The 55,658-nt window shown below is 60.2% G+C and carries 54 protein-coding genes, 1 tRNA gene, 2 rRNA genes and 3 pseudogenes (1 of these 60 cut by a window edge); 34 read left to right on the forward strand and 26 right to left on the reverse strand.

The features are described from left to right. The first annotated feature begins 491 nt into the window (after positions 1-491). From ACZ9BX_RS00020 to ACZ9BX_RS00030, 3 genes are all read left to right on the forward strand, one after another. Positions 492-3,461 (forward strand): 23S ribosomal RNA (locus ACZ9BX_RS00020). Positions 3,462-3,582: 121 nt separating this feature from the next. Then, positions 3,583-3,697, forward strand: a 5S ribosomal RNA gene (gene rrf / locus ACZ9BX_RS00025). A gap of 113 nt (positions 3,698-3,810) precedes the next feature. After that, positions 3,811-3,887 (forward strand) — tRNA-Met (locus ACZ9BX_RS00030). A 132-nt stretch (positions 3,888-4,019) separates the two neighbouring features. Here the strand turns inward: ACZ9BX_RS00030 and ACZ9BX_RS00035 are convergent. The 5 genes and pseudogenes from ACZ9BX_RS00035 to ACZ9BX_RS00055 all read right to left on the reverse strand — a co-directional run. Next, entirely contained in the window at positions 4,020-4,427 is a 408-nt protein-coding gene (locus ACZ9BX_RS00035; protein WP_476214803.1) for a hypothetical protein, read from the reverse strand. An 83-nt stretch (positions 4,428-4,510) separates the two neighbouring features. Continuing rightward, entirely contained in the window at positions 4,511-6,109 is a 1,599-nt protein-coding gene (tnpC, locus tag ACZ9BX_RS00040; RefSeq protein ID WP_476214805.1) for an IS66 family transposase, read from the reverse strand. Between the two features lie 74 nt (positions 6,110-6,183). Next, positions 6,184-6,528, reverse strand: a complete 345-nt coding sequence (tnpB, locus tag ACZ9BX_RS00045) for an IS66 family insertion sequence element accessory protein TnpB (protein WP_132568967.1) — start codon at positions 6,526-6,528, stop codon at positions 6,184-6,186. After that, positions 6,525-6,791 (reverse strand): transposase, encoded by a 267-nt coding sequence (locus ACZ9BX_RS00050; RefSeq protein WP_476214808.1) that lies wholly within the window; start codon positions 6,789-6,791, stop codon positions 6,525-6,527. Before ACZ9BX_RS00050 ends, tnpB begins: the two co-directional genes overlap by 4 nt. Positions 6,792-7,002: 211 nt before the next feature. Next, positions 7,003-7,765: pseudogene (locus ACZ9BX_RS00055) on the reverse strand (recombinase family protein); the annotation flags it as partial. A 524-nt stretch (positions 7,766-8,289) separates the two neighbouring features. Between ACZ9BX_RS00055 and ACZ9BX_RS00060 the strand changes: the two are divergent. The 3 genes from ACZ9BX_RS00060 to ACZ9BX_RS00070 are packed head-to-tail and all read left to right on the forward strand — an operon-like array spanning position 8,290 to position 9,980. Then, positions 8,290-8,589 (forward strand): type II toxin-antitoxin system TacA family antitoxin, encoded by a 300-nt coding sequence (locus tag ACZ9BX_RS00060; RefSeq protein ID WP_156634911.1) that lies wholly within the window; start codon positions 8,290-8,292, stop codon positions 8,587-8,589. A gap of 3 nt (positions 8,590-8,592) precedes the next feature. Beyond that, complete coding sequence (locus ACZ9BX_RS00065) at positions 8,593-9,117, forward strand: GNAT family N-acetyltransferase (protein WP_476214811.1); 525 nt, start codon at positions 8,593-8,595, stop codon at positions 9,115-9,117. A 56-nt stretch (positions 9,118-9,173) separates the two neighbouring features. Next, on the forward strand, positions 9,174-9,980 hold the full coding sequence (locus tag ACZ9BX_RS00070) for a hypothetical protein (protein WP_476214813.1): 807 nt from the start codon (positions 9,174-9,176) through the stop codon (positions 9,978-9,980). A 246-nt stretch (positions 9,981-10,226) separates the two neighbouring features. On the opposite strand, the gene ACZ9BX_RS00075 is transcribed toward ACZ9BX_RS00070, so the two are convergent. Then, a protein-coding gene (locus ACZ9BX_RS00075) for an IS3 family transposase (protein ID WP_476214815.1) occupies positions 10,227-11,416 on the reverse strand; the annotation gives its coding sequence in 2 pieces (ribosomal slippage) (positions 10,227-11,164 and positions 11,164-11,416; 1,191 coding nt in all). A gap of 305 nt (positions 11,417-11,721) precedes the next feature. Further along, entirely contained in the window at positions 11,722-12,747 is a 1,026-nt protein-coding gene (locus ACZ9BX_RS00080; protein ID WP_476214817.1) for an IS110 family RNA-guided transposase, read from the reverse strand. A gap of 17 nt (positions 12,748-12,764) precedes the next feature. Between ACZ9BX_RS00080 and ACZ9BX_RS00085 the strand changes: the two genes are divergently transcribed. Then, complete coding sequence (locus ACZ9BX_RS00085; protein ID WP_476214819.1) at positions 12,765-13,361, forward strand: LysE family translocator; 597 nt, start codon at positions 12,765-12,767, stop codon at positions 13,359-13,361. 37 nt (positions 13,362-13,398) lie between these two features. Continuing rightward, a pseudogene (locus tag ACZ9BX_RS00090) lies at positions 13,399-13,527 on the forward strand (helix-turn-helix transcriptional regulator); the annotation flags it as partial. A gap of 442 nt (positions 13,528-13,969) precedes the next feature. Here the strand turns inward: ACZ9BX_RS00090 and ACZ9BX_RS00095 are convergent. Both ACZ9BX_RS00095 and ACZ9BX_RS00100 read right to left on the reverse strand, forming a co-directional pair. Next, positions 13,970-14,449 (reverse strand): SRPBCC family protein, encoded by a 480-nt coding sequence (locus ACZ9BX_RS00095; protein WP_476214820.1) that lies wholly within the window; start codon positions 14,447-14,449, stop codon positions 13,970-13,972. Further along, positions 14,433-14,789 (reverse strand): ArsR/SmtB family transcription factor, encoded by a 357-nt coding sequence (locus tag ACZ9BX_RS00100; RefSeq protein WP_476214822.1) that lies wholly within the window; start codon positions 14,787-14,789, stop codon positions 14,433-14,435. Before ACZ9BX_RS00100 ends, ACZ9BX_RS00095 begins: the two co-directional genes overlap by 17 nt. A gap of 146 nt (positions 14,790-14,935) precedes the next feature. Here ACZ9BX_RS00100 and ACZ9BX_RS00105 point away from each other — a divergent pair, with 146 nt between their 5' ends. Further along, the gene (locus ACZ9BX_RS00105) at positions 14,936-15,577 is read left to right on the forward strand and encodes a dihydrofolate reductase family protein (RefSeq protein ID WP_476214824.1); all 642 of its coding nucleotides are present in this window, start codon (positions 14,936-14,938) and stop codon (positions 15,575-15,577) included. A 129-nt stretch (positions 15,578-15,706) separates the two neighbouring features. On the opposite strand, the gene ACZ9BX_RS00110 is transcribed toward ACZ9BX_RS00105, so the two are convergent. Continuing rightward, on the reverse strand, positions 15,707-15,925 hold the full coding sequence (locus ACZ9BX_RS00110) for a hypothetical protein (RefSeq protein ID WP_476214825.1): 219 nt from the start codon (positions 15,923-15,925) through the stop codon (positions 15,707-15,709). A gap of 14 nt (positions 15,926-15,939) precedes the next feature. Between ACZ9BX_RS00110 and ACZ9BX_RS00115 the strand changes: the two genes are divergently transcribed. Continuing rightward, the gene (locus ACZ9BX_RS00115) at positions 15,940-16,200 is read left to right on the forward strand and encodes a GNAT family N-acetyltransferase (protein WP_476214827.1); all 261 of its coding nucleotides are present in this window, start codon (positions 15,940-15,942) and stop codon (positions 16,198-16,200) included. 138 nt (positions 16,201-16,338) lie between these two features. Here the strand turns inward: ACZ9BX_RS00115 and ACZ9BX_RS00120 are convergent, their stop codons facing one another. Continuing rightward, positions 16,339-17,025, reverse strand: a complete 687-nt coding sequence (locus ACZ9BX_RS00120; RefSeq protein WP_476214829.1) for a DUF2268 domain-containing putative Zn-dependent protease — start codon at positions 17,023-17,025, stop codon at positions 16,339-16,341. Between the two features lie 459 nt (positions 17,026-17,484). Between ACZ9BX_RS00120 and ACZ9BX_RS00125 the strand changes: the two are divergent. Beyond that, positions 17,485-17,646: pseudogene (locus tag ACZ9BX_RS00125) on the forward strand (cupin domain-containing protein); the annotation flags it as partial. Positions 17,647-17,731: 85 nt separating this feature from the next. On the opposite strand, the gene ACZ9BX_RS00130 reads toward ACZ9BX_RS00125, so the two are convergent. Then, positions 17,732-18,583 (reverse strand): sugar phosphate isomerase/epimerase family protein, encoded by an 852-nt coding sequence (locus ACZ9BX_RS00130; RefSeq protein WP_476214831.1) that lies wholly within the window; start codon positions 18,581-18,583, stop codon positions 17,732-17,734. Here ACZ9BX_RS00130 and ACZ9BX_RS00135 point away from each other — a divergent pair. From ACZ9BX_RS00135 to ACZ9BX_RS00155, 5 genes are all read left to right on the forward strand, one after another. Beyond that, the gene (locus ACZ9BX_RS00135; RefSeq protein ID WP_476214833.1) at positions 18,570-18,818 is read left to right on the forward strand and encodes a hypothetical protein; all 249 of its coding nucleotides are present in this window, start codon (positions 18,570-18,572) and stop codon (positions 18,816-18,818) included. The genes ACZ9BX_RS00130 and ACZ9BX_RS00135 overlap by 14 nt on opposite strands. Before the next feature lie 109 nt (positions 18,819-18,927). Next, positions 18,928-19,833 carry a sugar phosphate isomerase/epimerase family protein gene (locus tag ACZ9BX_RS00140; RefSeq protein ID WP_476214835.1) on the forward strand — a complete coding sequence of 302 codons (906 nt, stop codon included), beginning with the start codon at positions 18,928-18,930 and terminating at the stop codon, positions 19,831-19,833. 41 nt (positions 19,834-19,874) lie between these two features. Next, a complete protein-coding gene (locus tag ACZ9BX_RS00145; RefSeq protein WP_476214837.1) occupies positions 19,875-21,044 on the forward strand; it encodes a mandelate racemase/muconate lactonizing enzyme family protein in 1,170 nt (389 codons plus the stop codon). 2 nt (positions 21,045-21,046) lie between these two features. Next, complete coding sequence (locus tag ACZ9BX_RS00150; RefSeq protein WP_087004595.1) at positions 21,047-21,739, forward strand: FadR/GntR family transcriptional regulator; 693 nt, start codon at positions 21,047-21,049, stop codon at positions 21,737-21,739. Positions 21,740-21,761: 22 nt separating this feature from the next. Further along, entirely contained in the window at positions 21,762-22,736 is a 975-nt protein-coding gene (locus tag ACZ9BX_RS00155) for an NAD(P)-dependent oxidoreductase (RefSeq protein WP_476214840.1), read from the forward strand. 82 nt (positions 22,737-22,818) lie between these two features. Here the strand turns inward: ACZ9BX_RS00155 and ACZ9BX_RS00160 are convergent, their stop codons facing one another. The 7 genes from ACZ9BX_RS00160 to ACZ9BX_RS00190 all read right to left on the reverse strand — a co-directional run bounded on the left by ACZ9BX_RS00160 (position 22,819) and on the right by ACZ9BX_RS00190 (position 29,538). Then, positions 22,819-23,895 (reverse strand): ABC transporter ATP-binding protein, encoded by a 1,077-nt coding sequence (locus ACZ9BX_RS00160; RefSeq protein ID WP_476214842.1) that lies wholly within the window; start codon positions 23,893-23,895, stop codon positions 22,819-22,821. After that, the gene (locus tag ACZ9BX_RS00165; RefSeq protein ID WP_476214844.1) at positions 23,895-25,004 is read right to left on the reverse strand and encodes an ABC transporter ATP-binding protein; all 1,110 of its coding nucleotides are present in this window, start codon (positions 25,002-25,004) and stop codon (positions 23,895-23,897) included. Before ACZ9BX_RS00165 ends, ACZ9BX_RS00160 begins: the two co-directional genes overlap by 1 nt. Next, positions 25,001-25,204 (reverse strand): hypothetical protein, encoded by a 204-nt coding sequence (locus tag ACZ9BX_RS00170; RefSeq protein WP_132564351.1) that lies wholly within the window; start codon positions 25,202-25,204, stop codon positions 25,001-25,003. The genes ACZ9BX_RS00165 and ACZ9BX_RS00170 overlap by 4 nt, the downstream gene beginning before the upstream one ends. Continuing rightward, positions 25,201-26,160, reverse strand: coding sequence for a carbohydrate ABC transporter permease (locus ACZ9BX_RS00175; protein ID WP_476214847.1), 960 nt, complete (start codon positions 26,158-26,160; stop codon positions 25,201-25,203). Before ACZ9BX_RS00175 ends, ACZ9BX_RS00170 begins: the two co-directional genes overlap by 4 nt. Before the next feature lies 1 nt (position 26,161). After that, the gene (locus ACZ9BX_RS00180) at positions 26,162-27,067 is read right to left on the reverse strand and encodes a carbohydrate ABC transporter permease (protein WP_476214848.1); all 906 of its coding nucleotides are present in this window, start codon (positions 27,065-27,067) and stop codon (positions 26,162-26,164) included. 152 nt (positions 27,068-27,219) lie between these two features. Further along, on the reverse strand, positions 27,220-28,527 hold the full coding sequence (locus tag ACZ9BX_RS00185) for an ABC transporter substrate-binding protein (RefSeq protein ID WP_132564343.1): 1,308 nt from the start codon (positions 28,525-28,527) through the stop codon (positions 27,220-27,222). A 369-nt stretch (positions 28,528-28,896) separates the two neighbouring features. Continuing rightward, positions 28,897-29,538, reverse strand: a complete 642-nt coding sequence (locus tag ACZ9BX_RS00190; RefSeq protein WP_476214850.1) for a TetR/AcrR family transcriptional regulator — start codon at positions 29,536-29,538, stop codon at positions 28,897-28,899. Between the two features lie 100 nt (positions 29,539-29,638). On the opposite strand from ACZ9BX_RS00190, the gene ACZ9BX_RS00195 reads away from it, so the two are divergent. Genes ACZ9BX_RS00195 through ACZ9BX_RS00210 form a run of 4 tightly spaced genes read left to right on the forward strand, consistent with a single transcriptional unit; the run spans position 29,639 to position 33,350 of the window. After that, positions 29,639-30,835, forward strand: coding sequence for a Tm-1-like ATP-binding domain-containing protein (locus ACZ9BX_RS00195; RefSeq protein WP_476214852.1), 1,197 nt, complete (start codon positions 29,639-29,641; stop codon positions 30,833-30,835). A gap of 12 nt (positions 30,836-30,847) precedes the next feature. After that, positions 30,848-31,690, forward strand: a complete 843-nt coding sequence (locus ACZ9BX_RS00200) for a phosphoenolpyruvate hydrolase family protein (RefSeq protein WP_132564334.1) — start codon at positions 30,848-30,850, stop codon at positions 31,688-31,690. Positions 31,691-31,716: 26 nt separating this feature from the next. Further along, positions 31,717-32,130: a cupin domain-containing protein gene (locus ACZ9BX_RS00205; protein WP_476214854.1), complete on the forward strand. Its 414-nt coding sequence runs from the start codon at positions 31,717-31,719 to the stop codon at positions 32,128-32,130. 32 nt (positions 32,131-32,162) lie between these two features. Next, entirely contained in the window at positions 32,163-33,350 is a 1,188-nt protein-coding gene (locus ACZ9BX_RS00210; RefSeq protein ID WP_476214856.1) for a M24 family metallopeptidase, read from the forward strand. A 73-nt stretch (positions 33,351-33,423) separates the two neighbouring features. Here ACZ9BX_RS00210 and ACZ9BX_RS00215 read toward each other — a convergent pair whose 3' ends face one another. Both ACZ9BX_RS00215 and ACZ9BX_RS00220 read right to left on the reverse strand, forming a co-directional pair. After that, positions 33,424-34,017 (reverse strand): DJ-1/PfpI family protein, encoded by a 594-nt coding sequence (locus tag ACZ9BX_RS00215; RefSeq protein ID WP_476214857.1) that lies wholly within the window; start codon positions 34,015-34,017, stop codon positions 33,424-33,426. Between the two features lie 62 nt (positions 34,018-34,079). Continuing rightward, a complete protein-coding gene (locus ACZ9BX_RS00220; RefSeq protein ID WP_476214859.1) occupies positions 34,080-34,778 on the reverse strand; it encodes a GntR family transcriptional regulator in 699 nt (232 codons plus the stop codon). 97 nt (positions 34,779-34,875) lie between these two features. Between ACZ9BX_RS00220 and ACZ9BX_RS00225 the strand changes: the two genes are divergently transcribed. From ACZ9BX_RS00225 to ACZ9BX_RS00240, 4 genes are read left to right on the forward strand one after another with little or no spacing between them, the layout of a single operon-like run. After that, positions 34,876-35,910 (forward strand): Ldh family oxidoreductase, encoded by a 1,035-nt coding sequence (locus tag ACZ9BX_RS00225; RefSeq protein ID WP_476214861.1) that lies wholly within the window; start codon positions 34,876-34,878, stop codon positions 35,908-35,910. Next, entirely contained in the window at positions 35,907-37,136 is a 1,230-nt protein-coding gene (locus ACZ9BX_RS00230; RefSeq protein ID WP_476214863.1) for an iron-containing alcohol dehydrogenase, read from the forward strand. Before ACZ9BX_RS00225 ends, ACZ9BX_RS00230 begins: the two co-directional genes overlap by 4 nt. Positions 37,137-37,150: 14 nt before the next feature. Then, a complete protein-coding gene (locus ACZ9BX_RS00235; protein WP_476214865.1) occupies positions 37,151-38,638 on the forward strand; it encodes an NAD-dependent succinate-semialdehyde dehydrogenase in 1,488 nt (495 codons plus the stop codon). Positions 38,639-38,649: 11 nt separating this feature from the next. Further along, positions 38,650-39,474: an alpha/beta hydrolase gene (locus ACZ9BX_RS00240; RefSeq protein ID WP_476214867.1), complete on the forward strand. Its 825-nt coding sequence runs from the start codon at positions 38,650-38,652 to the stop codon at positions 39,472-39,474. Positions 39,475-40,142: 668 nt separating this feature from the next. Here ACZ9BX_RS00240 and ACZ9BX_RS00245 read toward each other — a convergent pair. The 3 genes from ACZ9BX_RS00245 to ACZ9BX_RS00255 form a co-directional block, all read right to left on the reverse strand. Beyond that, positions 40,143-42,032 carry a diguanylate cyclase gene (locus tag ACZ9BX_RS00245; RefSeq protein ID WP_476214869.1) on the reverse strand — a complete coding sequence of 630 codons (1,890 nt, stop codon included), beginning with the start codon at positions 42,030-42,032 and terminating at the stop codon, positions 40,143-40,145. Between the two features lie 720 nt (positions 42,033-42,752). Then, positions 42,753-44,216 (reverse strand): sulfatase family protein, encoded by a 1,464-nt coding sequence (locus ACZ9BX_RS00250; RefSeq protein ID WP_476214871.1) that lies wholly within the window; start codon positions 44,214-44,216, stop codon positions 42,753-42,755. Between the two features lie 17 nt (positions 44,217-44,233). Then, a complete protein-coding gene (locus ACZ9BX_RS00255; RefSeq protein WP_476214873.1) occupies positions 44,234-45,187 on the reverse strand; it encodes a dihydrodipicolinate synthase family protein in 954 nt (317 codons plus the stop codon). 158 nt (positions 45,188-45,345) lie between these two features. On the opposite strand from ACZ9BX_RS00255, the gene ACZ9BX_RS00260 reads away from it, so the two are divergent. The 8 genes from ACZ9BX_RS00260 to ACZ9BX_RS00295 all read left to right on the forward strand — a co-directional run bounded on the left by ACZ9BX_RS00260 (position 45,346) and on the right by ACZ9BX_RS00295 (position 52,854). Beyond that, positions 45,346-46,071: a FadR/GntR family transcriptional regulator gene (locus ACZ9BX_RS00260; protein ID WP_476214875.1), complete on the forward strand. Its 726-nt coding sequence runs from the start codon at positions 45,346-45,348 to the stop codon at positions 46,069-46,071. A 29-nt stretch (positions 46,072-46,100) separates the two neighbouring features. Beyond that, positions 46,101-47,687 carry an ABC transporter substrate-binding protein gene (locus tag ACZ9BX_RS00265; RefSeq protein ID WP_476214877.1) on the forward strand — a complete coding sequence of 529 codons (1,587 nt, stop codon included), beginning with the start codon at positions 46,101-46,103 and terminating at the stop codon, positions 47,685-47,687. A 70-nt stretch (positions 47,688-47,757) separates the two neighbouring features. Then, a complete protein-coding gene (locus tag ACZ9BX_RS00270) occupies positions 47,758-48,717 on the forward strand; it encodes an ABC transporter permease (protein ID WP_027510054.1) in 960 nt (319 codons plus the stop codon). Position 48,718: 1 nt separating this feature from the next. Continuing rightward, positions 48,719-49,594, forward strand: a complete 876-nt coding sequence (locus ACZ9BX_RS00275; RefSeq protein ID WP_476214880.1) for an ABC transporter permease — start codon at positions 48,719-48,721, stop codon at positions 49,592-49,594. Positions 49,595-49,604: 10 nt separating this feature from the next. After that, complete coding sequence (locus tag ACZ9BX_RS00280) at positions 49,605-50,522, forward strand: dihydrodipicolinate synthase family protein (RefSeq protein WP_476214882.1); 918 nt, start codon at positions 49,605-49,607, stop codon at positions 50,520-50,522. Between the two features lie 2 nt (positions 50,523-50,524). Beyond that, the gene (locus ACZ9BX_RS00285) at positions 50,525-51,535 is read left to right on the forward strand and encodes an ABC transporter ATP-binding protein (protein WP_476214884.1); all 1,011 of its coding nucleotides are present in this window, start codon (positions 50,525-50,527) and stop codon (positions 51,533-51,535) included. Between the two features lie 3 nt (positions 51,536-51,538). Next, the gene (locus ACZ9BX_RS00290) at positions 51,539-52,507 is read left to right on the forward strand and encodes an ABC transporter ATP-binding protein (RefSeq protein WP_476219849.1); all 969 of its coding nucleotides are present in this window, start codon (positions 51,539-51,541) and stop codon (positions 52,505-52,507) included. Positions 52,508-52,530: 23 nt separating this feature from the next. Continuing rightward, the gene (locus ACZ9BX_RS00295; protein WP_476214886.1) at positions 52,531-52,854 is read left to right on the forward strand and encodes a sulfatase-like hydrolase/transferase; all 324 of its coding nucleotides are present in this window, start codon (positions 52,531-52,533) and stop codon (positions 52,852-52,854) included. A 126-nt stretch (positions 52,855-52,980) separates the two neighbouring features. On the opposite strand, the gene ACZ9BX_RS00300 is transcribed toward ACZ9BX_RS00295, so the two are convergent. Together ACZ9BX_RS00300 and ACZ9BX_RS00305 are read right to left on the reverse strand one after the other, a co-directional pair. Next, entirely contained in the window at positions 52,981-53,244 is a 264-nt protein-coding gene (locus tag ACZ9BX_RS00300; RefSeq protein WP_027510059.1) for a hypothetical protein, read from the reverse strand. A 222-nt stretch (positions 53,245-53,466) separates the two neighbouring features. After that, positions 53,467-53,706 carry a hypothetical protein gene (locus ACZ9BX_RS00305; RefSeq protein ID WP_476214888.1) on the reverse strand — a complete coding sequence of 80 codons (240 nt, stop codon included), beginning with the start codon at positions 53,704-53,706 and terminating at the stop codon, positions 53,467-53,469. Positions 53,707-53,829: 123 nt separating this feature from the next. Between ACZ9BX_RS00305 and ACZ9BX_RS00310 the strand changes: the two genes are divergently transcribed. After that, positions 53,830-54,552, forward strand: coding sequence for a response regulator (locus ACZ9BX_RS00310; RefSeq protein WP_027510061.1), 723 nt, complete (start codon positions 53,830-53,832; stop codon positions 54,550-54,552). After that, positions 54,549-55,658 carry the 5' portion of a sensor histidine kinase gene (locus ACZ9BX_RS00315; protein ID WP_476214891.1) on the forward strand. 456 nt of this gene lie beyond the right edge of the window, so 1,110 of the gene's 1,566 nt are visible here — the first part of the coding sequence; its start codon is at positions 54,549-54,551; the stop codon falls past the right edge of the window. Before ACZ9BX_RS00310 ends, ACZ9BX_RS00315 begins: the two co-directional genes overlap by 4 nt.

The raw sequence follows: 55,658 nt of genomic DNA on the forward strand, positions 1-55,658 counted from the left end.
ATCGTGAAGAGAAGATTGATCTGGAGGCTTCCAGGTGTCGGGTTTTGCCCTTTTGGGTTTAACTTGGCGTCCGAAGCCGGTTCCAATGATGTCGTGGAAGGTCTAGCCGACCGGAAACGAAAGAGGAGCCGGACGTAGGAAGGAAGCTTGTCCCGAGGCATTGTTGTTGTTTGAAGGCTTTGGCGTTCATCTGACAGACGGTGCTGGATTGGCGTTGCCTGACCGCGCGCCACCGGATTTGATCTCGAGAAGCTGGTCTTAAGATGAGATCGCCAGCGAGCTGCTCGGCGTAGCTCCAATAAAGCGATCTTATCGAACACGTCGATGGCATCTGAAATGATCCGGTTGTAAAAGGTAACCGGATTGTTGGGTACTGACGGCTGCGGCAACTGAGAAGTTGTCCGGATTGTCAGATTTGGACCCCCTTTGAGCGCAAGCGAGAAGGACAGGAATTCCAAATCCAACTATGGATGAGCATTGGCAATGAGAACGATTAAGTGTCGTAAGGGCATTTGGTGGATGCCTTGGCATGCACAGGCGATGAAGGACGTGATACGCTGCGATAAGCCGTGGGGAGCTGCGAATGAGCTTTGATCCATGGATCTCCGAATGGGGAAACCCACCTTAAGATACTTGGGAAATCATTTTGGTTGTCGGATCTTCGATCCGACGTTTACGGCGAACGATCGCCGACGGCCTATCGGCCTGTATGGGTGCCTTGCTCGATGTTCGGGTTTGGCAGCAATACAGCGCGGTAGCGCGTCGCCGGTCGTCCGGCGCGCCCACGCAGTGCTGCACGGAACGTGCGGGACAAGCGTGAGTGAGAACCGAAATGGTTTCCAAGTATCGATAATAAGGTATCTTCACCTGAATAAAATAGGGTGTAAGAAGCGAACGCAGGGAACTGAAACATCTAAGTACCTGCAGGAAAGGACATCAACCGAGACTCCGCAAGTAGTGGCGAGCGAACGCGGACCAGGCCAGTGGCAATTGAAGTTAAAGCGGAACATTCTGGAAAGTTTGGCCGTAGCGGGTGACAGCCCCGTACGCGTAGATACTTTGATTGTCCTAGAGTAGGGCGGGACACGAGAAATCCTGTCTGAACATGGGGAGACCACTCTCCAAGCCTAAGTACTCGTGCATGACCGATAGCGAACAAGTACCGTGAGGGAAAGGTGAAAAGCACCCCGACAAGGGGAGTGAAATAGAACCTGAAACCGGATGCCTACAAACAGTCGGAGCCTGAAAGGGTGACGGCGTACCTTTTGTATAATGGGTCAACGACTTAGTGTAACAAGCAAGCTTAAGCCGGTAGGTGTAGGCGCAGCGAAAGCGAGTCTGAATAGGGCGATTTAGTTTGTTGCATTAGACCCGAAACCGAGTGATCTAGCCATGAGCAGGTTGAAGGTTGGGTAACACCAACTGGAGGACCGAACCCGCATCTGTTGCAATAGATTGGGATGACTTGTGGCTAGGGGTGAAAGGCCAATCAAACTCGGAAATAGCTGGTTCTCCGCGAAATCTATTTAGGTAGAGCGTCGATCGAATACCCCCGGGGGTAGAGCACTGGATGGGCTATGGGGACTCACCGTCTTACTGATCCTAACCAAACTCCGAATACCGGGGAGTACTAATCGGCAGACACACGGCGGGTGCTAACGTCCGTCGTGAAAAGGGCAACAACCCTGACCTCCAGCTAAGGTCCCCAAGTCATGGCTAAGTGGGAAAGGATGTGAGGATCCCAAAACAACCAGGATGTTGGCTTAGAAGCAGCCATCATTTAAAGAAAGCGTAACAGCTCACTGGTCTAAATAAGGGTCTTTGCGCCGAAAATGTAACGGGGCTGAAGCCATGCACCGAAGCTGAGGATGTGTAGCAATACACGTGGTAGCGGAGCGTTCCGTAAGCCTGTGAAGGGACAGTCGTGAGACATCCTGGAGGTATCGGAAGTGCGAATGTTGACATGAGTAACGATAAAGAGGGTGAGAGACCCTCTCGCCGAAAGACCAAGGGTTCCTGCTTAAAGTTAATCTGAGCAGGGTTAGCCGGCCCCTAAGACGAGGCGGACACGCGTAGTCGATGGGAACCACGTTAATATTCGTGGGCCTGGTGGTAGTGACGGATTGCTCAACTTGTAAGGTCTTATTGGATTGATCTTGCAGGGACGCGGTTCCAGGAAACAGCTCCACCGTATAGACCGTACCCGAAACCGACACAGGTGGTCAGGTAGAGTATACCAAGGCGCTTGAGAGAACTATGTTGAAGGAACTCGGCAAATTGCACGCGTAACTTCGGAAGAAGCGTGACCCCATTTTACGCAAGTATGATGGGGTGGCACAGACCAGGGGGTAGCGACTGTTTATCAAAAACACAGGGCTCTGCGAAGTCGCAAGACGACGTATAGGGTCTGACGCCTGCCCGGTGCTGGAAGGTTAAAGGGAGAGGTGCAAGCTTTGAACTGAAGCCCCAGTAAACGGCGGCCGTAACTATAACGGTCCTAAGGTAGCGAAATTCCTTGTCGGGTAAGTTCCGACCTGCACGAATGGCGTAACGACTTCCCCGCTGTCTCCAACATAGACTCAGTGAAATTGAATTCCCCGTGAAGATGCGGGGTTCCTGCGGTCAGACGGAAAGACCCCGTGCACCTTTACTATAGCTTTACACTGGCATTCGTGTCGGCATGTGTAGGATAGGTGGTAGGCTTTGAAGCGGGGACGCCAGTTTCCGTGGAGCCATCCTTGAAATACCACCCTTATCGTCATGGATGTCTAACCGCGGTCCGTTATCCGGATCCGGGACAGTGTATGGTGGGTAGTTTGACTGGGGCGGTCGCCTCCGAAAGAGTAACGGAGGCGCGCGATGGTGGGCTCAGACCGGTCGGAAATCGGTCGTCGAGTGCAATGGCATAAGCCCGCCTGACTGCGAGACTGACAAGTCGAGCAGAGACGAAAGTCGGTCATAGTGATCCGGTGGTCCCGCGTGGAAGGGCCATCGCTCAACGGATAAAAGGTACGCCGGGGATAACAGGCTGATGACCCCCAAGAGTCCATATCGACGGGGTTGTTTGGCACCTCGATGTCGGCTCATCGCATCCTGGGGCTGGAGCAGGTCCCAAGGGTTTGGCTGTTCGCCAATTAAAGCGGTACGTGAGCTGGGTTCAGAACGTCGTGAGACAGTTCGGTCCCTATCTGCCGTGGGTGTAGGAATATTGACAGGATCTGTCCCTAGTACGAGAGGACCGGGATGGACATATCTCTGGTGGACCTGTTGTCCTGCCAAGGGCATAGCAGGGTAGCTACATATGGAAGGGATAACCGCTGAAGGCATCTAAGCGGGAAACCCACCTGAAAACGAGTGTTCCCTATCAGAGCCGTGGAAGACGACCACGTTGATAGGCCGGGTGTGGAAGTGCAGCAATGCATGAAGCTTACCGGTACTAATAGCTCGATCGGCTTGATCGTTCTCATTGACCATGCTCATCAAGGCGCCAAAGGCGCTGATGACCATCGATACGTGTTCAAAACAAAACACGAGTGACAAATCACTCCTGTACCAGCTTCTCAAATAGTTGCGCTTCGCTGACCTGGTGGTTATGGCGGGGTGGCTGCACCCGTTCCCATTCCGAACACGGCCGTGAAACGCCCCAGCGCCCATGGTACTTCGTCTCAAGACGCGGGAGAGTCGGTCGCTGCCAGGTCTGCGAAACGCAACTAACAATCTTCTCAACACGAAACAAACGGCCCTCAGCCAATCAAAACGGGCCGCCCTCAAAGCGGTCCGTTGCGCTTTAAACACAGAACAGAAATATAACGCGGGGTGGAGCAGCCCGGTAGCTCGTCAGGCTCATAACCTGAAGGCCGCAGGTTCAAATCCTGCCCCCGCAACCAATGAAACTTGCGACCCCGCTGCGCCAGCCGCGGGGTTTTTGCGTTCTGACGCAATTGTCAGGATTCCGGCGAGATCGCCCCGGACGTCGATCTCCACCTTGCCACCCATCGGCGTCAGGATGATGTCCTCCACTAGCGAGCGGATGATGTTTTGATGTTTGCCGCCTCGACGCGCTTCTCCTCGGAATCGTCCTGAAGCGTCTCGTAAAGCTTCTGGATGCGAAGGCGGTATTGCTGCGCCATCGCAGGATTGAGGAGGGGAGGTGGCTCGTCCGCCGTTGCCAGAAAGGCGTTCAGTTCGGCCTTGCGCGTCCGGAGCTTGTCACCGCGTTCCTTGACATCATCAACTGACAGCGCATCCTTGAGATACAGATCCATCAGCTTTTGCACTTCCCGATCGATCCTGTCGATTTCGGCCTGGGCCGCCTTGATGTTCGCGCGGCTCCCCATGCGCAGCCGGTTCGTCTCCTGGGTATAGGTGTCACAGAACTCAGCGAAGATTTTCGGATCGAGCATGCCACCCCTGAGCGCGTTGAGCACGCGTGATTCCAGATCGTCGCGTCGGATGTTGACGCGGTTCTCGCAGGTGCCCTTGTTGCGTGGTAAGCGGTGAACTGAGACCGTTACTTTTGAAAGTTCCAGGGCATGAGAGCGTCGATATCGCTGGCCGGCCATCCGGCCGCAATGCGTTGGAGTGTTTGCGTTAGCCAAGCGAGCGGATCAACATCGTTCATTTTGGCGGACTGAATAAGGGTTGAGATGGTCGCCCACGTTCGGCCGCCGCCGGCGTTACCCGCGAATAGACTATTTTTCCGAACGATTGCTTGGGGTCTGATAGCCCGTTCAACGATGTTGGAGTCCATCTCGATCCGTCCATCGTGAAGGAACTGTTCGAAGGCTTCACGCCGGTTGATGGCGTAGCGGATGGCCTCGGCGAGCTTGGATTTCCCAGAGATGCGAGGCAGCGTGTCTTGCCACAGCTTGTAGAGATCGGCAACGACGACCATGGACGCCTCCTGGCGGGCGGCAACACGCCGATCAGGGCTTTGTCCACGCACCTTTTCCTCGATCGCCCACAGCGCGCCCATCTTTTCGATCGTCGCCGTTGCCACTTTGGAACTGTCGCTCGCATGGAGTTCGTAAAACCGGCGGCGACTGTGCGCCCAACACCCAGCCAATAGCGCGCCGTCGTTTCCCCGGTCAGGTCGGGCGACGCGGTTGTAAGCAGTGTAGCCATCTATCTGCAGGATGCCGCGATAGCCGTCGAGATGCCGAGCGACACAATCGCCGGATCGACTGTCTTCAAAACGATAGGCCACCATCGGCGGACCACTTCCGCCGAATGGCCGATCGTCCCTGGCATACGCCCATAGATACGCGGTTTTGGCCGATCCCGATCCTGGCACCAGCGTCGGCAATGTCGTTTCGTCGGCGAATATTCGCTCGCCTTGTTTGATCTGGTTGAAGGTGTAGTCCGCAAGGATCTCGAGCTCGAACCCGAGCTTGCCCATCCACCGTGCCATGATGCCGCGATCGACTTCGACATGGTCGCGCAGGAAGATTGCCTCCTGCCGATAAAGCGGCAAGCCATCGCCGTATTTCGAGACCGCGATATAGGCGAGCAGCGCTTCCGTTGGGATGCCGCTCTCGACGATGTGCGCCGGTGCCAAGGCCTGGATGACCCCGTCCTCGTCTTTGAAGGCATACTTCGGACGGTGGGTGACGATCACCCGGAACTTCGGTGGGATGACATCCAGCCGCTCGGAGGTATCTTCACCGATCAGGATCTTCTGTGTGCCGGCATGCTCAGGAAGCTCGTCCGGCTCGATCACCACATGGATACGTTCCAGATGCGGCGGGAAGCCCTTGCGTGGACGCGGCGCACGTTTCGCAGCGCCTGCACCTCTTCCTTTTTCGACCAATGCCTGGATGGCGGCAATGCCGGTCTCGATCTCCTCGAAGACAAACGCACCCTGCTCGTCGAGATCCGCGTCGATGTTCTTGCTCTGCTTCTCCGAGCGTCTTCCATAGCGGTAACGGTCGAAGGCTTTGAGGACCTGCTTCAGCTTGGCGATCTGCTCGTCGGCGTCCGCATTGCGAGCCTTGAGATCAGCGACTTCACTCTCCAGAGCGTCCGCGCGCGCAGCCTTCTCAGCCATCGCCAGGATCATGGCTTTCAGCGCATCAACGTCATCGGGAAGCTGCAGATCGGCTGGTGTCATGCCTGCAAATAGAGCACATTTTGCCGACGATTTCCCGCAGTTTCGACGGCCTGATTCACTCTGCCGCAGGGCTTTTACCCAACAAGTTCCGGCCGTTTCACAGCAATCGAGCGGACGCGTTTCCAGTCCATGCCGTCGATCAACGCCATCAATTGTGCGTGGTTGAGCTGCACCCTGGCATGGCCGATCTTCGGCCAAACGAACTGATTTTTTTCCAGCCGCTTCGAATACAGGCAAACACCGGAACCATCCCACCAAGCGATCTTAATTCTGTCTGCTCTTTTTGCACGGAAGACATAAAGCGAGCCGTTGAACGGATCATTACCGGCATCGCGCACCAGCGACAGAAGGCTATCTGGACCTTTGCGGAAGTCCACGGGGTGGCTTGCCAGAAACACCTTCGCACCGGCGGGGATCATGCGGAGCGCACCGCACGGATCACCCGAGCAAGATGAGCCTCATCGATCTCGGCACCCGTGCGGATTACCGCATCACCGATGATGATGTCGACTGTGGAAGATGGGAATGCTTGGGCAGCTTGCTGCCCCTTTTCGGCTTTCGACGGCAAAGACATGGCTTTCTGCCGGGCAATGCGACGCCACGTGAACAACTGTGACGGATCAACACCAAGTCGGCGTGCTACTGCCGAGACGCTCGCTCCAGGCTGCACCGTCTCGGCCACAGCCTGTGCCTTGAAGTTTCGACCAATGTCGCCGCACTTGTCGCGGAGCGCCTTCCAATGGGCCGGCGACGGCCTCAATCATATGGAAGGTTCTATGATCAGACACAGTAGCAGACATAGAAGTTCACACCCTGAGCTAATTCCTGGATCGCTCTGTCACGGATAAACCCGCTGACCTGCCATCACCAGATGGGGTGTATGCATCGCTTACGTTGCGTGCCGTCGAGCAGCCGATCAACATGGCTGAGATCGCCGAGTATCCGCCTCCGCAGCAGGCGCATTTGGTGAGGCCCGAGAAGAGGTACTTCGGGCGCCGACGATAGTTGATGGCGCTCACATGGGCGTCGCCGTTATCGTCGCGCTCGATCTTATTTTCCGTCTGACGCGTTTTCACCGTATGCCAGAGCTCGTCATCGATAGTCACGGAAGATGCGCTCGACCACCTTGGCCTGGGCTTCGTTGATGGTGCGGTCGCCTCGCACCGGCTCACCATTGCCGTTGAACTTCTTCACGACATCGTAGCCGTAGGAGTTGCCGCCCCCGGATTTGCCTGCTTCGACCCGGCCGCGTTGACCGCGGCGGGTCTTGTCTGCGAGATCCTTGAGGAACAGCGCGTTCATCGTGCCTTTTAGCCCGACATGCAGATGCGTAACCTCGCCCTCCGACAGGGTGACGATCTTCACGTCCGAATAGGCCATGCGCTTGTAGAGGCCAGCGATATCCTCCTGGTCACGCGACAGGCGATCCATCGCCTCGGCCAGCACGAACTGGAAGCGTCCACGCGCCGCATCGCTAATCAGGGCCTGCATGCCGGGACGCAGAAGCGATGCGCCGGAAATGGCGTGGTCGGTATATTCCTCGACCACCTGCCAGCCCTGCTTCTCAGCATGAAGGCGACAGATGCGGAGTTGGTCGGCGATGGAAGCGTCGCGCTGATTGTCGGAGGAATAGCGGGCGTAGATGGTGACTTTCAAGTCACGTCTCCCAGCGTCTTCGGGAGGCGCTTCACCCCCGCTTTTCATCTGAGCCTCGAAGTTCTGACGCGCCATTTGCCTGCCGAGCAGGCGGGCAAGTTGAACGAGGCGGGGGTCCGGGTCGCCGCGCGGCGTAAACGTCAGTTCCGACGCGTCGAGAAGCATTTCGAGCAACTCTTCGCGCTCGTTTTGCGTAACCGCTGTCTTGGATTTGCGTGCTTCCGGGGTCATGTCCGGCAGGATTTATGCAGAGACCAAGTTAAACAAGTGAATTCAAAGTAGAATAGTCGGCGTTGATCGGAGCGGTTGGGCGCATCATGGAGCTTACCGGCGCAGAACCGAGTTCGCTGGCGTAGTAAAATGACCTACGAAATCTCCGCGAAATCGGCTCTTGGCGCATGTGAACTCCTCGGTGGCTATCCCTTTGCCTTTGCCATCAAGGCAGGGCGAGCCTCGAACTAGGCCGATAATATCGTATTGCATTTGGCGCTACAAGTCACTATGTTACGCTCAAGGAGATAGTCATGGCCACCACCGTCGAACGCAAGGAATATCCGATCTCGATGCGTCTACCCGAGGCGGACGTCGCGATGATCGATCGAGCCGCTACCTTGCGCGGCCGCTCGCGCACGGACTTCGTGCGTGACGCAGCCGTGCGCGCTGCCGAAGAGATCGTCATGGAACAGCGGCTGATCCGCATGAGTCCCGAAGGCTTCGCCGATTTCATGGACGTCCTGTCCCGTCCGGCCGCTCCGGTTCCCGAGATGGTGGAACTGGCCAAGCGGCCCGCGCCGTGGGAGCCAGGCTACGTCGCGAAGCGGTGAGCCGTGGCTTTATCGGCTCCCGAACCTCTTAATGCTGCACATGATGTTTCCGAGTTCTCCTGCGGCAAGCCTACGCTCGATCACTGGCTGAAGACGCGCGCGCTTTCCAATCAGGAAAAGGGTTTCACGGCGGTCCTCGTTGTTCACGAGGCCGGGCGCGTCGTCGGGTATTATGGCGTGGCGCCGACGGCCGTCATTCCTTCGATCCTGCCGCGCTCGATACGCACCGGGCAACCGCCCGATCCGGTTCCTTGTCTTCTCCTCGGCCAGCTTGCCACGGACACGGAATGGGTCGGGCGCGGCATCGGCACAGGTCTGGTGAAACATGCCCTTGAGCGCTGCGTCGAGGCAGCTGCTCTGATCGGCGGGCGGGCGTTGATGGTCAATGCCGTCGATCACGAAGCAGCCCAGTTCTGGCAGCGCCGAGGTTTTACGCCCTCGAAGGACGACCCGCTCGTCCTGTTTCGCTCGATCGCTGCAATCGCCGCATCGCTGGCGGAGGCGCGGCAGCAAGAGCGAGGTACATAACCTGAAGCCTTCGCAATTCAGGCAACTCGGCAAAAAGCCCGAAAAGAACGCATTTGATGATGGACCACGAAGACGACTTTCTCGTTTCAAAATATTCTGAATACCGGAAAACATTTCGAGACGTCGAACCATGCACGCCATTTATGCCATATGGGTGGTTCGATCCGCCGAAAACCATCAGGCTCGATACGGAGTTTGGCCGTCAACAGATGGTCTATCGCGATCTGGCGGATGATGCCGCACGAGATCTTGCCAACGGGATCAATCACCTGACCGGTCTCACGATGCGTCTAGAGGCTTGGAGCAAGGTTATCCAAGGGCTTGATGTCTGCGACAAAAACCAACTGCTGCACGAGTTCGTTCAAGACCTGGCTTCCACGGCGCTTCTCAGTCCATACAATCTTAAAGCCAGATTTTATTTTGCGGTCGCGCATCTGTCCCACCAGGCCAACTGTACGCGCAAGGGTGAGGAATGGTCGGATGATTTCGTGACCCTTCCCGAAGACTGGCGGATAAATGAAGCGTCCGCTGTCAGATTGGCGAAGCCCTGGCGATCCTGGAAGAGGCTGATCAAGGCACTCAATACAGTCGACATGGGCGATTATAAAACGGCAACAGACGACTTTCGCAGCAAGCACACGCATCGGTTCACCCCACGGGTCGAACTCGGGATAACGCAGATGGTGAAGCGGCTGCCGTCGAAAGATAGCGGAAAGCTCTGCTATGGAGTGGGTGGCAGCGAACCTGTTAAGCTGGAAACGGTGGTATGCGAATTGAAGGCGCAGTGCGTTCGGTTGTCTGAATGTTACGGCGAGTTCCAAAAGCTCGTGACTGAGCAAAGCGACGCACTATTCGCCGCGTAGGTTGATCGGTTCCTATGATCGATAGCCAAGGGCCTTTCGAAACGAATCGCCCTACGGTCAGATCGAATTCATAAGAATTTCTGGGAACGGGTGATTGACGCTTGTTATTGACGAGCAAAACGGGACGGCGTGCCCGACCTCTTACGCCGTTAACCCATTATCGCAATTTACCGCGACAGCTTTCCAAAGCGCATGGTCTCCAGCGCCCACGAACCGCCACCCGCTTTGTGACCTGCCACTAATCTTTCATCCAGCGGCGGTTAGAGCCCCGGCGGTTTTGAATACGCCAAGTGGCGGGGTGGTAGCAACCGGCGGAAACGCGAAGCTTTCATCTTGCGCAGCGTTGGAGCCGGTTGCGGCGATGGACCCGGCATAGTCTGCCGGGGTTTGATATCCGAGCGATGAGTGTGGCCGGAAATTGTTATAATCTTCGGCCCATTCAGCGATGGCGCTGCGAGCATGATCGAGGCCGAAGAACAGGCTCTCGTTGAGCAACTCGTCGCGCATGCGGCCGTTGAAACTCTCGACATAGCCGTTCTGCATCGGTTTGCCCGGCGCGATGTAATGCCACTCGACCTTGTGATCTTTCGACCAGGCAAGGATGGCATTCGACGTGAATTCCGTGCCGTTGTCGGAGACGATCATGCCCGGTTTGCCACGCCGTTCGATCAGCGCTGTCAGTTCTCGCGCCACACGACGACCGGAGATAGATGTGTCCGGGATCGCCGCCAGGCATTCGCGCGTCACATCATCGACGACGTTGAGAACGCGGAAGCGTCTGCCGCAGGCAAGCTGATCGTGGACGAAATCCAATGACCAGCGGGCATTGGCCTTCGCTTCGACCAGGATCGGCGCACGGGTGCCAACAGCACGCCGCCGGGCTTTCCGCTTGCGGACCGAAAGACCTTCCTCGCGATACAGCCGGTAGATGCGGTTGACGCCGGATGGCTCTCCGTCCCGCCGAAGCACGACGAATAGCCGCCGGTAGCCGAAGCGTCTTCGCTCACTGGCCAACTCGCGTAGTTTCGCTCGCAATTCAACCTCCAGCGGTCGGCAGGACCGATAGCGGATCGTCTTGCGGTCGGCGGATATAATCTGGCAGGCCCGCCGTTCCGAAAGACCCATGACGGTCTTCAGATGCGTGACGGCGTCACGCTTGGCGGCAGGCCCTACCATTTTTTTGATAGAAGCTCCCGAAGAGCGGCTGCATCCAGCATCTGCTCGGCGAGCAGCTTCTTCAGCTTGGCATTCTCGTCCTCAAGCGCCTTCAGCCGCTTCGCCTCAGAGACCTCCATGCCCCCGTATTTGGCCTTCCAGTTATAAAACGTTGCTTCTGAAATCCGGTGTTTGCGGCAGAGGTCGGCTGCCTTCGCGCCAGCCTCTTGCTCCTTCAGCACGGCAATAATCTGCTCTTCCGAAAATCTCTGCTTCTTCATGCGTCCGTCCTTTAATAGGCCGGAACTCTAATCCATTCTGGAGGAAATTCGCAGTGGCATGTATGGACGGCCTCCGCGTGGCAAGGGCTTTTCGGCGTTTCTGACAATTAGTCGGGTGCAGGCATGTATACGGCCTTTGATTGCGGCGCGTTCATGCCGCTGGCCCTGATGTAGTCCGCTGATCGGATCCCAGACAGGTCAACGCGCTTTTAAGCGGCACCCACTGATCGGGTTTGTCCGATCCCGGCTCGACCGTTCGCCATCACACCATCAGCACCTCACCAATTCTGATCCTCTCTAATCTTTCAAAGGGCGGCGGTAGCTTCAAAGCGCCTGCCCGTCGTCATCAACGCCCAGACGATCCGCGCCATCTTGTTCGCCAAAGCAACAGCGACGACGTTGTACGGCTTCTTCACCAGAAGCTCGGCGGCCCAACGCGTCGGTGCAGTTTTAGCCTTGCGGCTGAAACGAAGTACCGCATGTGCCCCGACGACGAGAAGCCGGCGGAGATAGGGATCGCCTTGTTTGCTGATCCGTCCGAGACGGTCCTTGCCACCTGATGAGTTCTGCCGCGGCACCAGGCCTATCCATGCCGCCAATTGTCGGCCGGATTTGAAGAGCGACGCGTCTGTCACTGTCGCGGCGAGTGCGCTGGCAGTGATCGAGCCAATTCCAGGGATCGTCTCAAGGCGTCGGCTCAGCTCGTTCGAGCGATGCCATGCATGGATCTGGCGATCCATCTCGCTGACCTTCTCGTGCACCTCCCGCAACTGCCCGATCAGCGGAAGAAGTGCGGACCGCGCAAGCGACGGGATGAGATCGTGATCCCCGTCTTCGATCAACGCGATCAGCATTCCGACGCCGGCAATCCCCTGTTGCGTCACGATGCCAAACTCGGCCAAGTGGCCGCGCATGGCGTTCACCAGCATTGTCCGCTGCCGGATCAAAAGCTCGCGGACCCGATGCAGCATCAACACACTCTGTTGCTCCTCGCTCTTCACCGGAACGAAGCGCATCGTCGGCCGCGTCACCGCCTCGCAGATCGCCTCGGCATCCGTAGCGTCATTCTTCTGCCGCTTCACGTATGGTTTGACGTAAGACGCCGGCATTAGCCGAACTTCGTGACCCAGCGCCCTAAGAACCCGAGCCCAGTGATGTCCAGTCGCGCAAGCCTCTATTCCGATCAGGCACGACGGCAACGCCTTAAAGAATCCAACGACATCGTCGCGGCGCAACTTGCGGCGGCTCACGGTCGCGCCGGCACCATTGACCCCGTGAACTTGAAATACATGCTTGGCGATATCCAGACCAATTGTGGTAATCTTCTCCATGGACGGCTCTCCCTTATGTGACTTTCGACAGCCACACTTTGGCACATTGCGATGCCGGGAGCGGAGGCCGTCCACCACATCAGGTCAGGCCGACTAAAGCTCTCCGAACAATCTTCGGCACAAATGCCGCTTCCCTCGTGCTGATCCTACTTTCGGCCTTGGTGGTAAAGGGGCTTTTTGCGATCAACGAGACGGCGTTCAATGTCCTAAAACTCGCCGGAGCCTGCTATATCGCCTATATCGGCTGGGACATTTTTCGAGAGGCTGGCGCATCGGACCAAGGCCAGACGAACATTCAGCCCCGTATTGGCGGTTTCTCCAAGGGCTTCGTCATGGCAATCTCGAACCCGAAGGATATCATTTTCTTCGCGTCGTTTTTCCCGCAGTTCATTGGGATCACGAGCGACACCAATACCAGCATCGCATTGCTCACAGTCGTATGGATTATCCTGGATTTTGCGACGTTGATGCTGGTCTATCTCCTGGTCAGTAAGCTCTTGAAGCCCACCGTTCATCGAACCATGCTGCGCGTGTCGGGTGTTCTGCTGCTCATGATCGCCGTTGGCGGCATCGCTATGACGGCTGTAGAGCTTTGGAGAGTGGTTAGCGCGTGAAGTTGTCGCGAACGCCTGACTTCCGAGGCGTCACAAAATTCGGCGATTCCTTGCCCGCACCGGGCTGTCTCGGTCCACTATCTACCGCAAGATCGCCGAGGGCACCTTTCCCGCCCAGATCAGGATCAGCGTCAACGGTGCGGGATGGCATGAGTCCGACATCAACTGTGAATCGGCATGGGACGCCTTAGACAGCTATCTGCAACGAATGTCGGTATCGGCAGTTGCGTGCCCCTGTACCTTTTTCATGTCGGCGCGTCGGTGTGAGATGGATAGATCGAGCACGGCGCTATCATCCAGAAAAGGGAACGACAGCGCCCTCGGCCTTTGCGCGATTACCGCCGCAACTTAGGCCTTGATTAATGGTGGGAGGTCCGCAACCACTGATACCAATACTCCCGCGCGAGCCTCGCCGGGAGTGTTTGTTTTTGTAGTCTTTCCAATGGCTTGGCGCTCGACCCAATTGAGGATCGTGCCCAGTTCGCGGTGCAGCGTCGCGTCGATTTGGCCGCGTTCCGGTCCCGGTGTCAGCACGATCTCGCCTCCTGACTTCGGGCGCATCGTCGAAACCGACAAGGCATGACAGGCGCTTCTTGAGGAAGATTTCGTCAGCCGTCTAGCCAGGCGGCGAGGCCGTCCAGCGTCTGCAGCCCGTATTCCACCGCGCCGAAGCCGATGACCACCTGACGCCGCTCGCGGCTGGGGTGGAGCTGGCGCATGGTCAGCACCGTCTTGCCGTCGGTCTGCTCATCGAACGTCACGGTGACGCGGAAGCGGTCGGGGTCGTCAGGGTCGGGTGTGCCATAGTCCATCACGATCCGCTCGTTCGGCACGATCTCCAGAAAGCGCATGAGGTTCGGGAAGCGCTGCTCCTTGCCCTCGAACACGCCCACCATGTCGAACCGCCAGACCCCGCCCTCGCGGATATCGGCCTCGTGGCTTTCGATTCTAAGGCCGGCCGGACCATACCATTCGGTTAGCGCCCTAGGGTCCATCCAGGCGGCAAAGACCTTGTCGCGTGGGTGATTCAGCAGCTTGACCAGCACGATTTCGCGATCGAGCGACCAGGTCTCAAACAGGTTTGCCATGTCCTTCACCATCCTCTTCCGTCTTGTCCAAGTAGACTTCCAGGCGATCCAACCGCTCGGTCCAGCGCCGGCGCTCCGTTTCCATCCAGTCCGCCGCCTCGTCGAAGCGCGCCTGCACCAGCCGGCACCAGCGGCTGCGCCCGCGCTTCTCGCTGGCAATCAGCCCGCAATCTTCCAGCACCTTGAGATGCTGGGCGAAGGAGGGCAGTGCCATGTCGAAAGGCTCGGCCAGGACGCTGACCGGCACCTCGCCCTCAGCCAGCCGCGATACCACCGCGCGGCGGGTCGGGTCGCTGAGAGCGTGAAAGGCGAGGTCGAGGGGCGTCGAATGGTAAGGCATGCGACTTGTTAAAACAGCTTCGGCCTATGGTCAAGGATAGAAAGGTACTTGCCTTAGTGTCCTGCTCTGGATATGAAGGTACATACCTTAGTATCCAGCCCGCTTGGTTTTGGGCGGTTATGCAACCACTCATAAGGAGGACTCCAGTGGTAGTTCGTGTCGATCTCATGACCTCGCTCGATGGTTTCGCGACAACGACAGACCAGACGCCCGAAGCCCCGTTCGGCGAGGACTGGTCGCGTCTCGTCGGAGCATATGCTGCAACGCGAACGTTCCGCGAGCGCGTGTTAAAGGATACGACGGGAGCAGGGACCACAGGTGTCGACGACGAATACGCGAAGGAGTACTTCGATAATGTGGGTGCCGAGATCATGGGCGCTGGCATGTTCGGACTCCACAACTTTCCCGATGATCCGAACTGGCGTGGCTGGTGGGGCGACGAGCCACCGTTCCGGGTTCCGGTCTTCGTCCTCACCCACAGGCCACGGCCTTCCTTAGAGATGACCGGCGGGACGACCTTTCATTTCATCAACACCACGCTTGCTGATGCGCTCCAGCGAGCTGTCAGCGTGGCGGGCGACAAGGATGTGCGGGTTGGCGGCGGTCCCACTGTCGTTCGCGACTTCCTAAAGGCGGGCCTTGTCGATCGTCTTCATGTTGCTATCGCTCCGATTTTGCTGGGGCGCGGTATACGCCTGTGGGACGATCTGCGCGGCTTGGAAGCTGGCTGTACAGTCAAAGCAGAAACGGCACCGAGTGGCACCATCCACCTGACCTTCCAACGCTAGCCGCTCGCCTGTGACTTGGCGCGATCATGGACTGTCCACAGATGGTCCATGATGTCGGCTTCGCGAGTTGCCAGTGCAGGCGCCGACGGTCTGCTTTCGGCCCCCGCATCAGCCGTTTAAAGCCATTGGCTATAAAATGGCTTCATGGCCGGATTGACCACAGCGCAGTTCGCCTACCAGACCGGCTCCGGCCTGTTCGGCGCGGGGCTTGTCGGCCTGGTTGCGGCCGGTGCGGCCTTTGGTTTGCTGGCGGTCCTTTTCGATACGCTGCGCTCCCCGATCCTGCGCCTCATCGTGGGGCTGGTCTTCGTCGCGCCCGCCGCCGTCGCTGGATATGCGCGGGTCCATGGCATCACGCGCCCATGCCTGGGACGGCGTTCATTGGCCTTCTGGCTGTCCGGGAGAGTGCACAGGATTCTGGCGTTGGCCGAGCACTGTTCCGTGAGGCGCAACGGTTCGCTCGCGACCATCTCAGATCACGCACCTTGCGGCTGGCCGTGGTGGAAACAAATCCGGTCATGGGCTTTTGGATTAAGATGGGCTTCCGTCCTACTGGTGAAGTTAAACCCTTCGAGGGGAAGATGATCAAATCGCGCTCGGCCCTAATGGAGAAAGAGCTTTAGTTATCTCCTTGTTGTCGTGGAAATTCTAAGTTTCGCGACAGAATAAGTAGCACTGAAAAATCACAGGAATTTCTGTCGCAAAAGCCAGACGCAAAACTCAATGTTTCGCGACGGACTTTTGCGACAGAAGCGGTAGTGCTACTTCGTGGCTGAAACATTCGCTCTGAGCGCAGCTAAAAATGCGAGAACCGCAGACGACGGTGCGTCGATCATGCCGATTGCGGCAGCCTCGGGGTTTGCCAGACCGTAGAGACGGGCCAAGCGGTAGCCGATCGTGTAACCTGCCCATTGGGGCAGTTCGCCAGTGCCAAAGAACCAAGCCGCGTGATCGTAATCCTGGCGATCTTGTTCGCATTCGGCCTGGTCGAGAAGGTCGCACCAACCGCCATCGCGCAGCGAGCTCGACCAAGGCGGGGCGGAAAGGCCAGTAATGGTTTCCGAGAAAGCGTCGGCAAGCCCCTCCGATACCAAGGCCTCACCCAACGACAATCCGTAGCCACATGCACCCCATCGCATTGCATGATGGAGTTCATGGGCCAGCATACGCCTGAAAACGCCTTGCACTAGATGGGCCTCGAAGTCAGCCGTCTTGGGATCGAGATTGATGGTCACCAGCCCGCGACGGAAGCAGAAACCGCCAAAGCCCAATTCTGGAATGACCTCATCCGGTAGGTATTGGATGACGATGTCGAACGAGCATTGATGAAATTCCGCTGGAACGACGGCGCGAATGCGAGCGGCAACGGAATTGGCCTGCGCCCGAATAGCGTTGCGCCAAGGGGCAAGCGACCCTTCGGCTTCAAGGAAATGGAGGTTGAGCTTCATGATTGTCCAAACGCATGTTCTGCTGCACCCTTTTCTGTAGAGGCCGCATCATATTTCCGAAGGTGTCGAAGAACCTTGCGGAGAAGATTATGCGATGGTCACGAAGCTAATCATGAGGGCACCTTGCCATGATCGGCCCAGCCCGTCAAAGCCTGCAGCCGTTACAAAAGCATTGATCGAATTTCTTCCTGCACCCATGTGATTGCGACCCTTCTATGTCACATGGCATTGGAGCCGGCGGCGTATGCGACCGGCTTCTTCCATTGCAGGCCAGGCCGTGTTGCGTTGTGTCAATAAACCATCGTACATCTCAATTTACTTGAAGCCTCTCTCGGCAGGCCGTCGCAAGTGGCGGTTCTCCATGGAGACGAAATTATGCTCAGAAGAATTAGACCGGCCTAACCACTCTTTTGCTCGCCCGATGGTTACGCTGTCCTTCGCAGCCGAAAAAGCCGGGACGCAAAGATATCAGTCGTGTTCGACTAGAAGCTTCCGAATGTTCCTGGAAAGAGCATGGTGGGTGTCTTGGTCGAATACGGTCCAGGCGGATTTAGGTCCGCGCACAGGCACGCAAGAAGCGCTGTTATCTATGCCACGGTGATAGAAGGCGAAATCAGTTCTTCAACTCGAACGTAGGCAAAGACTCCGTCCTCAAGTACCATGCGTGCAAGCACATTGAGGCGATAATAGACTGGCGGCGTAGCGTTCATGCCGCTGCGCGCCAACCATCCCGGATATGGCGGTAACCGTGGCGATAGACCGCTTCCGGCGTTTCGGAAAAGTCGCGCCAGACCTTTGTCGCGGCGGCAAGGTCCTTGAGCGCCCGGCCGAAGGCCTCGATCGTCAGCCAGCCGTCGTAGCCGCTCGACCGCAGGGCCTTGAACGTTTCCGCCCAGGGAATATGGCCGCGCCCCGGAACGCCGCGGTCGTTCTCAGAAATGTGGACATGGACGATGCGGTCGCTGTTTCGCGTGAAGGCGCTGATGGGATCGGCCTCCTCGATATTGCTGTGGAAAGTGTCGTACATCGCGCGGATGTTCGGGTGCCCGACCGCGTCGACATGGGCCGCTAGGGCGTCCATCGTGTTGAACAGATAGCATTCGAAGCGGTTCAGCGCCTCGAGCCCGATCGTGACGCCGCGCTTTGCGGCATGATCACCGATCGCGCGTTGTGAGGAGACCGAGCGCTTGAGTTCCGCCGCGCTCGGGCCGCTTCCGGAAAATTGTCCAAGCGTCGAATGCAGCGGCCCGCTCAGCATCGTGGCGCTGAGCGCATCGCTGCAGTCGATGGCCCATTTCATGTAGTTGATGCCGCGTCTGCGGGTTGCGGCGTCGGACGCGATCAGATTCATCGAGGGATCGCCCATGGCGGAAACGGCGGTCCGTTCCAAGCCGATCCGGTCGAGCAGGTCTCCCAGCCGGCGGTAGTTGTCGGGCGTGCCCGAAAAGATCGGTATCTCGACGCCATCAAACCCAGTGTTCTTGATGTCGCGCAACAGTCCTTCATGCTTCCGGCCGACACTCGTCGTCCAGAGGAACATGCACATGCCGATCTTCATGTCTCCTCCTTTTGGTCCTGTAGGCCCTGAGCGGCTGTTCTACAGCGCCCTTCGCTTTCCATTATCTGGTAATACCAAATCCGAAAATCTGGTCAAGCCAATTCCCAGTTCCGATCGCCTGCAAATCCGCGTGAAAACAAGAAAATCAGCATTAAAGCTCGGCAAAATAAGATGTATCGCCGTTTCTGACTCCACCTTGCAGAGGGCAATAAATTGCGCTAGAGCTATCAATTGACAAGAATTGGCCCAACCAGATTGCCGAAGGCAGCGGGCCGTGACGACAAGGTGACCGTTTGCCGCCGCCATCGGCGATCGAGCGAGTTGTAACAGTCTGGGAGGACTTCATGCATCTTTCGACACACAACTGGATGCGAGCCGAACCGCTCGCCGTCACGCTGAAGCGCATCAAGAAATATGGCTACGAAAGCATCGAGATATCCGGTGAGCCGGCACAGTACGACGTCAACGAGACGCGCGCGCTGCTGAAAGAGTACGGCATTCGCTGCTGGGGCGCCGTCACGCTGACGCTCGGCGAGCGGAACCTTGCGGCAAGGGACGAAGGCCAGCGGGCCAGGTCAGTGGACTATGTCAAGAGCGTCATCACCATGGTCAGCGAACTCGAGGGCGAGATCGTTACCCTCGTACCGGCGACGGTCGGCAAAGTGGTGCCGGATGGGACCGAGGAGGAAGAGTGGACGTGGGTGGTGGACGCAACCAAGGAATGTTTTGCCCATGCCCGGAAGAAGGGCGTGCGCATTGCCGTCGAGCCGCTCAACCGTTTCGAGACCTATTTCTTCAACCGTGCCGCCCAGGCGCTGGCGCTCGCCGATGCCGTCAGCCCCGAATGCGGGGTCTGCCTCGATGCTTTTCACCTGAACATCGAGGAGGATGACATGTATGAGGCGATCCGGCTCGCCGGAAAGCGCCTGTTCGATTTCCACGTCGCCGACAACAACCGTTTCGCCGCCGGCCTCGGCATGCTCGACTGGCCAAAGATCATCGGCACGCTGAGGGAGATCGGCTACGACGGCGCGGTGACGAACGAGTTCGTCGCTCCGGTCGATCGCACGCCGGCGGCCAAGTACCCGGACATGGTGGAGCGCAACCCCGTCGACATCCCGCCGGAGCAGCTGAAGTTCATCCAGGACCACGGCTCAAGCCTTCTCACCGAGAAGTTCTACGACGATCAGATGCGGATCACCGCCGAGACGATCCTGCCGCTGATCAAAGTAACGAACGGAAAGGCATAGGCCCGGCGGCCCGCGGGTCGTGAGGGCGGGGGATCCGACACATGCGTATCAAGACCGTAGAGGCCTGGTGGGTCAAGATTCCCATCGAGGCGAGCCGCCAACATCGCAGTGACTTCGGCCGGCTGACGACCTTCGATGCTGCCATCCTGCGTATCGAAACGAACGACGGCATCGTCGGCTGGGGAGAAGGCAAGAATGCCGCCGGCAGTGCAGGCACCTATGGCACGCTGGTGCACATGCTGAACCACGAGGTGGGGCCGGAGCTCATCGGCCGTGATCCTGCAGACATCTCCGCCATATGGGAGATGCTTTACAACGGCGTACGCCACGAGATGGCGGCGATTTCGGGTCATGCCATGCCGCAGATCGCGCGGCGCGGCCTGTCCGTCGCGGCGATCAGCGCGGTCGACCTAGCGCTGTGGGACATTCTCGGCAAGTCGCTCGGCGTCCCCGTCTGGAAACTGCTGGGTGGCCGCAAGGCGGACAGGTTGCCCGCCTATGCCTCTGGTGGTTGGGAGAGCGCGAACCTGATCGGCGAACAGCTCCAGTCCTATATCGCGGCCGGCGGTTTCAAATCGGTCAAGATGCGCGTCGGCGCGATGGACCGCGCGCCGCATGTCTCGGCGTCACGGGTGCGGGCGGCGCGCGAGGCGATCGGCCCCGACGTCGACCTTATGGTCGATGCGCACGGCACCTATACGGTTGCCGAAGCGAAGCGCTTCATCGAGATGGTGGCGGATTGCGACCTCGCCTGGTTCGAGGAACCGGTGATCGCCGACGACAAGCCGGGCATGGCGGAGGTGCGCGCGGCGGGGAACGTGCCGATCGCTGCGGGCGAGAGCGAGGCGACACGGTTTGCCTTCCGCGATCTTGCTATGCTGCGGGCCGCCGATATATTCCAACCCGATCCGGCCTTCTGCGGTGGCATTACGGAGGCGATGCGCATCAGCTCGCTCGCCAGCGCCTTCAACCTCCGTTTCGCACCGCATCTTTGGGCTGGTGCGCCCTGTTTCTTCTCCGGTCTGCACTTGTGCGCGGCTTCCCCGGCAAGCTTCGTTATCGAATATTCGCTCGGCGCGAATCCGATGATCCATGATCTTGTCGAGGACACTGTGTCGGTAAAGGACGGTATGATAGAGATTCCTGATAAACCCGGCCTGGGCTTCACGATCAATCAAAGGGTCCTCGAGGCTCACGCCCAAAGACTGTGACGATGAAAGAAAATTCCCTCCTCTCCGATCTCGCGGCATATCTTTTCTCGAATTCGAGCGGCAACGGCCGCACGCCTTCGGAGCGGGAGCTTGCGGAGCATTTCGGCGTCAGCCGCGGCCATATCCGCGAGGCGCTGGCGATCCTGGAGGCGATGCGCATCGTCGAGCGCCGCGCCAAGTCGGGTATCTACCTGACGACCACGGAGGCGAGCGTAGAGGCCATGGCACTTTTTGCTCGAGCCGGCGTGCCGCTTGATCCGATCCTGATCTACGAGACCGTGGAACTCCGCAAGATACATGAGATCAAGGCCGCGGAACTCGCCTGCCTGCGGGCGACGGAAGAGAATTACCAGCGCCTGCGCGACATCCTTGCCGCGTCCGAGGCGAAGCTTGCCGCAGGCGAGGGGCTGGCGCGCGAGGACCGAGATTTCCATCTGGAGATCGTCCGAGCCACCAAGAATAGCGTCTTCTATCGCGTGTGCAGCGTCTACTACATGATGGGCGAGCAGCGCCTGCCGATTTATTTTAGCGACGTCGCCCGCCGCTGGCGCTCGCATGAGGAACATGTCCGCATCTACGAGGCGCTGCTTGCCCGCGACGGCAATCTCGCCCAAGCGCTGATGAACGCGCATCTCCAGGGTGCGGAAAGCTATTGGAAGGGTCTCATCGGCGGGCCTGCGATGGCCGCCGGATAGGCGTAACCGGCGGGGAGGGCCGATGAGCTTCATCTTTTCCACACATCCCCTGCATCCTGCCGCCGAGGCGGTGCTTAAGGCTGCGGGCGATCTGCGCGTCGCCTCCGCGCCCGACCCCGAAACGTTGCTGCGAGAAGGGCGGGGCGCGGGCATCGTCGTCGTGCGCGCGCCGATCCCGCCTGCCTTCTTCGAGGATGCGCCGGCGCTTCGCGCTGCGATCCGCCATGGCGCCGGGCTCGACATGGTGCCGATGGATGCGGCGAACCGCGTCGGCGTGCTTGTCGCCAACGTGCCGGCTGTGAATTCGTCGACGGTCGCCGAGCACGTCTTCCTCGTGACGCTCGCCCTGCTTCGGCGTTTCCGCCTGATGGACCGGGAACTGCGGCAGAGGGGCTGGGCGGCCGGGCGCGGCCAGTCGGACGGGGCTGCGGACCTCGGGGGCCGCACCATGGGCATTGTCGGCATGGGCAATGTCGGCAAGGCGATTTTCCGGATCGCGAAGTTCGGTTTCGGCCTCGAGGTGGTCGCTACGAGCCGGTCGCCGGAGCGCGTGCCGGACGGTGCGCGCTTCCTGCCGGTCGACGACCTCGTCGCGATGGCCGACATCGTCGTGCTCTGCTGCCCGCTGACGTCGGAGACGACAGGCCTGCTCAATGCCGGGCGCATCGGCCGCATGAAGCCCGATGCCATTCTGGTCAACGTCTCGCGCGGCCCGGTGATCGATGACGCGGCCCTGATCGAGGCGCTGCGCGAGGGACGCATCGGCGGAGCCGCGCTCGACGTCTTCGCGACCCAGCCCCTTCCGCTCGACCATCCATATTTCGGCTTCGACAATGTCATCGTCACTCCGCATCTCGCCGGTCTTACGGACGAGAGCATGATGCGCATGGGAACGGTCGCGGCAAGCGAAGTCCTGCGCGTCATGAAGGGCGAACTGCCCGTCAATCTGCGCAATCCCGAAGTGGTCGAGCACTACCGCCGGCGCTTTCCCGCATAGCTCAGCCCCTTCGCGACGATCCGAAACGCTGGCGGCCCCTGCGGTGTTACGCAAGCCGTTGGCATCTTTCGGACCTATCAGGTCAGCCCGCATGCCGCAGGCTGACGCCGCTTCCGCTGTCGAACAGCACGACCTTCTCCGGATTCCAGGAAAAGCGAACCGTATCCTCGATCCGAAGCACCGTCTGCGCCGGCACGGTCGCGTGGATGAAGTTCTCTCCGGTGCGCAGCGTCACGATCTTTTCGACGCCATGGTTCTCCACGTCGTGCACCCGTGCTTCCCCCGGCGCACCGCTGTCGAGGAAGAGGTCTTCGGGGCGGATGCCGAAGGTGAGCGGGCGACCGTCCGTGGCAATCCCGTGCCCGCTGCCGAGCGGCAGCCGGTAGCCCTCGCTGGCCACTGCCTCGCCGCTGGCAAGCGTACCGGCGATCAGGTTCATCGGCGGCGAGCCGACCGCGCGCGCGACGAAGGTGTTGACCGGGTTTTGGTAGATCTCCTGCGGCGTACCCGTCTGGACCAGTTGGCCGTTGTTGAGAACGCCGATCTTGTCGCCCATCGACATGGCCTCGATCTGGTCGTGGGTGACGAAGAGGAAGGTCGCGCCGAGGTTCATCTGCAGGTTTTTCAGCTCGGTGCGCAGCGCCTCGCGCAGTTTCGCGTCGAGAGCCGAGAGCGGTTCGTCCATCAGAAAGACGCGCGGCTTGCGCACGATGGCCCGGCCGATCGAGACGCGCTGCATCTCGCCGCCCGATAGCCGGTCGGTCTTGCGGTCGAGCAGGTGCTCGATGCGCAGGGTTTTCGCAACCCGGTCGACGCGTTCCTTGATCTCAGCGGGTTCGACGCGGCGAATGCGGGATTTCAATGGAAATTCCAGGTTCTCCCGCACCGTAAAGCGCGGATAGAGCGAATATTGCTGGAGCACCAGGGCCACGTCGCGCTCGGCGGCACCCCAGTCGGCGACATCCTGCCCGTCGATGAAGATCTGGCCTGCCGTCGGCTTCTCGAGACCGGCGATCAGGCGCAGCGTTGTCGTCTTGCCAGCGCCGGTCCGGCCGAGCAGCACGAAGAACTCGCCGTCAGCGATGTCGATGTTCAGGTTGTTCAGCGCCGTGTGGTTGCCGAAGGTCTTTGTGATACCCTTGAGTTCGATATGCGCCATCAGAGTCTGATCCCGAGCGATGAGCCGGTCGCCGTGTTGAAGAAATGCGCCTGGGCGGGGTCGATGCGCGCCCAGACGGCTTCGCCCGGGCCGGGCACGAATCCGCTCTTGGTGCGTGCCCTGATCATCTGGTCGCCGACCTTCAGGTCGACGATGTCGTGCGACCCGAGCGGCTCGATGATATGCGCCTCGACCGGCATGAAGCCCTCGCGGGCCTCGCGCGAGATCAGCACGCCCTCAGGCCGGACGCCGAGCGTCAGCTTGCCGTCCTCGGCCCCCGCGTCCGAGAGGCGATTGGCAAGGGCGGCCGGAAACTCGAAGCCCTTTACTCCGTCGCTGACCTGCACGCTGGCATGGCCGCCCGTTTCGCTGACGGTCGCCTGCGCCATGTTCATGACCGGGCTGCCGACGAACTGAGCGACGAATATGTTGGCGGGCTGAGAATAGACTTCTTCGGGCGTGCCGACCTGCTGGAGGATGCCCTCGTGCATGATGACGATGCGGTCGGCGAGCGACATGGCCTCCACCTGGTCGTGAGTCACGTAAATGGTGGTCGAGCCCTGCTTGATATGCAAACGCTTGATTTCCGCCCGCATCTCCTCGCGCAGCTTGGCGTCCAGCGCTCCGATCGGCTCATCCATCAGCATGGCCTTGGGCCGTCGCACGAGCGCGCGGCCGATCGCAACACGCTGCATGTCGCCGCCTGATAGCGCCGAAGGCTTGCGGCCCAGCAGGCCGGTGATGCGCAGCACGCCGGCGATCTCGCGCACCGACGTATCGACATCTTTCCGGCTCATCCGGGTGGCGCGGAGCGGAAAGGCGATATTCTCATAGACCGTCATGTGCGGATAGAGCGAGAAAGACTGGAACACCATGGCTATGTCCCGGTCGGATGCCTTGATATGCTGCACCGGCTGGCCGTCGATCAGGATGTCGCCTTCGTCGATGGTCTCCAGGCCTGCCACGGCGCGCAATGTTGTCGTCTTGCCGCAGCCGGATTGGCCAAGCAGCACGATGAATTCGTTGTCGGCGATGGCGAGATTAAGGTCCTTGATGACCTGGACGGCACCGAAATATTTCTGGATGCCGCGAAGTTCGATCTGCGTCATGGATGGCTGCCTTCGTCTGGTTGATCGTCCCGCGGGATTTTGGTCGTCACCATGAAGGCGATCAGTCCGACGAGCGTCATCGTCATGCCGTAGCGGTGGAGAAACAGGTTCCAGGGCTGGCAGAGCGCGATGATGCCGAAGATCATCAGGTACTGCGAACCGGGTTCTATATATTTCTGGTTCAGGGCGCGGAAGGTCATTTGCGGATCGCTCCGAAGCTCATGCCGCGCAGGAGATGGTTCCTGAGCAGGAAGGTGAAGATGGCGACCGGTAGCAGGAACAGGAACGTGCCGGCGGCAATCACCGTCCAGTCCGGCAGGCCGGAGCCGACCTGGCTCGGGATGAACGGCGGTGCGGTCTGCGCACGCCGGTTGGTCATGATCAGCGCGAATGCATATTCATTCCAGGCCGTGATGAAGCAGAAGACGGCGGTGGCGGCGATGCCGGTGGCGGCTTCCGGGATGACGATCTTGAAGAAGGCCTGCATGCGGGTGTAGCCGTCGACGAGTGCCGCCTCCTCATATTCCTTCGGGATTTCGTCGATGAAGCCTTTCATCAGCCAGACCGAGAAGGAGAGGTTGAAGGCGGTGTAGAGGATGATGAGGCCCCAGTGGGTGTCGTTGAGCCCGACGGCGCGGTACATGAGGAACATCGGAATCGCCACGACCACGGGCGGCAGCATGCGCGTCGACAGGATGAAGAAGAGCAGGTCTGCTTCCCCCTTGACCTTGAAGCGTGAGAAGCCATAGGCCGTGAAGGTCCCCATGCCCACCGCAAGCACCGTGGAGGTAATCGCGACGATGAGCGAATTCATGAAGCGGCTGGGGTAGCCGGAGAGCTGTACTTCGCCGCGGCCGGAGCGCACGACCTTCTCGCCGCCGTCGAAGACGAGCCGCTCCCACCATGGCGCCGCGGCATAGTTTTCCGGCGTCGGCCGTTCGCGAAGCTGCGAGCGCTTGGCAAAGAGTTTTACGAACGGCGATACTTCCGGCTGGAAGACGATGGTCGGGGGTATCGTCGTGGCAAGGTTGCGCGGCTTGAAGGCCGTCGACGTGATCCAGTAGATCGGTGCGAGGAAGATGAGCGTGATGACGAGCACAGCGGCGATCGCCACCCTGTTCAGAGCACGCTCGGAGCGGGTTCGGACGGCGGCCATCTCAGCGCTCCTTCACCTTGTTGAGGTACTTGACGTAGATGTTGGTGATGGCGAGCACCATGATGAGCACGATATAGGCGAGCGCGCAGGAGCGCCCCGTCTGCCATTCCTGGAAGGCCATCTTGTAGAGGCGGATCGAGATCACCTCGGTCGTTGGCTGGCTTGTGAGGATATAGGCGAGGTCGAAGGTCTTGAAGGCCTCCATCGTGCGGAAGATGATTGCAATCATCAGGATGGGGGCAACAAGCGGCAGCGTGATGCGGAAGAACGTGTAGAACGGTCCGGCCCGGTCGATTGCCGCGGCCTCATAGAGATGCTTCGGCACAGCTGACAGACCAGCGAGCGAAAGCAGCATCACAAAGGGCGACCACATCCAGATGTCGGTGATCGCGACGGCGTAGAGCGCCATATCCGGGTTCGACAGCCACTCGAAGCGGCCGAAGCCGAGCGCATGGTTGATGATACCAAAGGACGGGTCGTAGAGCAGCTTCCAGAACAGGCCGACGACTGCCATCGACAGCATCATCGGCAGCAGAAGCAGTGTGGTGAGCAAACCTTTGAACGGGATGTCACGGTTGAGCAGCATAGCCGTGCCGAAACCGACGACGACCTGACCGGCGACCGACACGATCACGTATTTCGCGGTGATGGCGAAGTTCGACCAGATGAAGGGGTCGTTGAGCAGTTCCCGATAGTTCCGCAGGCCGACGAAGTTGGCCGGAGCGTTCGTTGAGGCACGGAAGTCGGTGAAGGAGTAGCCGAGCGAATAGATCAACGGGAAGATGTTGAAGATGATCAGGAACAGGATCGTCGGGATAATGAACAGATTTCGAATCTTGATGTCGCTCAAGCCCCGCGAAAAAGCACGCGACTTCGAGTCCAGCGATGTCATAACCACGGTGGCCAATGTGCTCCTCCTCCGAGAGCCGCGCGTTGGCCGCACTTTCGGCGTCCTGTTGCGCATTGCCTGAACGCGGACGTCGTGTCCCGCGAGCACCATTCCGGTGCAGAGTTGAAAAAGGGGAGGGAGCCAGGCCCCCTCCCGCGACGTCTCACCCGCTAGTGGCGGCCGTACTTCTTGAAGGTCGCGTTCCAGTCCTCGGCGAGAGCGTCGAGCGCCTCCTTTGCCGTGCCCTGGCCGGCGGTCACATAGGGGTAGATACGCTGATTCATCTGGATCAGCAGCTCGGCATATTCCGGCGTTGCCCAGAAGTCCTTCACCTTGAACATGGTCTCGTAGAACGCCTTGTTATAGGGGGTCGCATTCTGGAATTCCGGCGATTCAAGCACCTTTGCACTTGCCGTGTAGCCGCCGAGTTCGGCCCAGCGCTTCTGGGTCTCGTCCTTGATAAACCATTCGAGGAATTTCATCGCCTCTTCCTGGTTGTCCGAGTAGGAAACGATCGAGATGCCCTGCCCGCCAAGGGCTGCGAACTGGTGGCCGTCCGGGCCGGCCGGGTTGGCGAAGAAGCCGGTGACCTTCGCGTTCGGGTTCGATGCTTCGTTGACGAGCGCCGGGAAGAAGGCGAAGTAGTTCATGCTCATCGCTGCCAAGTTCTCGGTGATCGCCTGGTTGTTCTCGACGAAGAAGCTCTTCGCCCAACCCGGAGGCGTGAACCCGTAGAGCTCGCGGTAGGTTTCCAGAGCCTTGACGTTCTTCTCCGAGTTGATGACCCCGTCGACCTTGTAGGTGCTGTAGTCGCCGAGTTCTCCGCCGAAAGAGAAGATGGCGTTCTCGACGCCCATTACGAGGCCGTCATAGGAGTTGTCGGTGTAGATCGCGATGCCGTAGCGCTTCTGGTCCGGACGATGGAAGAACTCGGCGATGTCGCGTAACTGCTTCCAATCCTTCGGCGGAGCGAGGTCGTAGCCGTATTTGGCCTTGAACGCTTCCATCTCCTTGGGGTCTTCGAACCAGTCCTTGCGGTAGGACCAGCCGACGGCGTCACCTTCCGCAGGGATCGACCAGTACTTTTTCGAGTTCGAGGGATACTCGGCGTAGTATTTCACTGTTGCCGGAGCCATGACTTCGTTCAGCTTGTGCTTGTTGAAGAAGTCGGTGAGATCGACATAGTGCCCGGCTTCGGACGCAGCACCGATCCACTGGCTGTCCCCGACGACCATGTCATAGGCCGAGCCCTTAGCATTGAACTCGGTGAAGGCTTTGGTCTGGAAGTCGGCCCAGGGCGTGGTCTCGACAGTGACCTTCACGCCCGTCTGAGCCTCGTATTCATTGACGAGCTCCTGAAGGTAATTTGCCGGGTCCCACTCGGCCCAGAAGATCGTCAGTTCCTGGGCCTGTGCGGACGTTCCGCAGGCCCACATCAAGCCGACACCGGCCAAGAGACCGGTCATAGTTTTGCGCATAACGTTTCCTCCCATTTATGCACGCTTCCCGCTTCATCGCGGGCCTTCCGATCCGGCCTCCCGATCCTCCTGGGCGGTGTTCGCGCTGGGGGTTCTCCCGACCCTTCGCTCCGTTTCAGATCTCAAGCCTGAATGCTATTTCCCTGATCTGGTAGTACCAAATTTCAATATCGTCAAGTGCAACTTTGGGCGGAGCTTCCGCCAAAACTCGTCTTCAAAGTTTCTGTATCGCCCCAATAATAGCACGTTTCTTGACGCAGTCTTGCCGGACAGTCTGATTCATCATCACCGATCTGGACAACGACATGGACAGAATATTAATCAAACTGGTCGTACCAGTTATTACTTCAACTTGGAGGCCTGCCAATGTCATGCCACGCTCCCCGCCTCCCGTATCGCCGCTTCAACGAGGGCCTTGGCGGCCCATTCGGCAACAGATTGAGCGCTTTCGGAGGTCAGTCCCCAGATATCTTTCAACACGACCAGGACCTCGACGCCGAAGACAAGGGAGAGCGCCTGTGCCAGGCGCTCCCGGGATTCGGGCGGCACGGTGCCCTGAAGCGGCGCAGTTGCGCTCTCCAGGAGACCGACGCGGTGGCCGCGCGTGAACAGCGGCTCGTTGCCGAGCGTGCCTGCCTGGCGCTGCGCCCACTGGTCCAGCGAAAGCTTCAGCGCCGCCTTGAAGGTGGCCTCGAACTCATCGATGCGCGGCATCGCGGTCGCCAGCAGGTCGGCAACGCGGGTGCGAGCATCGGGACTGTCGGACGACCAGTCGAGTATGGGCCCAAGAGCCTCGTCCACCACCGCATGCACGAGCACTGCCTGGCTTGGAAAGTAGCGGTAGGCCGTGGCGCGCGACACTTCGGCAGCCTCGGCGACTTCGCTTACTGACGGAGTGATGCCGGATTGCATGAGCCGGGTTGCTGTTTCGAGCATCAGTTTTCGCGTGCGGGCACGAGGGCCTCGCTCGGCGGTTCTGGCAGTTTCGTTCTGTTGACGTGAGACATCCATATCTTTATGATACGCGCGTCTCATAATTTTGCAAGCGCCGTTCGAGTGGCCGTGAAAGTGAGGCAAGGCGGGGGGTGGACCACCTGGTCACGGAGGGGAAATGAAGCATATTTACGTGGTCGGCACGGCCGACACGAAGGGCGAGGAGCTTGCCTATCTCGCCGCTTGCATCGAGACGGCAGGCGGCGCTGTGGTGCGGGTAGATGTCGGCACGCGCGCGCCTGCGGCCGCCGTCGATATAAGCGCCGGGACGGTTGCGGCATGCCATCCGCAGGGTGCTGGGGCCGTTCTTGGCTGCGACGACCGCGGCAGGGCAGTCGAGGCGATGGGTATTGCCTTCTCGCGCTTCCTCGTTGAGCGTCGGGACATTGCCGGCGTCATCGGTATCGGTGGAGGCGGGGGCACCTCGATCGTCACCGCAGGCATGCGCCAATTGCGGCTCGGCCTGCCAAAGATCATGGTCTCGACGCTCGCGTCCGGCGATGTTGCTCCCTATGTCGATGTTTCCGACATCGTGATGATGCCCTCGGTCACCGACATGGCAGGCCTGAACCGGCTCAGCCGGGTCATCCTGCACAATGCTGCCCAGGCGATCACGGCCATGGCCAGCCGGCCGGCCGAGGTAACGGCATCCAAACCGGCCCTGGGTCTTACCATGTTCGGGGTCACGACACCTGCCGTAGCCGCCATGGTCGAGCGCCTCAGGGCGGACTACGACTGCCTGGTCTTCCACGCCACCGGCACGGGCGGACGCACGATGGAGAAGCTTGCCGACAGCGGGCTTGTCTCGGGCGTGCTCGACATTACGACGACCGAGGTCTGCGACCTGCTTCTCGGAGGCGTCCTGCCTGCCACTGCGGACCGTTTCGGCGCGATTGCCCGCACGGGCTTGCCCTATATCGGCTCCGTCGGCGCGCTCGACATGGTGAACTTCTGGGCGCCAGAGACGGTTCCCGCGCACTATGCCGGCCGGCTTTTCTACCGCCACAATCCGAACGTCACCCTTATGCGCACGACGGCTGCCGAATGTGCCCAGATTGGGCGCTGGATTGGTGAGAAGCTCAATCTCTGCAACGGCCCCGTACGCTTCCTCATTCCCGAGAAGGGCGTCTCGGCCCTCGACATCGAAGGCGGTGTATTCTTCGATCGGCAAGCCGACGCCGCGCTCATTGCCGCGCTCGAGGCGACGGTGAAGCCGACGGCGTCGCGACGTATCGTCCGCCTGCCGCTCCATATCAACGACCCGCAATTCGCAGAGGCCGCCGTCGCGGCCTATCGTGACATCGCCAACCCCTGAGAGACAAAATCGATGCCAGCCATACCTCGCAAGACCATCCTCGAAAAATTCCACGGCATGATCGCAGCCGGCGTGCCGATTGTCGGCGGCGGCGCCGGCACGGGCATCTCCGCCAAGGCCGAGGAGGCCGGCGGCATCGACCTCATCATCATTTACAATTCCGGGCGCTACCGCATGGCAGGCCGCGGCTCGGCGGCAGGCCTTCTTGCCTATGGCAATGCCAACGAGATCGTGAAGGATATGGCGCTCGAAGTGCTGCCCGTGGTGAAAAAGACGCCGGTGCTTGCCGGCGTCAACGGCACCGACCCCTTCGTGCTGATGCCGCGCTTCCTCGCCGACCTGAAGGCAATGGGCTTTTCCGGCGTGCAGAACTTCCCCACAATCGGCCTCTTCGACGGCCGGATGCGGCAGAGCTTCGAGGAGACGGGCATGGGCTACGGTCTGGAGGTCGATATGATCGCCACCGCCCACGGGCTCGACCTTTTGACGACGCCCTATGTCTTCAACGAGAGCGAGGCTATCGACATGACGGTTGCCGGCGCCGACATCGTTGTGGCGCATATGGGTGTGACAGTCGGCGGCACGATTGGCGCCACCTCCGGCAAGTCGCTCGATGATTGTGTCGATGAGATCACGGCGATCACAAAGGCTGCGCGCTCCGTGCGGGACGACGTCATCGTGCTCTGCCACGGCGGCCCGATCTCCATGCCGGAGGATGCGCGCTACATCCTCGAGCGTTGTCCTGGCTGCCACGGCTTTTACGGCGCAAGCTCGATGGAGCGCCTGCCGGCAGAGGCGGCGATCCGCAAGCAGACGGAAGATTTTAAGGCGCTCGCCATCGGAGCGATCGTCTGAGGACGAACATGGGAGGAGCCTATTTCATGGCAAAGGACAAGTACTTCATCTATCCGGAGGATGTGAGCGCCTTCGGTTTCGACTGGGGCAAGCTGTCGCTGACGGTGGCGCCCGAGGTCAACGGCGCCAGCCGATTTTCCGGTGGTGTCGTCGATCTGCCGAGTGGTGAGGGTCATACCCGCCACAATCATCCTGGTGCCGAGGAAATCATCTTCGTGATTTCCGGCGAAGGCGATCAGATGGTCGAGGACGAGAACGGCAATCCGATCACGCAGAAGGTCGGCCCCGGCTGCACCATCTATGTGCCGGAAAGCCGCTTCCATTCGACGAAGAACACTGGCGCCGGCACGATGCAGCTTTTCGTCGTCTACTCGCCGGCGGGGCCGGAGCTTGCGCTTCGCGCGCTGCCTGACTTCCGCCTGCTGCCGCCGGGCGACTGAAGCCGGGCCTTACATTTTCTGGGAGGAAAACGGTGAACAACAATGCAGGGAATACAAGGCCCGCCGTGTCGCCATTCGATACGGCCAAGCTTGACCGGCTCATGGAGGAGGCAGGTATCGACGTCATCGTCGCCACCTCGAAGCACAACACGCAATATCTGATGGGCGGCTACAAGTTCATCTTCTTCGCCGCCATGGATGCGATCGGTCATAGCAGGTACCTGCCGATGGTGATCTATGAGAAGGGCGCGCCAGACCACTCGGCGTATGTGGGCAACCGCATGGAAGGCGCAGAGCACCATAACAATCCGTTCTGGACGCCCGCCGTGCATACGGCGACTTGGGGCACGCAGGATGCCGCCGGGCTCGCCGTCGATCATCTGAAGAAGATCGGCAAGACCAGCGGGCGCATCGGCATCGAGCCGGCCTTCCTGCCATCCGACGCTCGCGATCTCCTTGCCTCGCGGCTGGATGGTGCCCGGTTCGTCGATGCCACGCATGCGTTGGAGCGGCTGAGGGCCGTCAAGACGCCGGATGAACTGGCAAAGCTGAGACGCGCCTCCGAACTAATCACCGATTCGATGCTGGCGACGATCGCGGCGGCCCGCGCGGGCTCGACCAAGGCGGAAATCATCGAGCAGCTCCGGCGGGAGGAAACGAACCGCGGCCTGCACTTCGAGTATTGCCTGCTAACGCTCGGCGCCAGCCACAACCGCGCCGCCTCGCCGCAGGCCTGGGCCGAGGGGGAGGTGCTGTCGATCGATTCCGGTGGAAACTATCACGGCTATATCGGTGACCTCTGCCGCATGGGCGTGCTCGGCAAGCCGGATGCGGAGCTGGAGGATCTTCTGGCCGAAGTGGAGTCCATCCAGCAGACGGCTTTCGCCGGGGTTAGGGCAGGGGCTACGGGCAGCGAGATGATCGTGGCGGCGGAAGACGTGCTCAAGGCCTCCCCGTCGGCGGCCTTCACCGACTTCTTCTGCCACGGCATGGGCCTCATCAGCCACGAAGCGCCGTTCCTGATGACGAACCACCCTGTCGCCTATGAGGGCATCGATGCCGACAGGCCACTGGAAGCGGGCATGGTGATCTCGGTCGAGACGACGATGCTTCACCCGAAGCGCGGCTTCATCAAGCTGGAGGATACGCTCGCCATAACCGATGGCGGCTACGAGATGTTCGGCGACCGCGGTCGCGGCTGGAACCGCGGCGGCGTGTGATTGCATCCCGACCGCAAAAAAGAGCCCGGCGGGTGTTATGCCTGCCAGGCCTTTCGATTTTGCTCGCGTCGTCTCAAGTGTGGCGGATTTCCGTTCCCAGCACCTTCAGGCATTCCCGGATGAAGGCGGCGAGCGCAGTCCAGCCCTTGGCCGAAACCATCGTGCCATCGACATAGGCCTCGGTCGGAGAGAGGTCGATGTATGTGCCGCCTGCCAAGGTGACTTCGGGTTCGCAGGCCCCAAGTGCACCCACCTTCTTGCCGCGAACGACGCCATCGACCGCAATCAGGATTTGGACGCCATGGCAAATGGTGAAGATCGGCTTCTTCTCCTCGTGGAAATGGCGCACCATCGCCTGCACCCGCTTGTCGGTGCGGATATATTCCGGCCCGCGCCCGCCAGCGCAATAGACGGCGTGATACTGGTCGAGCTGGTTCTCGGCTTCGGAAAACGTCTTGTTGATGGTGACGTTGTGCCCGAGTTTTTCGGTGTAGGTCTGGTCGCCCTCAAAATCGTGCAGCGACGTCCTGAGGATGTCGCCGGCCTTCTTGTCCGGGCAGACGACGTGCACCGTATGGCCCACAGCCTCCATCGCCTGCTGATAAACGAAGATTTCGTACTCCTCGGTGAAATCTCCGGTGAGCATCAGGATTTTCTTGCCTGGCATGGGTTCTCCTCCTCGTTGTCATGTCATGTCTGGCGGGCACGTCCTTGCCTGCCGGGGGTTGCTCAGATCTCGTCGAACGCCGGCAACAGCCGGTCGCGCGAGTGTTCGATATGGATGCGCATTGCGTTCGCCGCCGCGTCGGGGTCGTGCGCGGCGAAGGCATCGAGCAGCGTCTGGTGCTCGCCGAGCGCCTCCTCGGTCACGCGGCGATGGAACATCAGGCGGAAGATGTGAAAATGCGTGTGCTGGAATGCTAGCATCTCGCGGATCAGCTCGTTGCCGGCAAATTCCATGATGCGGTCGTGGAAAATGGCGTCTTGGCGGGCGAAGGCCGAATAGTTCGCCCGCTCGTCGCTGTTGTCGCTGCGCGTCATAACGCCTGCGGCCTCCGTCAGGATCGCAAGCCTTTCGTCATTCATCGCTTGGGCCGCCTTCGCAGCGCCGGCCGGCTCCAGCAGCAAGCGGAGTTCATAGAGCTCGTCGAAGCGGTGGCGTGTGATCTGAGGCGCGGCGCGATAGCCGACGAGGTGCTGCTTGACGACGAGGCCCTCGCCTTCAAGCCGGCCGAGTGCTTCGCGGATCGGCGTTTGGGAGACGTTGAACTCCTTGACCAGGTTGTCGACGGTGATGCGCGCGCCCGGCGCGATCTTCAGCGACATGAGCTGGTTGAAGATCGCTTCGTAGACGTCGCCTGCCAGACTGTTGGCGCGCGGTATCTGGGTCGTACCCGCTGAAGGTTCTTTAGGTCTCGTCGAAATCATCTGCCGCCTTGCCTCTTGACAGGTTCAATCGCTAGCACGATGCTGCGGTCAAACGCAATCCTATATCCTATACGATTTAATATAGGGAGGAAAAATTATGCGAATATCGGAAGCGGCGGCCCTCGCGCTCGCCACCCGCCTGCTGGAAGAGCACGGCGCACCGCGTGACCATGCGGCTCTGCAGGCCCGCGTCCTAGTGACGGCCGAGATGAAGGGGCACCCTTCGCACGGCCTGCACCGCCTTCAGCGACTGCTCGAACGGATCGAGCGCGGTGTCATCGACCCGGAAACGAAGGGTACGCAGTGCTGGCGGGCGGATTCCGTGATGGAGGTGGAGGGCTCGTCGGGGTTCGGCCCTGTCGTCGCCATGGCCGCGATCGAGCGGCTGGCGCCCCACATTCCCGATCTCGGCATCGGTCTCGTCGCGATTCGCAATGCGAACCATCTCGGCATGCTAGCGCATTATGTCGAGGCCATCGCCGCATTGGGTTTCGTTGGCATCGCGCTCTCGTCGAGCGAGGCGCTGGTCCATCCCTTCGGCGGCACGCGGGCCATGCTCGGCACCAACCCCGTCGCGATCGCCGTGCCGACCGCCGGGGAGCCGCTCGTGCTCGATCTTGCCACCAGCCTCGTGCCGATGGGCAAGATCCATCACCACGCAGTGACCGGCAGGCCGATTCCTGAAGGATGGGCGCGTGACGCGGATGGCCACCCAACGACTGATCCGGTGCGTGCAAAGGCCGGCGCGATAGCGCCCTTCGGCGACGCAAAGGGCTACGGCCTCGGCATCGCCATGGAGTTGCTGGTGGCAGCGCTTGCGGGTTCGGCGCTCGCGCCGGATGTGCGCGGCACGCTGGACAGCCAGTCGCCATGTAATAAGGGCGACGTCTTCATATTGATCGAGCCCAGCCTGGCGCCCGGACTTCCGGCGCGGCTGTCGGCCTATCTCGATGCCGTGCGTGCCTCACCCCCGGCGAGGACCGGCGAACCGGTCCTCGTTCCGGGCGATCGTGCCCGCCGGCGGCGGGCGGCGGCGAGCCGCAACGGCTTCGATGTCGACCAGCGCCTCTGGGAGGACCTCAACGCGCTTTCCCGCTCCCGAATTCTGGCCTTCGAAGGGCAAAGATCATGAGCCTATTTGCCGTCCTGAGGCTGCCGCGCGAAATCTTGTTTGGTATCGGCCAGCGCCATGCGCTTGCGAGTGTCGCGGGCAGGACCGGCCGGCGCGCACTCGTCTGTACGGACGCGCGTTTTGCCGCGACACCCGTCTTCGCTGAAATGATTGCCGCGCTCGAAGCTGCCGGCATCGTTGTGCTGGTGCATGACCAGACGCTGCCGGACGTGCCGCGCGATACGGTCGCACTTTGCGTCGAGGCCGCGCGCGGCTTTGCGCCCGACATGGTGATCGGCATCGGCGGCGGCAGTTGCCTCGATATGGCCAAATGCGCCTCGCTGCTGCTCACCCATGGCGGCGGGCTCGGCGATTACTACGGTGAGTTCAAGGTGCCGGGACCCGTCCTGCCGGTCATCGCCGTGCCGACGACGGCGGGCACGGGCTCCGAGGTCACGCCCGTGGCGGTCATCTCCGATCCAGACCGCACGCTGAAGGTCGGCATTTCGAGCCCCTACCTCATTGCCGCAGCGGCGATCTGCGACCCGGAACTCACCCTCTCCTGCCCGCCGGAACTCACCGCAATTGCCGGTGCGGATGCCCTGACCCATGCGATCGAGGCCTTCACCGCGATGCGCCGGCCCGGCGATCCGGAACTCGCGCAGCAGCATGTCTTCGTCGGCAAGAGCGATCTCTCGGACCAGTTCGCGCTGCATGCCATCCGGCTCCTCGGCCGGAGCCTGGAAAATGCCTTCGCCAACGGCTCGGAAATCGATGCGCGCGCCGAGGTGATGATGGGCGCGCTTGCGGCAGGCTGCGCCTTCGGCACGGCGGGCACGGCGGCGGCCCATGCGGTGCAATATCCGGTCGGCGCCGTGACCCATACGGCGCACGGCCTCGGCGTCGCGACCATGCTTCCCTATGTGATGACCTATAATCGCCGCGTCGCGAGCGCCGAAATTGCTGTTGTCGGCAGGGCGCTTGGGCTGGATCCCGCCGGTGTGGAAGACGAGGAGACGCTTGCCGATGCGGCAATCGGCGAGGTGAGCCGCCTTTTCGCCGCGATCGGCATCTCGCCGACGCTCGCCACGCTTGGCCTGCCGGAAAACCGGCTCGACTGGATCGCCGAGCAGGCGCTTGGGATTGGCCGTCTGATCAAGAACAATCCGCGTTCCCTGGATTCGGCCGCCATGCGCGGCCTCGTGCGCGCCGCCTATGATGGCGACCTGGCCGCTTCCGCCCTCTGACCCTGAGAAACATCATGAACGCCAACCAGCATCCTTCGCAGCCCGGCCACGATCGCTTCGGGTTCAGCTCGTTCTCCGATGGCCTTTATATTGGCGGCGCCTGGCGGTCTGCCGCGGGCGAGAGCCGGATCCAGGTGATCGATCCCTCGACCGAGGCAGTCATTACCGCCGTGCCCGATGCGACCGTCGCGGATGCGGCGGCGGCCGTCGAGGCCGCTGCAAGCGCGGCGGAAGGCTGGCGCGAGACGTCGCCGAGAAAGCGTTCCGAGATCCTGCGCCGCTGCTTCGAACTCATGATGGAACGCTCCGAAACGCTTGCCACACTCATTTCGCTCGAGAACGGGAAGGCGTTGCGCGACGCGCGCGGCGAGGTGGCCTATGCGGCGGAATTCTTCCGGTGGAACGCGGAGGAAGCGGTGCGCATCTCCGGCGAGTTCGGCATCGCCCCGTCCGGCACGAACCGGATCGTCGTCGATTACCAGCCCATCGGCATCTGCGTTCTCATCACGCCGTGGAACTTCCCGGCCGCCATGGCGACACGCAAGATCGCGCCAGCCCTTGCCGCAGGCTGCACCGTCATCCTGAAGCCCGCGAGCGAGACGCCGCTGACGGCCTATGCGCTTGCCGCCCTCTACGAGGAGGCTGGCGTGCCGCCAGGCGTCGTCAATGTCCTGACGACATCGACGCCAGGCCCGGTCACCGCCAACATGCTGGCCGACCCACGCGTTCGAAAACTGTCCTTCACCGGCTCGACGGGCGTCGGCCGTATGCTTCTGGCGGAAGCGGCGAAGAATGTCATCTCCTGCTCTATGGAACTCGGCGGCAACGCACCGTTCATCGTTTTTGACGATGCCGATATCGACGCGGCGATCGAGGGCCTGATGGTAGCGAAAATGCGCAATGCAGGGGAGGCGTGCACGGCCGCAAACCGCATCTATGTCCAGTCCGGTATCCACGATGCCTTTGCGGAGAAATTCACCCAACGGATGGCCGCCCTCAGGGTCGGCCCGGGTGTGGCTTCGGATACGGAATGCGGTCCGATGATCACGCGCAAGGCGGTGGAAAAGATCGACCGGCTCGTTGCGGACGCCATTTCGCGGGGAGCGCGTGTTCTCTGCGGCGGACAGGCACCGGCAGGACGCGGCTTTTTCTATCTGCCGACGGTGCTTGCCGATGTTTCTCCGGCCTCCGACATGAGTTGCGAGGAGATTTTCGGTCCGGTCGCGCCGCTCTACCGTTTCGAGAGCGAGGCGGAGGTCGTCGCCATCGCCAACGATACGGAATATGGCCTCGCCGCCTACATCTATACCCGCGACATCGGCCGTGGCATGCGCGTCGCCTCGAAGGTGGAGGCAGGCATGGTCGCGCTCAATCGTGGACTGGTCTCCGATCCCGCCGCCCCCTTTGGCGGTGTGAAGCAGAGCGGCCTTGGACGTGAAGGAGGGCAGCATCACGGTATCGCGGAGTTCATGGAAGCCAAGTACATTGCGACAAGTTTCTAAAGGAGGAACCTGTGGCCGCCGATCCGTTCCGCATTCGCGACCATGTCGCAGGTTTCGACGACATTGTCAGCGATATCCGTGCCCGTAGCCTTGCCACCCGCCGCACCGTCGCGATGGAGGCCAACGTCGCCTACGGTCGTGAGGCGGGCGAGATGCTCGACATCTTCCTGCCAAATGGTGCCGGCTCGGACATGCCGATCCACATGTTCATCCATGGTGGCTATTGGCGGATGTTCTCCAAGGAGGACTATTCCTGCGTCGCTGAGACCGTCACCCGCGCCGGGGCTGTCGCCGCCATCGTCGATTATTCCCTGATGCCCATGGCGAGGATGGACGTCCTAGTCGGTCAGGTCCTGAAAGCCAAGGCTTTCCTGCTGGCGCATGCCGGTCGCTTTGGCGCGACACCGAATAGATTTTCGGTCAGCGGCCACTCCGCTGGTGCACATCTTGCGACCTTTCTCTTCAATCGCTCGGTAGCGCCCTCGGGCGTAATTGCTGCTTTCCTGCTCGGCGGAATATACGATCTCGAACCCTTGCAGACGTCTTTCCTGCGCGACGAGATCGCCTTGAGCGACGAGGAGGTGCGACTGTTTACGCCGATGCGTCAAGAGCACGATCCTGCAACGCGCGTAACTATCATGACCGGCGAGTTGGAAACTAACCCCTTCAAAACCCAGGCAAATGCATTCAGGGACGTTCTTGCCGCCCAAGGGCTTGAAGCGCGAGCGTCGCACGTTGCAGACGGGGATCACATGAGCACGGTACGCGATCTCGCCGTCGTTGGCACACCTGTGGCGGCAGCATTGCACGCCTTTATTGCCAATGATGCCTGCTAGAAACCGCGGTGATGCACCTGTCTTCGTTAAGATTCTTGGCCACGAGCCGATGGCCCGCTTGGAGAACCGCCTACGAGAGGTCGCGACCGATACCGCGCGAGCTTCCGGTGATGAGCCATCGTTGGGCCACTACTTTTCTCCTTCCGTCGGTTTGCCTACTCGGCGCACTCTTGGCGTCATGCTTGCTCGCTATGGCGCGAACCGGGCCTTCCCGTCGGGAGCAACCCAAAACCCCAGTGCTGTGAGCACCTGTTGCGGACCGGTGCCCCGGCGGCGGCTGCGACAGATGTCCGGTGGGCGGTTGCGCCGGCGAGCGCCAGTACAGGGAACGACGCGTGTCGCAGGAGGTCCGGCCGACGAAGGAGGTCTTGACCATGACAGGAGAGGTTCGATGGTTTGCCGGTATCGATTGGGCAGCGGAGCGCCACCAACTGTGTCTGCTGAATGCAGGCGGTGAGCCTGTTGGAGAGCGCTCGGTGCTGCATGGCGGCGGACAAGGTCCATCACTGGGTTTCTCCGCTCGGCGTTTCCGACACGATCGCTTCCTAAGCGCGTAAACTTGCGTCGCCGAACACTGCCGGCCAAAATCTCAAGACGGTGAATAGACACCGTCCCAAGGGTATCGGCAACACGCCACGGTGACCCCGCGGAGGTCGGCAGGTAGATTATCACCCTGCTCTTGCAGCCGATATCTGGTCGGTAGGGGATTGCACCTTGATCTGATTGCGGCCCTGTTCCTTTGCCGCGTACAAAGCCGCATCCGCTGCCGCCAAGAGCCGTCGCGTATCCGAAAGCAAGACATCTCCTCCGGTTGAGGATATGCCGATGCTGGCCGTCACCCTGCCGAATTCGCTGGTTGCATGGGGAAGATTTTTCTGGCTGAGGAGGCGCCTGAATTCTTCCGCCACAGCCATGGCCCCGGTTTCATCGGTGTTCGGAAGCAATACCACGAACTCCTCGCCACCATAACGCGCGACAATATCAGTCGACCGTTTCACCGATTTTCCCAGACAGTTCCCCACGGCACGCAGGCATTCGTCGCCGGCAAGATGACCGTAGGTATCGTTGTACAGTTTGAACCTGTCGACATCGATCATCAGAACGCTCAAGGGGATGTCGGTTTCACGACACTTCTCCGCCTCGTGCGCGAAGGCGGCGTCAAAGGCTCTGCGATTTGCCAGGCTCGTTAAACCGTCCGTGTCGGCGAGCGATCTCAGTTGCTTTGCAGAAAGCTGGAGCGCCGCTTCAGCCTGTTTCGTCACGGTAATGTCCGACACAACCACCATAGCTGTCCCGTCATGCGCAAGACGTGTCTTGAGGGCGCGCCAATCACCATTCTTGAGCTGGATCTCCTCGTCCTTGTTCATATGCAAGGTCGCCGCCGCCGCCTCGATCCACTTCTCTGGCGTCTCCTCCGGCAAGCTGATCCGTTCACCGGCTTCGATTATGCGTTGAAGAATTTTCGTGATGTGCGCACCAATGACCCGCGCGTCACGCGACAACGGGAAGGCGTCCCGATACTGCTCATTGCAAAAGATAAGAAAGCCCTTCTTGTCGAACATTGCGAAGCCTTCGGACATGCCATTCATGGCAAGCGTCAGCAGGTTCCGTTTTTCACGGAGCTCGCGCTCGAGGTCGACGCGCTCGGTAATGTCCCGTGTCACGCCCGCAAGACCGATAATCTGCCCTTCGCTGTCCCGGAGGGGAACTTTTGATGCCAGCATGTGGCGGTCTCCCATGCGCTCGAGGAAATCGACAAGCGGCTTGCCAGTACGAATGATCTCTTGCTCTCGATGGTACAAGTCTTCCGCGTCCGGAGCCGTGCGCAAACTGAAATCCGAAAGTCCGAACATCTCAGCCGGCGAGGAGAAGTGAAAAAGGCGCGCCATGTTGTTGTTGACAGCAATAAACCGGCTGTCCCGGTCCTTCACATAGAGATAGTCGGGCGATTGTGAGAAAGCGGTTTCCAGCACCTGCCGTTCCAGCTTCAATCTGGCCGTCTTCAGCATGATCAGACCACAGACGATCGTGGCCACACAGTTCATGAGGACAAGCGGAACGCCAAAAGCCGACGCCGCTCCCGACTTTGTGAGGCTGGGCAGGGTCACCAACATAATGGACAATCCGAGCCCAAGCCCCGTGGTCACAGCCGCGAGCTTGTAAATGTCAGCCGTTTTCCGTCGAAAGGCGAAATGGACTACCGCGCCTATGGCACTGATGACCAGTATGGCAACGGCGCCGTCGAGGGCTCCGGCACCACCGGCGGTGGCCCGGAAGACGATCGCCGGAATTGCCGCAATCGCAGCCGCAATCGCGCCGCCAAAAAGCCCTGCAAGTGCAAGTGGCGCGAAACGCAGATCGATGTAGATGCCGGGCGCGAATTGGATCGCAAGCATCATGGAGCCGACGGACGTGACGCCCGCGATAATTCCCCAAAGAGGCCTTCCAAGCCCGATCAGCGATTTCTGATACCAGGTCGAAAAGTGCGCCCACATGGCAACGGCAAGCGTCACAAATGCAAGATTGCCTGCGAATTGCTCCCAACTGCCTGACGTCATCTTTTTTCCTACAGCTCGGCTGAATCCCGGTTGTATCATCAGACTGGTTTGCGATGGATTAACCTGCTTCAGAGGTATCGCGCAAAACGGATCCTGCGACGCTTGTAATCGATCGCTTCTTGAAAAGACCGGGGCAAGCTGTTCAAGGCAATTAATCCTCAGCGGCGACATCACTACGGCAGGACGACTGTTAAAAATGCCCGAGCGTGAGAAACAGACCAGCCCAGAACACTGCCGACAATTCGGCGCCCACCAAGAATCCAATCGTTCGATCGTGCATTCGCTTCTCCTCCAGTGAACTGAGGGGCCGCCGTCGCGTTTCTAATGGTTTCTAATAGGCGAGCCTTAAGTACCTTTCCCAGGCCAGCATATTTACGGATGCTGCAGGAGGCGCGATATCGTGAGATCTCGGGAGGTGAGAGAGGAAGAAGAGAAACCCGAAGCACCGTTCCAAGTCTTTTGCCACTAAACTTTCATTCAGCGGCGGTTAGAGCCTCGGCCTCTGGTGTCAATGTACCACTTGCTCGGTGATAGCAGCTTTGTATCTGGCATCCGTCCCGATCGTCAGTGAGCATTTCGGAGTTTTGAATACGACTTGACAAGGCAAATGGTCGATAGGCCAACAGTCGTCGAGCGCGGCTCCCCGGGAGTGGCCATCCTCGACGACTTTTACCGCGTTACTGCCGAGCCGGTTGAATGGCCACCCTAGGGCGAGGAGTTCTATTTTATTCTGTTTTGCAGACGCTGGGTCGCGTTGGGAATGGACGAGGTTGCGCGCGGAATTGCTGTCGCTGCTTCATAGTGGAGAAACGAGGTGATGTCGTTGAGCAGCATGAGTTCGATGGCGGCGTAGGTGGGGTCGCCTGAGACGTTCACGGTCTCTCGTGGGTCGGTCTGGAGGTCGAAAAGCTCTCGTTGGCTCGAGCCGTCGCTGGTGTAGAGAGTAAGCTTGAAGCGTTGGTCTCGCGCCATGGTCGCCTGCATCGACGGATCCCAGAGGCTGCCGCTGTCGTTTACGCCGGAGTTGCGGTAAGCACAGATTGCGCTGCTGCGCTTCGTTGCGTTCTGCGATGCCATGGCCACGAGGTCCTCGCTCTCGGGGCATGATTGCGTGTCGAGGCCCGCTGCCGCAAGACATGTGGCCGCAACGTCGCGGCCCTGTGCAAGTGCAGTGCATCGGGTGCCGGCGGCGAGATGACTTGGCCAGCGCAGGAGCAGCGGCACTCCGACCGTAGGCTCGTAGAGTGCGGCTCCCTTGACGAAGAGCCCATGGTCGCCAAGCTGGTCGCCGTGGTCGGACATGAAGATGACCAGCGTATCCTTAGTCAGACCCGCATCGTCCAGTGCCGTTAGAACTCGGCCGATTTGCTCATCAAGGAACGCAATCGAAACGGCGTAGCCGATGCGGATCTTGCGGATTTCCTCCGGCGAGAAGTCCGTGAAACGTCCGAGATAGGACCCTTGCTGCTCCCTCTGGACGCATTCGGGTTGCGTCGTGCGCGAAACGATCGGATCTGCGATCTTCGCCGCGTCAATTCGATGCCGAAACGTGGAGGGATAATCCTCATAGGGATCGTGGGGATCAAACAGGCTCATCAGGCAAAAGAACGGCTGCCGTTCTGCTTGCATCGACTGGATGAACGCGATGGTCCGGTCCGCTGCCCACCTGCTCATGTGCAGGGCCTCGGGATGATGAAGTTCGCGGCGGCCGTTGCGCTGAAGGGCTGCGAGGAAGTCCGGCGCAGTTTCGCGAAGCCAGGCGGTATAGCCGTTGAAGGGGCTCTGCATGGCGACCGACGGTTCCAGGCACCATTCATAGATATCGAAACCGTCATGCGGGTGCCGATGGTCTGCCTCCTGCACCCGGCTGCTGACGTGCAGCTTGCCAAAAAGCGCGGTCCGATAGCCAGCCTCCTGTCGCAGCCGCTCAGTGAACAACATCTCGTCTAGCGGCAGGTTATCGTGCACCCGCAGCACCCCGTGACCTGGCACCGGCTTGCCCGTCAAGATGCTGGCGCGTGACGGGGTGCAGATGGGATTGTCGACCGTGCAGCACTCAAAAACCGCGCCGGCGTCGCCGAGCCGGTCGAGATTGGGAGTAGGGATCCAGTCGCAGCCATAGACGCCAAGCGTATCTCGACGCTGCTGGTCTGTCATTATCATCAGAATGTTTGGCGGTATCATGATGTTTACCTTGATGATTACGGCATAATTTCGGGGAGGGCGGCCCTGGCTTTCTCCCGCAATTCCGGAACGATCGAGGGATCGATCCAGCGATACGGCCGGCGGAGCCGCGTGCCGATGTCCGCCCATCCTCCGATCGCCGCCAACAGCTTGTCCAGTGCGGCGTTCGAATAGCCGTGCACTTTTGCCAGGGGCGCTATGTGGACTTCAAGGAAGGTGCGCAGCCGCTTCTCCACCTCGAGCGACTGATCGATGTCACTGGCCATCAACGCGGTCCATCGTTGAGCCCCCGAAGGGCTTAGGCAGGCAACGTTCGAGAACGCCCCAACCGCGACGCCTTGTTCGACGCCTGTCGCAAGATGATGGCCCGGAACATAAATTCCCCACGCGTCGAGCCACTGACGGGCTTGCTCGTACCAGGATGATTCTCCGTCTCCGAGCTTGATGCCGACGATCTGCGGTACCGGTGCGAGGATCGCAGCCAGTTCGGTCGGGGCAAAGACACGCTTGGCATGCGGTGGCTGGTAGAGAATCATCGGTACCGAACCGGCCGCCTCAGCAGCCATCCTGAGGAAATCTGTCGCCTCCGCCCCTGTCACCGGCCACCAGTCGGGAAGGATCACCTGGATTGCCTCCGGCTTGAGCTTTGCCGCCCGACGCACGCGTTCAAGGGATATCCGGGGATCAGGCTGGCAGGCGCCGACGACAAAAGGCGTCGCAGCGGCGCTGCAGCGATCTGCCAGCAGTTGTTGGATACCGTCGAACTCGGCCTCTGTTTGATTGTGGAATTCACCCGCAGTGCCGTTGGAGTAGATACCGTCCACACCGGCCGCGATCAGCTCGTCGATTTCATCAGTGAGGCGCGAGAAATCGATCGAATCGTCCTCGTTTATCGGCAGCAGCAGCGTCGCCCAATTTCCTCGAATGCGGCCCCATCGGCCATCCTGCCGTTCGAATTTTGCAATTGCCACATCCACCTCCCTTTTGCGGCACCCGGATCCGCGCGGGGCTGCCAGCGGCAAGGCGTCTCTCCCCAACTCAGATCTTATCTTTCATATATCGACTTGCAAGATATCCTACAAGTCGATATACTTAGCACATCGAAGCGAAATTGCACTGGGGGTCATTCTTGGCCAAGCCGATAAAGCCGCTGGAGCGCCCGCCGCTTCTGCACGTCAGCGTTCAGGAGAGCCTGCGCAGCTATATCGAGGACAATAATCTTGCGGCTGGTGCTGCTCTGCCGCCTGAGACTTTCTTGGCGCAGCAGTTGGGGGTCGGTCGAAATTCCGTGCGTGAGGCGATCAAGGCGCTGGAATCGGTGGGCATCCTCGAGACGCGGCGCGGCATCGGCGTTTTCGTCAAGAAATTTTCGTTTGGGCCGCTGCTGGATAACCTCGCCTACGGGCTGCAGGCGTCGCTGCGCGATGTCGAGGAGCTGCTGGAGATCCGCCGCGTGCTGGAAGCCGGTCTCATCGACAGAACCATCGAGATGATGGACGAGCAGGACCTTGCCGAGCTTCGGCGCATTACCGATCGCATGCGCCAGCACGCCGAACGCGGTGAAAGCTTTGCCGAGGAAGATCAGCAATTTCATCAGCTTCTGTTCCGCTGCCAGAACAACAAGATGCTGAGCGCGCTGATCGATATCTTCTGGTCTGCTTTCTACAAGGCCTCGGGCTTCGCAAATCTGGCCAGTCCTAACCCCCTGGCGACCTGGCGGGATCATCATGAGATCGTCGAGGCCGTGGCGGCCCGAGATGTCGAGGCCGCGCGCAGGCGTCTGAGCGAACACTATTCCGGAATTAGGCGAGTCATCGCGACGAACCGGCCCGAGGGGGCTGAGCCGGTCCAGTAACAAAATAAACAACACAAGAGGAGGAGAGCATGCATCGACGGAATTTCGGCCGCCTTCTGGCAGCGGCGACCTTTGCTTTAGCCGCCACCACGGCGATGGTGCCTGCGCCGGTTGCGGCGCAGACGGAAAAGACCATTACCGGTGGCTTTGACGTCGGGCCGGGCGGTTTCCCCGGCAACTTCAACCCGCAAACCGCCACCGCCGGCTTTACCTGGCTCAACACTTATTTCGAGCCGCTGATCATCTATACGTCCGATCTCTCAAAGCTCGTCGGTGCGCTGGCATCCGATTTTGCCGTCGGCGAAGACAATCTGACCTACACATTCAAGCTTGTCGAAACGAATTGGCACGACGGCAAGCCTTTCACGTCGGCAGACGTCAAGTTCACTCTGGAACTCGCCAAGAACGCCGAGAGCGGCAGTATTTTCGCCGCGCGGCTCGCTGGCATCGCATCGATCGAAACGCCTGACGAGCACACGGCCGTCGTCAAGCTTAGCAAACCCAACTCGGCATTCCTGTCCGTCTTGTCGCAGGTGATGATGCTGCCGGAACACGCCTTGTCGTCCATGGACGTCAAGGAAATTGCCAAGAGCCCGTGGTGGTCGACAAAGCCGGTCGGCACCGGTCCTTTCAAGTTCACGAAGTATGTCAGCGATCAGTATGTCGAAATGGCGGCCTATGACGGCTATCGGGGCGGCAGGCCGAAGGTTGATCGCCTGATCAACCGGTATTTCGCTAATCCCGCTGCAGCCGTCTCGGCGCTTTCGGCGGGAGAAATCCAATTCACCTTCGCCGAACCCGACGACGCCAAGACCTTCAAGGGCAATGACAACTTCCGTGTCATTGAAGGCGACTCCTATGTCGTGAACTACATCGGCTTTAATCACAGGGCTGGAATCTGGAACGACCTTCGCGTGCGTCAGGCGGTCATGCATGCCATCGATCGAAACGCGATCATCTCGAGCTTGTTTGGCGGCGCGGCCAAGCTGGCCAACTGCGGCTATGTCGCGCCGCAGCTCGTTGCGAAGGATCTGAGTGACTATGCCTATGACCCGCAGAAGGCGAAAGACCTGCTCGCGGAAGCCGGCTGGGAGAAGATCAACGCCGACAAGCCGATCCCGTGGCTGACCTATTATAATACGCCGCAGGTCGCCAACGTCATGGCCGCGATCCAGGCGATGCTGGCGCAGGTAGGCATCAACGTGGTTCCGCGCGCCCTCGACGTCCCGAGCTACAACGGGATCGTGCGAAGCGAAAAGTGGCCGGAGTTCCCGCTGGTCTATGCCGGGCTGCAGAACGGGCCAAACCCCGCCTCGCTCAACGTCGGCTTGAATGCCGCCCAGATACCGCCGGCCGGCAACAACATCATGCGTGTCGAGATGCCTCAGCTCACCGAGGCATTGAACACCGCGATGGCGGAAACCGATCCGGCCCAGGCGGATGCCAAGTGGCAGCAGGTCTGCAGGGAAATGAACGCTCAGCTTCCCTGGAGCCCGATGTGGGTCGCAAGCCGCTATGGCGTCGTGTCCGGCAAGCTCCAGGACTTCTTCTGGACGCCGGCTCCCGGTGGCGGTCCGTTCGTCTCCCATCCCGAGAAGTGGGATATCGCTCCATAATGTGCGGGTGAGCCGAGGCGGTCGGACTATCATGTCCGGCCGCATCTCCGGCTGGCCCTGTTGGTGAAACATGCTGCAATACATCCTCCGCCGAGCGGCTGTCGGCCTGCTGATGCTGCTGGCGCTGACCGTCCTCATCTTCACGCTGCTGCGGCTTACGCCCGGCGACCCCATCGATGCCTATATCAACCCATCGGTCCCGATGTCGGCCTCGGACCTTGTGGTGCTGCGCACGCGCCTTGGTCTCGACCAGCCGCTGCCGGTGCAGTATCTCGCCTGGCTCGGTGCGGCCGTTACCGGAGATTTCGGCTATTCGATCCAGCGCGGCGGCGAACCGGTCTTGCCGCTTGTCCTCGGCCGCATCGGACCGACGATCCTGTTGATGTTCAGCGGGCTTGCCATCTCCGTCGTCGTTGGAATTGCGACCGGCATTCTTGCCGCGGTCCGGCGCAACGAGCTCACCGATCTCTCGCTTTCAACAGCGGCCTTCGTCGGAATTTCGAGCCCGGCCTTCCTGACGGCGCTGCTTGGGCTCTACATGTTTGCGGTCGTCCTGCGGTGGGTGCCGGCCGGCGGGATGCTGACGCCCGGCGCTCCCTTTTCCGTCGGCGACCTGATGGCGCACCTCATCCTACCGGCCGTCCTGCTGTCAATCGGCCATGGTGCGCTGATCATGCGGTACATGCGCTCTTCGCTGCTTGAGGTGCTGTCGCAGGATTACGTGCGCACGGCGCGCGCCAAGGGCGTCCGCGAGTTCTGGGTCATCGTCAAACATGCCGTGCGCAATGCCTTGCTGCCGGTGATCACGTTGATCGGGTCGACCATCGGCATCGCCATCGGCGGTGCCATCTTCATAGAGAGCGTTTTCGACTGGCCGGGCATGGGCCTCTTGATGATCAACGCGGTCGTCCGGCGCGACTATCCGGTGATCATGTGTGCGACGCTGCTCACCGGCGCCTGCGTCATACTCGTCAACCTGCTGACCGACATCGCCTATGCCGCCGTCGATCCGCGTATCAAGGTAGCGTGAGATGACCAGCTTGACGAATACCGGTTCGGCCGGCCCCATCCGTCGTGCTATGTCGCGCTTTCTCAACAACGGAGCGGCCGTGGCCGGTTCGGTTATCCTGATTCCGATCCTGCTGCTCACGCTCACCTATGATCTATGGTGGCCTTACAGGCCCAACGACATCGACCTGCTGGCAATGAATCACGGCCCCTCATCAGCCCATTGGCTTGGAAGTGACGGCGTGGGGCGCGATATCATGGCGCGGCTGTTGCAGGGCGGGCGGACCTCGCTGCTGGTGGCAACCACCTCGATGGCGATTTCCACGTTCATCGGTTTCTTCGTCGGAGCAGTCGCCGGCTTCGCTGGGCGCGTCGTTGATGGTGTAACGATGCGGCTGGTGGACCTTGCCATGACCTTGCCGCCGGTTATTTTCCTCCTGGTCCTCGCCTCGATCGTCGGTAGCGGCATCATGCCGACGATCCTCGTGATTTCGCTGCTCTCGTGGCCGGTTCTCTCGCGCATGATACGGGCCCGGCTCCTGGAACTGCGTGAGCGGGACTTCGTCGTGGCGTCTCGCGGCATGGGCGCCGGCCTCTGGCACCTTTTGGTTCGGCATGGCCTGCCCAATACGATCGATATTCTCGTGGTCTATGCCACCCTGCAGGTGGCGAGCGGGATCCTGCTGGAGGCAGGCCTCTCATTCCTTGGGCTCGGCGTCACGCCACCGGAAGCGAGCTGGGGCAATATGCTGAACGCCGCCCGCGCGACCAACGTGCTCGAAAATTATCCCTGGCAATGGATGTTCCCTGGCGCGGCGCTCGTCGTAACCGTTCTCGCCATCAACTTCGTGGGTGATGGGCTTCGCGATGCCTTCGACCCGCGCTCCGAACTTAACTGAAAGGTCGCACATGCCCCTGTTTACCGGCGTCATTCCACCCGTCGTCACCCCGCTCACCACGGCTTTCGAAGTGGATTATCCTTCATTCAAACGTGTCATCGACCATCTGCTCGATGGTGGCGTGCACGGCCTGTTCGTGCTCGGTTCGACCAGCGAGGTCGTGTTTCACGACGAAGCCGCGCGGCGGCGCATCATCGAACATGCGGTGGAGCAAGTGCGCGGCCGCGTGCCGATCTTGGTTGGCGTAATCGATCCAACGACAGAGCGCGTGATTGCCCATGCAAGGGTAGCGCAATCGGCGGGTGCCGATGCGATTGTCGTGACTGCCCCGTTCTATACGCGCACCAATCAATCTGAGACCATCGATCACTTTCGCTATATCCGGGAGGCGGTCGACATACCGGTGATTGCGTACGACATACCGGTCTGCGTCGGCACCAAGCTCGAACGCCGGACCACCGTCACGCTCGCCCGCGAAGGCACGATCGCTGGGCTTAAGGATTCAAGCGGTGATGATGGCAATCTTCGCTATGTCATGACCGACACGGCTGATTTACCCGACTTCTTCGCCATGACCGGATCCGAGATCGTCGCCGACAGCGTCGTGAACATGGGAGCGCATGGCATCGTGCCCGGCCTCGGCAATGTCGATCCGCACGGCTATGTGCGCCTCTGGAATCTATGCCAGGCGGGCGATTTTATCGCGGCGCGCCGGGAGCAGGAGCGGCTTTGCCAGCTTTTCGAGATGGTCTGGGTCAGTCTGGCGAGGACCAGTGCAGGCTCCGCGGGCGTCGGTGCCTTCAAGACCGCCATGCGCAGGCTGGGGGTCATCGACACCAACATCATGGCCCGTCCGCAACGATCCCTCAACGACGAAGAGGCGGCGATCATCGATCGCATTCTGCGCCAAACCGGGCTTTTGGATTGATCATGAGCACCGAGCCGATCCTCGACATTTCGGGACTGACCACGGAGTTTCACATCGCCGATCGCGAGGTCGTCGCCGTGCGCGACCTCCATCTCACTGTGGCGACGGGAGAAACCGTTGCGTTGGTGGGAGAGTCCGGCTCGGGAAAGTCGGTGACGAGTTTGTCGATCATGGGTCTCCTGCCGCGCGGCGTCGGCCGTATCGCCGCGGGCACGCTTCGCCTCAGACGAAAGACGGGAGAAGTCGTCGAACTGCAGGCCATTGGCGGCGAGGCACTGCGCCGCGTGCGCGGCAACGACATGGGTATGGTGTTTCAAGAACCGCTGACCAGCCTCAACCCGGTCTATACAATCGGTGAGCAGATCGCCGAACCAATCCGCATTCATATAGGCAAGTCCCGTCGCGAGGCCTTGTCGGATGCCATCCAGTTGCTGGAGGATGTCGGCATTCCCGACCCGCGCCGGCGTGCCGGACAATATCCACACGAACTATCGGGCGGCATGCGGCAGCGCGCGACCATTGCCATGGCACTGTCATGCAATCCGACGCTGCTGATCGCCGACGAGCCCACGACGGCCCTCGATGTTACCATCCAGGCGCAGATCCTCGACCTGCTCGCCCAGCTGCAACAGGAACGCGGAATGGGCATGTTGTTCGTCACCCATAATCTCGGGGTTGTTGCCGAGATCGCCGACCGCGTGGCTGTCATGTATGCCGGTTCGCTCGTCGAGACCGGTCGTGTGGCGCGAGTGTTCTCCCATCCGCGCCACCCCTACACCAAGGGGCTGATGCGCTCGGTGCCGCGCCTTGGAACTGCGACGCGTCTCAAGGAAGCGGGTACGCCGCTGCCGACCATCGCCGGATCGGTCCCGAGCCTGATGAACCTCCCCCAGGGCTGTCCATTCGCTCCCCGCTGTCCCTATCGGATAGAGGCCTGCTCGCAGGCTTACCCGCCGCTCGTCGATGCCGGCGAGGGCCAGTTCAGCCGCTGCATCCGGTGGCAGGAGATCTGAATGATGTCACAGCAACACTTCCTTGAGGTCAGTGGGCTGACCAAAGATTTTGCCCCGGTGGCATTTGGGCGCGGGCCGGTCGTCCGTGCCGTCCGGGATGTCTCGTTCAACATCAGACGCGGCGAAGTCGTCGGCCTTGTCGGGGAATCCGGCAGCGGCAAGACAACCATCGGCCGCATGGTCGCGCAACTGGTCGCGCCTACTTCCGGCAGCATTCGTTTTGACGATGTCGAAACGACGAGCCTCACTCGTCAGGAACTCCGCCGCCTGCACGCGCGCGTCCAGTATATTTTCCAGGATCCCTTCGCGAGCCTCTCACCCCGAATGACCATCGGTGAAATCCTCATGGAAGGGCTGGATATCCAGCGGATCGGCAGCAAGTCGGAGCGGATCGCCAAGGCCGCTGAGGCTCTCGCATCGGTTGACCTGCCGCCCGAAGCGATTTCCCGCTATCCGCACGAATTTTCCGGCGGTCAGCGCCAGCGCATCGGCATTGCGCGGGCGCTAACGCTTGGACCTGACCTGCTCGTCGCCGACGAGCCGGTATCGGCGCTCGACGTTTCGATCCAGGCGCAGATCGTCAACCTCCTGCGCGACCTGCAGATACGGCTCGGCCTTACCATGCTGTTCATCGCGCATGATCTTGCGGTGGTCGAATATGTCGCCGATACCGTCGTCGTGCTCTATCTCGGGCGGATCATGGAAATGGCGCCCAGCCGGGAGCTCTATGCGAGCCCGCAGCATCCCTACACGCGCGCCTTGCTCTCGGCCGTTCCATCGCTCGATCCGGCTCGACGCACGAGCCGGCAGATCCTCAAGGGTGATATCCCAAGTCCGGCCAATCCTCCAAGCGGCTGTGTCTTCCGTACCCGCTGCCCGGTCACGATCGAGGCCTGTGCGAACATAGTGCCACCGCTGCGAGAAGGGGCGAAAGGACACTTCAAGGCCTGCATCCGTGACGATCTCGACTGATCGAACAGGAAGGCCTCTCAACCATGAAGAACTTGCTCTTCATCGGAGTCGATCAGATTCGAAGGGACCGCTTCGGACCGGACAAAGCCGTTCCGGTAAAGAATCCTAGCCTCGATCGGTTGGTCGAGAGCGGCGTAATCTTCGACCGCGCCTATTGCACTTTGCGGCTCTGCACTCCATCCCGCGCCTCGATGTGCACCGGCGATTACGCGTTCACCCACGGTATGGGCACCAACTGCGACATGTATCATGTGCGCGAATTGGCGCTGCCGGAGCGGAAGTTGCATAGTGATCTTCGTCGCGCCGGCTATCACTGCTTTGTCGGCAAAGGCACGTGGGTGTGGTGAAGCGCCCGGTCACTATGGTTTCGAGGGCGATGCATCAACCGGCTATAGGGCAGGCTCGGTCGCGGACTTTTCGATAGATGTGCTTGCCGCCGAGCGGCAGGGCGACGGGCCGACCGCCGACGGCGCTTAAGGATTGGCGCACTTGTCAGTTCGAGCCATGTGGCCGCCGTGCTGCTTGGCGACCGAGTTTCGCTCGAGGAGATGTTCAAGCATCGCTTCGTCCAGTCTTGTCCGAAACTCACCTGCGTCGGCTTCTCCTTCGGTCGCAAACTTCATCAAGAACCCTGCGGCTGTGATTGCGGTTCGATCACGGACCGACATATCGTGGTGGGCGCAAAAATCGTTCAGGACCTTTCGCATGATGGTGACCTGCCAAAGTTCGACACTCATGACTTGGTCTCCTTTGCTGAATGCTTCGTTCGAGTTCGCTGAGCGGGTACGGTCGTCAGAATAGGGGGAAGATGTCGCAGGGATGTGCCCGAGATGTCGGAGACCTGTCGCGGCGGCGTTGTGGGAAGCGGGTCGCGGCGCGGAAACTTGATCGGCAGTTGGGAGATACGCTTAAACCGCCGATCTCCTTAGAACACAGACGGTTTCGGCATACTCGGTGCGTCACGAAACGCGCTTGTTGCGCGCTTTTGCGATGCATGACAGCAGCAGTGAATTTTGAGACATCTTGTTACAAGCTGGGCTCAGGCAGGTAAATCTTCGCGACAGACAAAGCCGTAGCGTTGCTTCCATGATGACGCGTGACGCACCAAGAGATCGAAAGTAGCGGCGTTTCTCCTGCCCGTGATCTTCCGTCGGCAGTTCTGCCACCCAAGAATTGACGGCGGCTGCGCCGGCAAACATGACGTTCGTCCGCGCAGGCCCGATCCACAGCAGCACTTTGGGCTGTGAAACTTTGATACATTTTTTCCGATGCGGACGGGTACTCCCTTCTATAAGATGCTGCGATCAGGACGGACATTGCCCATGCAGAAAGCAGCTCACATCGCGGTCGTTGACGACCACCGAGACATCCGGGACCTCGTTGGCAAATATCTTGAAGAACAAGGTTACCGGGTCAGCGTTGCCGACAGCGGCGCTGCATTGCGTCGTATCATCGAGCGGACTGCCGTTGACCTCGTCGTGCTCGATGTGATGATGCCCGGCGAGGACGGACTTTCAGTCTGCCGCCAACTTCGAGCAGCGACGGACACGCCTATCATTTTTCTGACGGCAATGGCGGAAGACACCGACCGCATCATCGGCTTGGAACTTGGCGCCGACGACTATCTAGTGAAGCCTTTCAACCCGCGCGAACTGCTCGCCAGGATTCGCGCCGTGTTACGCAGGGCAAACAGCCTTCCGGCACAGCAGCGCGAATCCACGAAGGCGAAGGTGGTCCGTGTCGGGCATTGGAAACTCAATATGGGCAGACAAGAACTTGCAGGAGATGATGGCGTCGGTGTACCCCTCAGTACCGCCGAGTTTCGTCTTCTCAAGGTCTTCTTGGAACGCCCAGGTCTCGTTCTCAGCCGTGAGCAGCTCCTTGATCTTACTGTAGGCAAGGTGGCGGATATATTCGACCGTAGCATCGACAATCAAGTGAGCCGCTTGCGGAAGAAGATCGAGCCAGATCCGAAAAACCCCTCGATCATCAGGACCCATTGGGGAGGCGGCTACAGCCTCTCGGTCGAGGTAGGTTATGAATGATCTACTGGTGGAGACGTAGCCTCGCTGCTCAATTCATCGGCTTTACGCTTCTCGCCCTCGTCGTGTCGCAGGCGATTACGTTTCTGATCTCTTGGGATGAGCGCGCCAAGGCTTTGCACGCCGCGATGAAAAGCGAGTTCTTTAGTCGATCTGCGTCGATAACGCGGTTGATGGAAACAATTGCACCGGAACTGCGCGAGCGAGTGCTGCTGGCGAGCGAGACGAGTTACTCGCGCTTCTGGCTCTCAAATGAGGACATTTCGAATCCTACGGCATGGCGCAGCCGCGCTGTCGAGGAGCTGGCGCGTCCTCTGGACAACTTCGTTGATCTCAGCCAGAAGCTTGGATTGAATGCGAGCTCCGCTGGAGCCCGCCTCAGCGCACAGGATGTTGCAAAGGCAAATTCTGGTGAGAACTGGGCCAGCCCCATGCAGGTGCTTTGGAACCAGCCTCAGCCTGCAAAGTTCGTCTACTTTGATGGCCGTAGCGGATATGGCCTGGCCGTCAGGTTAAATGACGGTGTCTGGTTGAACTGCGCCTACCACAAGGTGGACACTACATCCTGGTGGAACTCGAAGTCCTTGACCTCCCTGGGAACAACCGCCCTGATTCTATCGCTGATCGGCGTCTTCATAGCCAGCCGGATTGCCCGCCCGTTACGGCGCCTTGCGGTGTCGGCGGAAGCTTTGGGCAGAGGCGAAAACCTGCCACCGCTTCCGGAGGAAGGACCTGACGACATTCGTCGCACTTCAGAGGCTTTCAATCGAATGCAGCAACGCCTTCACCGATTTGTCGAGGACAGGACCCGGATGCTGGCTGCAATTGGACACGATCTCCGGACGCCGCTGACGTCTCTGAGACTAAGGGCGGAATTCGTCAAGGATGCCGAAGTTCAAGAGAAGATGGTCTCTACGATCGACGAACTCCGGAGCATGACCGAGGCAGCCATTTCATTCGCGCAGGGCGAGTCGACCGTGGAGGAGACGAGAGCCATCGAACTGCAGGCGCTTGTTAGCAGTATTTGTGACGACCTCGCCGATATTGGCCTGCCGGTGGCGTATATGGACGGAGATAAGACGACTTATCGGTGCCGTCCAGATGGTCTC

It is taken from the genome of Rhizobium sp. USDA 3886 (assembly GCF_056279785.1).

Bases quoted from the DNA above. Each gene is read 5' to 3' on its own strand.
- ACZ9BX_RS00060 (WP_156634911.1), top strand. From the start codon at position 8,290: ATGGCCACCACCGTCGAACGCAAGGAATATCCGATCTCGATGCGTCTA.
- ACZ9BX_RS00235 (WP_476214865.1), top strand. From the start codon at position 37,151: ATGAACGCCAACCAGCATCCTTCGCAGCCCGGCCACGATCGCTTCGGG.
- ACZ9BX_RS00110 (WP_476214825.1), bottom strand. From the start codon at position 15,925: ATGGACCCGCGCATATCCAGCGACGGCGGCGGGCGCGACGAAGACCAG.
- ACZ9BX_RS00225 (WP_476214861.1), top strand. From the start codon at position 34,876: ATGCGAATATCGGAAGCGGCGGCCCTCGCGCTCGCCACCCGCCTGCTG.
- ACZ9BX_RS00245 (WP_476214869.1), bottom strand. From the start codon at position 42,032: ATGACGTCAGGCAGTTGGGAGCAATTCGCAGGCAATCTTGCATTTGTG.
- ACZ9BX_RS00150 (WP_087004595.1), top strand. From the start codon at position 21,047: ATGAAAGAAAATTCCCTCCTCTCCGATCTCGCGGCATATCTTTTCTCG.
- ACZ9BX_RS00190 (WP_476214850.1), bottom strand. From the start codon at position 29,538: ATGGATGTCTCACGTCAACAGAACGAAACTGCCAGAACCGCCGAGCGA.
- tnpC (WP_476214805.1), bottom strand. From the start codon at position 6,109: ATGACACCAGCCGATCTGCAGCTTCCCGATGACGTTGATGCGCTGAAA.
- ACZ9BX_RS00310 (WP_027510061.1), top strand. From the start codon at position 53,830: ATGCAGAAAGCAGCTCACATCGCGGTCGTTGACGACCACCGAGACATC.
- ACZ9BX_RS00300 (WP_027510059.1), bottom strand. From the start codon at position 53,244: ATGAGTGTCGAACTTTGGCAGGTCACCATCATGCGAAAGGTCCTGAAC.
- ACZ9BX_RS00220 (WP_476214859.1), bottom strand. From the start codon at position 34,778: ATGATTTCGACGAGACCTAAAGAACCTTCAGCGGGTACGACCCAGATA.
- ACZ9BX_RS00160 (WP_476214842.1), bottom strand. From the start codon at position 23,895: ATGGCGCATATCGAACTCAAGGGTATCACAAAGACCTTCGGCAACCAC.
- ACZ9BX_RS00265 (WP_476214877.1), top strand. From the start codon at position 46,101: ATGCATCGACGGAATTTCGGCCGCCTTCTGGCAGCGGCGACCTTTGCT.
- ACZ9BX_RS00135 (WP_476214833.1), top strand. From the start codon at position 18,570: ATGCCGATCTTCATGTCTCCTCCTTTTGGTCCTGTAGGCCCTGAGCGG.
- ACZ9BX_RS00230 (WP_476214863.1), top strand. From the start codon at position 35,907: ATGAGCCTATTTGCCGTCCTGAGGCTGCCGCGCGAAATCTTGTTTGGT.
- ACZ9BX_RS00205 (WP_476214854.1), top strand. From the start codon at position 31,717: ATGGCAAAGGACAAGTACTTCATCTATCCGGAGGATGTGAGCGCCTTC.
- ACZ9BX_RS00175 (WP_476214847.1), bottom strand. From the start codon at position 26,160: ATGGCCGCCGTCCGAACCCGCTCCGAGCGTGCTCTGAACAGGGTGGCG.
- ACZ9BX_RS00080 (WP_476214817.1), bottom strand. From the start codon at position 12,747: ATGGAGAAGATTACCACAATTGGTCTGGATATCGCCAAGCATGTATTT.
- ACZ9BX_RS00070 (WP_476214813.1), top strand. From the start codon at position 9,174: ATGATGGACCACGAAGACGACTTTCTCGTTTCAAAATATTCTGAATAC.
- ACZ9BX_RS00145 (WP_476214837.1), top strand. From the start codon at position 19,875: ATGCGTATCAAGACCGTAGAGGCCTGGTGGGTCAAGATTCCCATCGAG.
- ACZ9BX_RS00290 (WP_476219849.1), top strand. From the start codon at position 51,539: ATGTCACAGCAACACTTCCTTGAGGTCAGTGGGCTGACCAAAGATTTT.
- ACZ9BX_RS00250 (WP_476214871.1), bottom strand. From the start codon at position 44,216: ATGATACCGCCAAACATTCTGATGATAATGACAGACCAGCAGCGTCGA.
- ACZ9BX_RS00295 (WP_476214886.1), top strand. From the start codon at position 52,531: ATGAAGAACTTGCTCTTCATCGGAGTCGATCAGATTCGAAGGGACCGC.
- ACZ9BX_RS00115 (WP_476214827.1), top strand. From the start codon at position 15,940: ATGCCTGGGACGGCGTTCATTGGCCTTCTGGCTGTCCGGGAGAGTGCA.
- ACZ9BX_RS00285 (WP_476214884.1), top strand. From the start codon at position 50,525: ATGAGCACCGAGCCGATCCTCGACATTTCGGGACTGACCACGGAGTTT.
- ACZ9BX_RS00215 (WP_476214857.1), bottom strand. From the start codon at position 34,017: ATGCCAGGCAAGAAAATCCTGATGCTCACCGGAGATTTCACCGAGGAG.
- ACZ9BX_RS00195 (WP_476214852.1), top strand. From the start codon at position 29,639: ATGAAGCATATTTACGTGGTCGGCACGGCCGACACGAAGGGCGAGGAG.
- ACZ9BX_RS00275 (WP_476214880.1), top strand. From the start codon at position 48,719: ATGACCAGCTTGACGAATACCGGTTCGGCCGGCCCCATCCGTCGTGCT.
- ACZ9BX_RS00200 (WP_132564334.1), top strand. From the start codon at position 30,848: ATGCCAGCCATACCTCGCAAGACCATCCTCGAAAAATTCCACGGCATG.
- ACZ9BX_RS00120 (WP_476214829.1), bottom strand. From the start codon at position 17,025: ATGAAGCTCAACCTCCATTTCCTTGAAGCCGAAGGGTCGCTTGCCCCT.
- ACZ9BX_RS00270 (WP_027510054.1), top strand. From the start codon at position 47,758: ATGCTGCAATACATCCTCCGCCGAGCGGCTGTCGGCCTGCTGATGCTG.
- ACZ9BX_RS00140 (WP_476214835.1), top strand. From the start codon at position 18,928: ATGCATCTTTCGACACACAACTGGATGCGAGCCGAACCGCTCGCCGTC.
- ACZ9BX_RS00095 (WP_476214820.1), bottom strand. From the start codon at position 14,449: ATGGCAAACCTGTTTGAGACCTGGTCGCTCGATCGCGAAATCGTGCTG.
- ACZ9BX_RS00130 (WP_476214831.1), bottom strand. From the start codon at position 18,583: ATGAAGATCGGCATGTGCATGTTCCTCTGGACGACGAGTGTCGGCCGG.
- ACZ9BX_RS00165 (WP_476214844.1), bottom strand. From the start codon at position 25,004: ATGACGCAGATCGAACTTCGCGGCATCCAGAAATATTTCGGTGCCGTC.
- ACZ9BX_RS00185 (WP_132564343.1), bottom strand. From the start codon at position 28,527: ATGCGCAAAACTATGACCGGTCTCTTGGCCGGTGTCGGCTTGATGTGG.
- tnpB (WP_132568967.1), bottom strand. From the start codon at position 6,528: ATGATCCCCGCCGGTGCGAAGGTGTTTCTGGCAAGCCACCCCGTGGAC.
- ACZ9BX_RS00305 (WP_476214888.1), bottom strand. From the start codon at position 53,706: ATGTTTGCCGGCGCAGCCGCCGTCAATTCTTGGGTGGCAGAACTGCCG.
- ACZ9BX_RS00280 (WP_476214882.1), top strand. From the start codon at position 49,605: ATGCCCCTGTTTACCGGCGTCATTCCACCCGTCGTCACCCCGCTCACC.
- ACZ9BX_RS00155 (WP_476214840.1), top strand. From the start codon at position 21,762: ATGAGCTTCATCTTTTCCACACATCCCCTGCATCCTGCCGCCGAGGCG.
- ACZ9BX_RS00100 (WP_476214822.1), bottom strand. From the start codon at position 14,789: ATGCCTTACCATTCGACGCCCCTCGACCTCGCCTTTCACGCTCTCAGC.
- ACZ9BX_RS00170 (WP_132564351.1), bottom strand. From the start codon at position 25,204: ATGACCTTCCGCGCCCTGAACCAGAAATATATAGAACCCGGTTCGCAG.